This is a genomic window from Lacisediminihabitans sp. (assembly GCF_036569425.1).
Taxonomy (GTDB): domain Bacteria; phylum Actinomycetota; class Actinomycetes; order Actinomycetales; family Microbacteriaceae; genus Lacisediminihabitans.
In genome coordinates this window covers 1-41724 of the sequence record NZ_DATCQQ010000064.1, presented here as the reverse complement: position 1 = coordinate 41724, position 41724 = coordinate 1, and the positions used below count along the sequence as shown (strand labels likewise).

The 41724-nt window shown below is 67.8% G+C and carries 42 protein-coding genes and 1 pseudogene; 29 read left to right on the top strand and 14 right to left on the bottom strand.

The genetic code is table 11. The features are described 5' to 3' along the window. Positions 1–4: 4 nt before the first annotated feature. Both rpsI and glmM read left to right on the top strand, forming a co-directional pair. Positions 5–460 carry a 30S ribosomal protein S9 gene (gene rpsI, locus VIM54_RS11050; protein ID WP_331901305.1) on the top strand — a complete coding sequence of 152 codons (456 nt, stop codon included), beginning with the start codon at positions 5–7 and terminating at the stop codon, positions 458–460. Between the two features lie 22 nt (positions 461–482). Beyond that, on the top strand, positions 483–1844 hold the full coding sequence (gene glmM / locus VIM54_RS11045; protein WP_331901303.1) for a phosphoglucosamine mutase: 1362 nt from the start codon (positions 483–485) through the stop codon (positions 1842–1844). A gap of 22 nt (positions 1845–1866) precedes the next feature. On the opposite strand, the gene coaA is transcribed toward glmM, so the two are convergent. Next, complete coding sequence (coaA, locus tag VIM54_RS11040) at positions 1867–2826, bottom strand: type I pantothenate kinase (protein WP_331901301.1); 960 nt, start codon at positions 2824–2826, stop codon at positions 1867–1869. 85 nt (positions 2827–2911) lie between these two features. Between coaA and glmS the strand changes: the two genes are divergently transcribed. The 8 genes from glmS (at position 2912) to VIM54_RS11000 (ending at position 9449) form a co-directional block, all read left to right on the top strand. Next, positions 2912–4768 carry a glutamine--fructose-6-phosphate transaminase (isomerizing) gene (gene glmS / locus VIM54_RS11035; RefSeq protein ID WP_331901299.1) on the top strand — a complete coding sequence of 619 codons (1857 nt, stop codon included), beginning with the start codon at positions 2912–2914 and terminating at the stop codon, positions 4766–4768. A 4-nt stretch (positions 4769–4772) separates the two neighbouring features. Further along, entirely contained in the window at positions 4773–5144 is a 372-nt protein-coding gene (locus tag VIM54_RS11030) for a holo-ACP synthase (RefSeq protein ID WP_331901297.1), read from the top strand. Continuing rightward, positions 5141–6253 (top strand): alanine racemase, encoded by a 1113-nt coding sequence (alr, locus tag VIM54_RS11025; RefSeq protein ID WP_331901296.1) that lies wholly within the window; start codon positions 5141–5143, stop codon positions 6251–6253. Before VIM54_RS11030 ends, alr begins: the two co-directional genes overlap by 4 nt. Then, the gene (gene tsaE, locus VIM54_RS11020; RefSeq protein WP_331901294.1) at positions 6244–6729 is read left to right on the top strand and encodes a tRNA (adenosine(37)-N6)-threonylcarbamoyltransferase complex ATPase subunit type 1 TsaE; all 486 of its coding nucleotides are present in this window, start codon (positions 6244–6246) and stop codon (positions 6727–6729) included. Before alr ends, tsaE begins: the two co-directional genes overlap by 10 nt. Further along, complete coding sequence (gene tsaB / locus VIM54_RS11015; protein ID WP_331901293.1) at positions 6729–7355, top strand: tRNA (adenosine(37)-N6)-threonylcarbamoyltransferase complex dimerization subunit type 1 TsaB; 627 nt, start codon at positions 6729–6731, stop codon at positions 7353–7355. The genes tsaE and tsaB overlap by 1 nt, the downstream gene beginning before the upstream one ends. Beyond that, a complete protein-coding gene (gene rimI / locus VIM54_RS11010; protein WP_331901291.1) occupies positions 7355–7858 on the top strand; it encodes a ribosomal protein S18-alanine N-acetyltransferase in 504 nt (167 codons plus the stop codon). Before tsaB ends, rimI begins: the two co-directional genes overlap by 1 nt. Continuing rightward, positions 7855–8904, top strand: coding sequence for a tRNA (adenosine(37)-N6)-threonylcarbamoyltransferase complex transferase subunit TsaD (tsaD, locus tag VIM54_RS11005; protein ID WP_331901290.1), 1050 nt, complete (start codon positions 7855–7857; stop codon positions 8902–8904). The genes rimI and tsaD overlap by 4 nt, the downstream gene beginning before the upstream one ends. Positions 8905–9002: 98 nt before the next feature. Next, the gene (locus VIM54_RS11000; RefSeq protein WP_331901288.1) at positions 9003–9449 is read left to right on the top strand and encodes a hypothetical protein; all 447 of its coding nucleotides are present in this window, start codon (positions 9003–9005) and stop codon (positions 9447–9449) included. Positions 9450–9545: 96 nt separating this feature from the next. Here VIM54_RS11000 and VIM54_RS10995 read toward each other — a convergent pair whose 3' ends face one another. After that, positions 9546–10733: a class I SAM-dependent methyltransferase gene (locus VIM54_RS10995; protein ID WP_331901286.1), complete on the bottom strand. Its 1188-nt coding sequence runs from the start codon at positions 10731–10733 to the stop codon at positions 9546–9548. Positions 10734–11035: 302 nt separating this feature from the next. On the opposite strand from VIM54_RS10995, the gene groES reads away from it, so the two are divergent. From groES to VIM54_RS10975, 4 genes are all read left to right on the top strand, one after another. Beyond that, positions 11036–11332 carry a co-chaperone GroES gene (gene groES / locus VIM54_RS10990; RefSeq protein ID WP_147783437.1) on the top strand — a complete coding sequence of 99 codons (297 nt, stop codon included), beginning with the start codon at positions 11036–11038 and terminating at the stop codon, positions 11330–11332. Positions 11333–11408: 76 nt separating this feature from the next. Next, the gene (gene rarD, locus VIM54_RS10985; protein WP_414673214.1) at positions 11409–12347 is read left to right on the top strand and encodes an EamA family transporter RarD; all 939 of its coding nucleotides are present in this window, start codon (positions 11409–11411) and stop codon (positions 12345–12347) included. A 42-nt stretch (positions 12348–12389) separates the two neighbouring features. Further along, positions 12390–13652, top strand: coding sequence for an ABC transporter substrate-binding protein (locus tag VIM54_RS10980; protein ID WP_331901283.1), 1263 nt, complete (start codon positions 12390–12392; stop codon positions 13650–13652). 176 nt (positions 13653–13828) lie between these two features. Next, positions 13829–15103, top strand: coding sequence for an ABC transporter substrate-binding protein (locus tag VIM54_RS10975; protein WP_331901282.1), 1275 nt, complete (start codon positions 13829–13831; stop codon positions 15101–15103). Positions 15104–15429: 326 nt separating this feature from the next. On the opposite strand, the gene VIM54_RS10970 is transcribed toward VIM54_RS10975, so the two are convergent. Genes VIM54_RS10970 through VIM54_RS10955 form a run of 4 tightly spaced genes read right to left on the bottom strand, consistent with a single transcriptional unit; the run spans position 15430 to position 19480 of the window. After that, a complete protein-coding gene (locus tag VIM54_RS10970; RefSeq protein ID WP_331901280.1) occupies positions 15430–16179 on the bottom strand; it encodes an ABC transporter ATP-binding protein in 750 nt (249 codons plus the stop codon). Next, positions 16176–17135: an ABC transporter ATP-binding protein gene (locus VIM54_RS10965; protein WP_414673213.1), complete on the bottom strand. Its 960-nt coding sequence runs from the start codon at positions 17133–17135 to the stop codon at positions 16176–16178. The genes VIM54_RS10970 and VIM54_RS10965 overlap by 4 nt, the downstream gene beginning before the upstream one ends. Beyond that, on the bottom strand, positions 17116–18090 hold the full coding sequence (locus VIM54_RS10960) for a branched-chain amino acid ABC transporter permease (protein ID WP_331901277.1): 975 nt from the start codon (positions 18088–18090) through the stop codon (positions 17116–17118). The genes VIM54_RS10965 and VIM54_RS10960 overlap by 20 nt, the downstream gene beginning before the upstream one ends. Before the next feature lie 13 nt (positions 18091–18103). Next, positions 18104–19480 (bottom strand): branched-chain amino acid ABC transporter permease, encoded by a 1377-nt coding sequence (locus VIM54_RS10955; protein ID WP_331901275.1) that lies wholly within the window; start codon positions 19478–19480, stop codon positions 18104–18106. 232 nt (positions 19481–19712) lie between these two features. Between VIM54_RS10955 and guaB the strand changes: the two genes are divergently transcribed. From guaB to guaA, 9 genes are all read left to right on the top strand, one after another. Beyond that, on the top strand, positions 19713–21215 hold the full coding sequence (guaB, locus tag VIM54_RS10950) for an IMP dehydrogenase (protein ID WP_331901273.1): 1503 nt from the start codon (positions 19713–19715) through the stop codon (positions 21213–21215). A 429-nt stretch (positions 21216–21644) separates the two neighbouring features. Then, positions 21645–22397 carry a hypothetical protein gene (locus VIM54_RS10945; RefSeq protein WP_331901271.1) on the top strand — a complete coding sequence of 251 codons (753 nt, stop codon included), beginning with the start codon at positions 21645–21647 and terminating at the stop codon, positions 22395–22397. Between the two features lie 177 nt (positions 22398–22574). After that, positions 22575–23693 (top strand): GuaB3 family IMP dehydrogenase-related protein, encoded by a 1119-nt coding sequence (locus VIM54_RS10940; protein ID WP_331901269.1) that lies wholly within the window; start codon positions 22575–22577, stop codon positions 23691–23693. 16 nt (positions 23694–23709) lie between these two features. Then, on the top strand, positions 23710–25440 hold the full coding sequence (locus tag VIM54_RS10935) for a glycerol-3-phosphate dehydrogenase/oxidase (RefSeq protein ID WP_331901267.1): 1731 nt from the start codon (positions 23710–23712) through the stop codon (positions 25438–25440). A 129-nt stretch (positions 25441–25569) separates the two neighbouring features. Beyond that, positions 25570–26106: a cation:proton antiporter regulatory subunit gene (locus VIM54_RS10930; protein ID WP_147783426.1), complete on the top strand. Its 537-nt coding sequence runs from the start codon at positions 25570–25572 to the stop codon at positions 26104–26106. A 5-nt stretch (positions 26107–26111) separates the two neighbouring features. After that, positions 26112–27461 (top strand): cation:proton antiporter, encoded by a 1350-nt coding sequence (locus VIM54_RS10925; protein ID WP_331901263.1) that lies wholly within the window; start codon positions 26112–26114, stop codon positions 27459–27461. 4 nt (positions 27462–27465) lie between these two features. Next, positions 27466–28236 (top strand): SURF1 family cytochrome oxidase biogenesis protein, encoded by a 771-nt coding sequence (locus VIM54_RS10920; protein ID WP_331901261.1) that lies wholly within the window; start codon positions 27466–27468, stop codon positions 28234–28236. Between the two features lie 4 nt (positions 28237–28240). After that, positions 28241–28696 carry a DUF3817 domain-containing protein gene (locus VIM54_RS10915; protein WP_331901259.1) on the top strand — a complete coding sequence of 152 codons (456 nt, stop codon included), beginning with the start codon at positions 28241–28243 and terminating at the stop codon, positions 28694–28696. Positions 28697–28709: 13 nt separating this feature from the next. Next, positions 28710–30278 (top strand): glutamine-hydrolyzing GMP synthase, encoded by a 1569-nt coding sequence (guaA, locus tag VIM54_RS10910; protein WP_331901257.1) that lies wholly within the window; start codon positions 28710–28712, stop codon positions 30276–30278. A 13-nt stretch (positions 30279–30291) separates the two neighbouring features. Here guaA and VIM54_RS10905 read toward each other — a convergent pair whose 3' ends face one another. From VIM54_RS10905 to VIM54_RS10880, 6 genes are all read right to left on the bottom strand, one after another. Next, complete coding sequence (locus VIM54_RS10905; protein ID WP_331901255.1) at positions 30292–30675, bottom strand: type II toxin-antitoxin system VapC family toxin; 384 nt, start codon at positions 30673–30675, stop codon at positions 30292–30294. Positions 30676–30680: 5 nt separating this feature from the next. After that, positions 30681–30932, bottom strand: coding sequence for an AbrB/MazE/SpoVT family DNA-binding domain-containing protein (locus tag VIM54_RS10900; RefSeq protein ID WP_331901253.1), 252 nt, complete (start codon positions 30930–30932; stop codon positions 30681–30683). A 57-nt stretch (positions 30933–30989) separates the two neighbouring features. After that, entirely contained in the window at positions 30990–31547 is a 558-nt protein-coding gene (locus VIM54_RS10895; protein ID WP_331901251.1) for a dihydrofolate reductase family protein, read from the bottom strand. A gap of 254 nt (positions 31548–31801) precedes the next feature. Next, entirely contained in the window at positions 31802–32632 is an 831-nt protein-coding gene (locus tag VIM54_RS10890) for a Bax inhibitor-1/YccA family protein (protein WP_331901249.1), read from the bottom strand. A 9-nt stretch (positions 32633–32641) separates the two neighbouring features. Continuing rightward, positions 32642–33163: a hypothetical protein gene (locus VIM54_RS10885; protein ID WP_331901247.1), complete on the bottom strand. Its 522-nt coding sequence runs from the start codon at positions 33161–33163 to the stop codon at positions 32642–32644. Beyond that, positions 33156–33392, bottom strand: coding sequence for a zinc ribbon domain-containing protein (locus VIM54_RS10880; protein WP_331901246.1), 237 nt, complete (start codon positions 33390–33392; stop codon positions 33156–33158). Before VIM54_RS10880 ends, VIM54_RS10885 begins: the two co-directional genes overlap by 8 nt. Positions 33393–33450: 58 nt before the next feature. Here VIM54_RS10880 and VIM54_RS10875 point away from each other — a divergent pair, with 58 nt between their 5' ends. From VIM54_RS10875 to VIM54_RS10860, 4 genes are all read left to right on the top strand, one after another. Continuing rightward, entirely contained in the window at positions 33451–34461 is a 1011-nt protein-coding gene (locus tag VIM54_RS10875) for a glycerophosphodiester phosphodiesterase family protein (protein ID WP_331901244.1), read from the top strand. A gap of 156 nt (positions 34462–34617) precedes the next feature. Then, positions 34618–35094 carry a hypothetical protein gene (locus tag VIM54_RS10870; protein WP_331901242.1) on the top strand — a complete coding sequence of 159 codons (477 nt, stop codon included), beginning with the start codon at positions 34618–34620 and terminating at the stop codon, positions 35092–35094. Positions 35095–35324: 230 nt separating this feature from the next. Continuing rightward, complete coding sequence (locus VIM54_RS10865) at positions 35325–37745, top strand: ATP-dependent helicase (protein ID WP_331901240.1); 2421 nt, start codon at positions 35325–35327, stop codon at positions 37743–37745. Between the two features lie 153 nt (positions 37746–37898). Further along, the gene (locus tag VIM54_RS10860; RefSeq protein WP_331901238.1) at positions 37899–38222 is read left to right on the top strand and encodes a hypothetical protein; all 324 of its coding nucleotides are present in this window, start codon (positions 37899–37901) and stop codon (positions 38220–38222) included. A gap of 146 nt (positions 38223–38368) precedes the next feature. Here the strand turns inward: VIM54_RS10860 and VIM54_RS10855 are convergent, their stop codons facing one another. Beyond that, positions 38369–39112, bottom strand: a complete 744-nt coding sequence (locus VIM54_RS10855) for an oxygenase MpaB family protein (RefSeq protein ID WP_331901236.1) — start codon at positions 39110–39112, stop codon at positions 38369–38371. Positions 39113–39338: 226 nt separating this feature from the next. On the opposite strand from VIM54_RS10855, the gene sucC reads away from it, so the two are divergent. Then, positions 39339–40502 carry an ADP-forming succinate--CoA ligase subunit beta gene (sucC, locus tag VIM54_RS10850; RefSeq protein WP_331901235.1) on the top strand — a complete coding sequence of 388 codons (1164 nt, stop codon included), beginning with the start codon at positions 39339–39341 and terminating at the stop codon, positions 40500–40502. Between the two features lie 12 nt (positions 40503–40514). Then, positions 40515–41417: a succinate--CoA ligase subunit alpha gene (gene sucD / locus VIM54_RS10845; protein WP_331901234.1), complete on the top strand. Its 903-nt coding sequence runs from the start codon at positions 40515–40517 to the stop codon at positions 41415–41417. Positions 41418–41486: 69 nt separating this feature from the next. On the opposite strand, the pseudogene VIM54_RS10840 reads toward sucD, so the two are convergent. Beyond that, a pseudogene (locus VIM54_RS10840) lies at positions 41487–41724 on the bottom strand (glycerol kinase); the annotation flags it as partial.

Genomic DNA, 41724 nt, shown 5'->3' with positions numbered 1-41724 from the left:
GGCAGTGCTCGAGAGCTACTCGACCGAGAGCCCGGCCGAGACCGCAGTGAAGGTGCCCCGCGCCGTCCTCAACGTGCCAGGAGCGGCCGTCGGCCGTCGCAAGCAGGCCATCGCCCGCGTGCGCATCGTCCCCGGCTCCGGTACCATCACGGTCAACGGCCGCACGCTCGCCGACTACTTCCCCAACAAGCTGCACCAGCAGCTGATCAACGACCCGTTCAAGGTGCTCGACCTGCTCGGCAGCTACGACGTGATCGCCCGCATCACGGGCGGCGGCCCCTCCGGCCAGGCCGGCGCCCTGCGTCTCGGCATCGCGCGCTCGCTCAACCAGATCGACGAAGAGAACAACCGCGCCGCGCTCAAGAAGGCGGGCTTCCTCAGCCGCGACGCTCGCGTCAAGGAGCGCAAGAAGGCCGGTCTCAAGAAGGCGCGCAAGGCGCCGCAGTTCTCGAAGCGCTAACCCGCTCACCGAAAACACCTTCATGCCGCGTCTGTTCGGCACTGATGGGGTCCGCGGTCTCGCAAACCAGGACATCACGGTGGAGCTTGCACTGAGCCTTGCCCAGGCGGCGTCGATCGTTCTGGGCAAGGGTCGGTTCGCCGACGGTCGTCGCGCCTCTGGACGGCGACCGGTCGGTGTCATCGCGCGCGACCCGAGGGTCTCCGGCGAGTTCATCGCCGCGGCCGTCGCCGCCGGTTTTGCGAGTTCCGGCGTCGACGTGCTCGACGCGGGCATCATCCCGACCCCGGCGGCGGCGTTCCTCATCGCGGACGTCAAGGCCGACTTCGGCGTGGTCATCTCGGCGTCGCACAACCCGGCGGCCGACAACGGCATCAAGTTCTTCGCGGTGGGTGGCACGAAGCTCCCGGATGAGGTGGAAGACCGCATCCAGGCGGCGCTCGACGAGAAGAAGCTCGCCCCCACCGGCGTGGAGGTCGGCCGCATCCGCCGATTCGCCGACGCGGAGGACCGCTACGTCGTGCACCTGCTGTCCACCCTCCCGCACCGGCTCGACGGTATCCACGTCGTGCTCGACTGCGCGAACGGTGCGGCCTCCGGCATCTCTCCCGAGGTGTTCACCAACGCCGGCGCCACCGTCACCGTGATCGGCGCAGACCCGGACGGCTACAACATCAACGACGGCGTGGGGTCCACCCACCTCGACGTTCTCGCCGCCGCGGTTCTCGAGCACGGTGCGGACGTCGGCATCGCCCACGACGGCGACGCCGACCGCTGCCTCGCCGTGGACCACCTGGGCCGCATCGTGGACGGCGACCAGATCATGGCCGTGCTTGCCGTGTCGATGAAGGAACGCGGCCTGCTCAAGGAGAACACTCTCGTGGCAACGGTCATGAGCAACCTGGGGCTCCGGGTGGCGATGGCCGAACACGGCATCGCCCTCCTGCAGACGGCGGTCGGCGACCGGTACGTGCTCGAGGCGCTCAACGAGCGCGGCCTCAACCTCGGCGGCGAGCAGTCCGGGCACGTGATCATGAGCGACCACGCGACCACCGGCGACGGCATCCTCACCGGACTACAGCTGCTCGCCGAGATGGCTCGCACCGGCAAGTCGCTTGCCGAGCTCGCCGCGGTGATGACCGTCTACCCGCAGATCATGATCAACGTGCGCGGCGTCGACCGCGCGGCCCTGAAGTCCGACGAGGTCGTCGCGGCGGCGGTGGCCGCGGCCGAGGAACGGCTTGGGTCCACCGGGCGTGTGTTGCTGCGCCCCTCCGGCACCGAACCTCTCGTGCGCGTGATGGTCGAGGCGCGGGAGCAGTCGGTGGCAGACGAGATCGCACACTCGCTCGCGGACGTCGTGCGCGAGCGCCTCACCGTCTAAGCGCTCCGCGGGTCGGACCGCGCTAGATCTTGCGCAGCAGCACCGTGTCCACCGCGTGATCGGCGCCCTTGCGCAGCACGAGATCGGCCCGCGACCTGGTCGGCAGCACGTTCCGCAGCAGGTTGGGCTCGTTGATGCGCTTCCAGATCTCGAGTCCCTTCGCCGTGGCCTCCTCCGTGCTGAGGGCGGCGTAACGGTGAAAGTAGGACTGCGGATTCGCAAAGGCGCCGCGCTGCAGTTTGAGAAAGCGGTCGACGTACCAGCCGGCGATGTCGGAGGTCCTGGCGTCGACGTAGATAGTGAAGTCGAAGAGGTCGCTCACCGCGAGCCCGTGCCCGCTCGCCGGGGGCTGTAGTACGTTGAGGCCCTCTACGATGAGGACGTCCGGCGCCCGAACCACGATCTCCGCATCGCGCACGATGTCGTAGCTGAGGTGCGAGTAGAACGGGGCGCGCACCTCCGGCTCGCCGCTCTTCACCCCGGTGACGAATCGCAGCAGCGCGCGGCGGTTGTAGGACTCCGGAAAGCCCTTGCGTTCCATCAGGCCGCGCCGCTCGAGTTCCGCGTTGGGCAGCAGGAAGCCGTCCGTCGTCACGAGCTCAACGCGCGGGGTGTCGTCCCAGCGGGAGAGCATCTCGCGCAGCAGGCGCGCGACCGTCGACTTGCCGACTGCCACCGAGCCGGCCACGCCGATCACGAACGGGGTCGCCTTCGAGTCCCGGTGCAGGAACCGGCTCGTGTCGTGGTGAAGTCGCCGGGCCCCCACGGCGTACAGGTTGAGCAGCCGGCTGAGCGGTAGGTAGACCTCGGTTACCTCGCGTAGGTCCAGGCGGTCGCCGAGACCGCGCAGCTCCACGATCTCGGTCGGACTCAGGGGGAGTTCCGTGGTGGGGGCGAGGTTGGCCCAGTCGGTGCGGTCGATCTCGACGAACGGCGTCGAATGGCCGTTGGCGCCGGTGTGCGCAGACCCGTGCTCAGACATAGGGCAACAGGCTACCGGAGTCGGGATGCGCCGCGGAGCACGGGTGGGCGCGGGGGACCCGGGACATAACGTAAAATCGGGTTTCATGTGCGGAATCGTGGGCTACGTCGGCAGCAACCGGAGCGTCGAGGTGCTGTTGGGCGGTCTCCGTCGGCTCGAATACCGCGGCTACGACTCGGCGGGAATCGCCGTGATCGACCAGGAGGGCGAGCTGCACACGCGCAAGCGCGCCGGCAAGCTCCAGGTGCTCATCGATGACCTCGATGCCGCGAACATCGCGAACGGTTCCACCGGGATCGGCCACACCCGCTGGGCCACCCACGGCGGACCCAACGACCAGAACGCGCATCCGCACCTCGGAGACGACGGCAAGCTCGCCCTGATCCACAACGGCATCATCGAGAACTTCGCCGAGCTCAAGGCGGAGCTCGTCGCCGCCCATCCGGACACCGTGTTCACGAGCGAGACCGACACCGAGGTCGCCGCGCTCCTGGTCGGGTTCGAATACCAGAAGACGGGCGACCTCGCCGAGGCGCTGCGCAACGTCGTCGCCCGACTGCACGGCGCGTTCACCCTGCTCGTGCTGCACAAGAACGAGCCGGGCGTCGTCGTCGGCGCCCGCCGCAACTCGCCGCTCGTGATCGGCCTCGGCGACGGCGAGAACTTCCTCGGTTCAGACGTGGCCGCCTTCGTGGAACACACCCGGCGCGCCGTGGCGATCGGCCAGGACCAGATCGTGACGATCACTTCGGATGCGGTGACGGTCACCGACTTCGACGGCCTGCCGGTGGAGACCCAGGAGTTCGAGATCACCTGGGACGCGTCGGCGGCCGAAAAGGGCGGCTGGTCGAGCTTCATGGCCAAGGAGATCAGCGAGGAGCCGGAGGCCATCTCCAAGACCCTCCTCGGCCGGATCGTCGACGGTGCCGTGCGCCTCTCCGAGCTGGACGTGCTCGGCGACGACGTGCTCACGGGCATCGACCGCGTCGTGATCCTCGGCTGCGGCACCGCCGCGTACTCGGGCATGCTCGGAAAGTACGCGATCGAGAAGTGGGCGAAGATCCCCGTGGACGTGGAGCTGTCGCACGAATTCCGCTACCGCGACCCGGTGATCACCGACCGCACGCTCGTCGTCTCGATCAGCCAGTCCGGCGAGACCATGGACACCCTCATGGCCGTCAAGTACGCGGTTGCCGCCGGGGCGAAGACGCTGTCGATCTGCAACACGCAGGGCGCGACCATCGCCCGGGAGTCGGATGCCGTCATCTACACGCATGCGGGTCCCGAAGTCGCCGTGGCCTCCACGAAGGCCTTCGTGGCGCAGGTCGCCGCGCTCTACCTCTTCGGCCTGCACCTCGCGCGGGTGCGCGGCACCCTGTTGCCGGAGGAGATCTCCGGACTGCTCGGCGAACTGCAGGCGCTCCCCGACCAGCTCGCCACCGTGCTCGAGCAGCACGACGCGATCACCCAGCTGGCCGGCTGGATGACCGACACCCGTTCGGTGCTCTTCCTCGGCCGGCACGCCGGATACCCGGTGGCCCTCGAGGGTGCGCTCAAGCTCAAGGAGCTGGCCTACATCCACGCGGAGGGCTTCGCGGCCGGCGAGCTCAAGCACGGCCCGATCGCCCTGATCGAGCCGGGCCAGCCCGTGTTCGTGATCGTGCCGAGCCCGCGCGCCAAGGATTCGCTGCACAAGAAGGTCGTCTCCAACATCCAGGAGATCCGCGCCCGCGGCGCCCGCATCCTCGCGATCGCCGAACAGGGCGATGCCGCGGTGCTTCCGTATGCCGACATCGTGATCCCGATCCCGCTCGCCTCGACGCTCTTCGAGCCGCTGCTCGCGGTGGCACCGCTGCAGATCTTCGCGATGGAGCTGGCCGCAGCGAAGGGGCTCGACGTCGACCAGCCGCGCAACCTCGCCAAGTCAGTGACCGTGGAGTAACGACGTGATCGTCGGCATCGGCGTTGACGTTGTCGACCTCGCGCGGTTCGAGCGCGCGGCCGACAGGACTCCGGCGTTGCTCAACCGACTCTTCGCCGAGAGTGAGCTGTGGGACGGCCCGGCCAGGCGCCCGCTGCGCTCTATGGCCGCGCGATTCGCGGCCAAGGAGGCGCTCATCAAGGCGATCGGCGATTCGACCGGGGTGCGCTGGCACGACATGGCAATCGTCTCCGACGGGCAGCGCAACCCGTCGTTCGAGGTGTACAACGCGCTCGCCGGCATCGTGGCGGCGCGCGGGATCACCGCCATCCACGTGTCGATGAGCCACGACGCGGGGGTCGCCGTCGCGTACGTCGTGGCGGAGGGCACCGAATGACCGCCCGGCCCATGCGCGAGGCGCGCGTCGACCTCGCCGCGATCGCGCACAACGTCGGCACCCTCTCGCGAGTCGTCGGCACCCCGCACGTGATGGTCGTCGTGAAGGCCGGCGGTTACGGCCACGGTGCCGTCGCCGTGGCCGGGGCGGCGCTCGAGGGCGGGGCGGATTGGCTCGGCGTGGCGGACATCCGCGAGGCGCTCGAGCTGCGCGCGGCCGGGATCACCGCGCCCGTGCTGGCCTGGCTGCACGACCCGCGGGCGAGCTTCGACGAGGCGATCGCCGCCGGCATCGACCTGGGCGTGAGCTACCCCGAGCAGCTCGAGCGCGTCGCCCACGCCGCCGGGCCCGCGTTCGTGCACCTCAAGGTGGACACCGGGCTCGGACGCAACGGCGCCTCGGACAGCGAATGGCCGCAGTTCTTCGCCGCGGCGGCCGCCCACGAGCGGGCCGGCCGCCTCCGCGTGCGCGGCCTGTGGAGTCATCTTGCCAACGCGGGAGCCGCCGAAGACCTGCTGCAGGTGGAGGCCTTCGAACGCGCGATCGCCCTCGCCCGCGAGAGCGGCCTCGACCCGCAACTGCTGCACCTCGCCTCCACCGCCGGCGCGCTGCGAGTGCCGTCCGCGCGGTTCGATCTCGTGCGGCTCGGCATCGGCGCCTATGGTCTCTCCCCGTTCGACGACGCGTCGTCCGCCGATCTTGGCCTGCGCCCCGCTCTGGAGCTGAGCGCGACGATCGCCTCGGTGAAGCGGGTGCCGGAGGGCAGCGGGGTGTCGTACGGCTACGACCACCGAACGGCGGCCGCGGCGACGCTGGCGCTCGTGCCCCTGGGCTACGGCGACGGCATCCCGAGGCACGCCTCCAGCCGGGGACCGGTGTCCATCAACGGCCGCACCTACCGGGTCGCCGGCCGGGTGGCCATGGACCAGTTCGTCGTGGACGTCGGGGACGACCCGGTGTCTGTCGGCGACCGGGCCGTGCTCTTCGGCGACCCGTCGGCCGGCGTGCCGTCCGCCGACGACTGGGCGGCGGCCGCAGACACCATCAACTACGAGATCGTCACTCGCCTCGGCGCCCGGATCGAGCGGACCCACCGCCGATGCGGTTGACGATCGCCACCCCGGAGGAGATGGCCGCGCTCGGCGCGACCATCGCGCGGCAGCTGAGGGCCGGCGACCTCGTGGCGCTCAATGGCGAGCTGGGGGCGGGCAAGACCACCCTCACCCGCGGACTCGGGGAGGCGCTTGCGGTGCGCGGCACGGTGACCAGCCCCACCTTCGTGCTCGCCCGCACCCATCCGCGGGAGCACGGCGGACCACCGCTCGTGCACGTGGACGCCTACCGGCTCGGCGGGGCGGCCGAACTCGACGACCTCGACATCGACTTCGCGGCATCCATCGTGGTCGTGGAGTGGGCCGCCGGAATGCTCGACGGAGTCGCCGACGACTGGCTCGAAGTGTCGATCGAGCGGCCAACCGGCGGCCCGACTCCCGGTTTCGACGCGGAGGATGAGGACGCCGTCGAACCGCGCGAGGTCACCATCACCGGCCACGGCGAGCGGTGGAGTCGGCTTAAACTGGCCTGATGCTTCTCGCCATCGACACCTCGGCCGGATCGAGTGTCGCCGTCGTCGACCGCGACCGCGGCACCATCGTCGAACTGGGGGAGGCGGACACGCGGCGCCACGCCGAGGTCATCGGAACCCTCATCGCCCTCGCGCTCGCCGAGTCCGGAGTGTCGATCCCGGAGCTGTCCGGTGTCGCGGTCGGGATGGGTCCCGGCCCGTTCACGGGCCTGCGGGTGGGGATCGCCGCCGCACAGGCCTTCGCGCTCGGCGCAGGCAAGCCGGTCGTGCGGGTCGTGAGCCACGACGCCGTCGCCTGGGGACACTACGCGGCGGGCAACACCGGCCCGCTGCTCGTCGTCACCGATGCGAGACGCCGCGAGGTCTACTGGAGCACATACTCGGGGGCGGATGAGTTCGGCCTTCCCGAGCGATCCAGCGGCCCAGCCGTCGAGAGCCCGGCCGGTCTCGAGGCACTGGACCTCGCCGGCTACGCCCGCATCGACGCCGCCGAGGTCTCCGCGGCATCCGCCGGCCTGCTCGCCGAGGGCCTGTTCCAGCACCGGCGCGCGTTCGCCGGCCCGGAGGCGCTCTATCTGCGCGCCCCGGACGTCACCGTCTCCGCCGGACCAAAGAGGGTGAGCTGATGACCTGGAAGCTGCGAACCGCCACCGTCGACGACCTCGACCACATCATGGAGCTGGAGACGGGCACGTTCGGCAACGATGCGTGGTCGAGGGACGCGATGCGCCGTGACCTCATCAACCGGCAGTGCTACTACCTCGTGGCCGAACGCCTCGGGTTCCCGGGCGAGTTGGACGGCTACGCCGGCCTGTTCGCGCCGAGGGGCGCGCTCGAGTGCGACATCCAGACCATCGCGGTCGCCGAGTCGGCGCGGCGCTCCGGGCTGGGCCGCACGCTCATGCAGGCGCTCATCGGCGAGGCCCGGAGGCGAGGCGCGAAGGAGGTGTTCCTCGAGGTGCGGGCCGACAACCCCGGCGCGCACGAGCTCTACCGCACGCTCGGCTTCGAGGACATCGCCGTGCGGGTGGCGTACTACCAGCCGGATGGCGTGGATGCCGTCGTCATGCGCCTGCTCATCCCGGAGCCGACCACCCAGCCGACCACCCAGCCGGCGGCCGGCGAATGAGCGCATCGGGACCCCTCGTCCTCGGGATCGAGACGAGCTGCGACGAGACGGGCGTGGGCATCGTGCGCGGTACGACCCTTCTCGCCAACGTGATCGCGTCGTCCATGGAGGAGCACGCGCGATACGGCGGTGTCGTTCCGGAGATCGCCGCGCGGGCGCACCTCGAGGCGCTCACCCCGGCCCTCACGGCCGCGCTCGCCGAGGCGAACGTGTCGCTGCAAGAGGTCGACGCGATCGCGGTGACGAGCGGCCCAGGACTGTCAGGCGCGCTCATGGTCGGCGTGGCCGCGGCAAAGGCGCTCGCGATCTCTCTCGACAAGCCGCTCTACGCGGTCAACCACCTGGTCGGTCATGTCGGCGCAGACGTGCTCTCCGGCGAGGATGTCGAATATCCCACGATCGCGCTGCTCGTCTCCGGCGGCCACACCTCCCTCCTGCTGGTGCGCGACCTGGTCTCGGATGTCGAACTGCTCGGCGAGACGATCGACGACGCTGCGGGCGAGGCCTTCGACAAGGTCGCCAGGCTGCTCGGTCTTCCGTACCCCGGGGGCCCGCAGATCGACAGGGTCGCCGCCGACGGCAACCCGGCGGCGATTCGCTTTCCTCGCGGACTCAGCCAGCCGAAGGACATGGACAAGCACCGGTACGACTTCTCGTTCTCGGGGCTCAAGACCGCCGTCGCGCGCTGGGTGGAGCGCGCCCGCGACGCCGGCGAGGAGGTTCCGGTCGCGGATGTCGCCGCCAGCTTCCGGGAGGCGGTCACCGATGTGCTGCTCACCAAGGCCGTCGCAGCGTGCCGCGACCGCGGGGTGCCCCGCCTTCTGCTCGGCGGCGGTGTGGTCGCCAACGCCCGGGTTCGCGAGGTCGCGGCCGAGCGCTGCGCGGCGGCCGGGATCGAGCTGAGGATCCCGCCCCTGTCGCTGTGCACCGACAACGGAGCGATGATCGCCGCGCTCGGCGCCCAGCTGATCGAGTCCGGCCACGCGCCGTCCGATCTCTCCTTCGGCGCCGATTCGACCCTTCCTGTCACCGTCATCCAGGCCTGAGGCGGGCAATTGCGCCCGTGGCGCTGTTTGACATGCCGCAGTGACGGTGGAAGGCTGAGAATTGTCTGATACAGCCGACCACTCCCTAAGGAGCACCCATGACCGACCCCGTCAACGGCGACTTGCCGCCGGTACCGCCGCCAGCCCAGCCGGCAACCCCGGTGACGCCTCCGCCCGCAGCTCCCACTCCGCCGGCACCCCCGTCGGCCGGCTACGCCGCTCCCGCCTACGCCACGACCGGCGTCGTCGCGCCCAAAAAGACCCTGAGCCTGATCGGAATGATCGCCGGAATCATCGGCATTCTAGGCTTCTGGATCGTCTTCATCCCGATCGTCGGATCGATCCTCGGCCTCTTCATCCCCGGGGCGGCGCTCGTGCTGGGCATCCTCGGACGCAAGCGCGAGGGAATCCCGGCGAGAGGCTTCTGGCTCACCGCCATCATCACGGGAATCATCGGGCTGGCCATCGCGGTCATCGCGCTCATCCTCTGGATCGTGGCCTTCGCCGTCGCGGGCGCCAACGGCTCGTTCAACACCGGCTACTGAACCATCACCGGCTGAGTCAGCCGGGTTTTACCGCGCGGGCCGAAGGGCCCGTCTCCCTCGGGAGTCGGGCCCTTCGGCATGCCGGGCCGCAGCCCGTCAGGTCCGCTCCACCAGCAGCGCGGTGTGCCGGCCAGCCACCCGGGTGACGACGAGGGTGGCGCTGTTGTCGCCCTTGAGCTTGAGTTTCTTGCGGAATTCGGCCGGGTCGAGATCCACCCCACGCTTCTTGATTTCGAGCCGCCCGATCCCGCGGGCCGCGAGCTGTTTTCGCAGCGCCCGTTCGTCGAACGGCAGCACGTCTACCACCCGGAAGCACGTCGCGAACGGCGTCTCGATCGCGCTGTTCGAGGTGAGGTAGGCGATCCCGTCACTGAGCATCGTGGCATCGAGGCGTCTCGCGAGGTCGCCGATGAGCCGAGCCCGGATCACCGCGCCGTCCGGCTCGTAGAGGTACTCGCCGAGTTCGCCGGTTGGGGCGTCCTCGCTGTCCGCCTCCGCGCTGAGTTCCGCCGTGCCGTGCTGGCCGATCACGAGCGCCGACCGGCGGATGCCCGGCCTGGCCAGCGTGCCGAACCACAGGCCGAGCTCCACGACATCCCGGTCGACCGACACCCACTGCGCCTCCGCGTCCGCGGGGATCAGGTCGCGGTCGATGCCGGGCCCGAGCTTGATCCCGGTCGGCAGTTTCGCCGCCGTCTCGAAGGCGAAGTCGAGCGAGGGGGAGTAGTCGGCTGGGTTAGTGACCCGCGAGGTGTTCGAGTGCCCGGAGGTGCGCCGCGCCGGGTCGAGGAACACCGCGTCGAAGTCGGTGACGTCGACGGCGGTCGCGTCGGAGTTGACGACGGTCGCGTTCGGCCAGGGGGCGAGGTTGTATGCCGCGATCGCCGCCGTCACTTCGTCCCGTTCGACGGCGGTCACCTCGAGTTCCAGGGCGGCCATCGCCATGGCGTCGCCGCCGATTCCGCAGCCGAGGTCGACCACGCGCCACACGCCTGCCGCCCGGAATCGGCCGGCGTGCAGGGCGGCGACCTGGAGACGAGTCGCCTGCTCGAGACCGGCCTCGGTGAACAGCATCCGCGACGCGAACGGCCCGAACTTGGCCTCGCCCCGGCCCCGGAGCTTTGACTGGCTCAGCACGGCGGCGACCATCGCGGGGGAGTGCCCGGCCTTGCGCAGCTCGGTCACCGACTTCAGCACGTCCGCGGCCGACTCGTACGGCGGCAGGGAATCGAGCAGCCGCAGGCCCTCGGCGGAGAGAATTTCGCGCAGCTCGGAGATGTCCATCCGCCCCATTCTCGTACGGATCGCGGCAACCCCCGCATCCGCCCCCATCCGCGCCGATCCGCGCGGTATCCGAAAATGCAGGAGATTCCGGATGCTGGGCGCGTTGTGAGCGCGCACGTCGCTGTTTGGCGCGAAATCCCCTGCGTTTTCGGAGCGGGGAGGGGCGCGGGACGGCACGAAAGTCGATCGGGTCTGGCACTCCGATTGCACGAGTGCTAATGCGCGGCTAAGCTACATCTGGCACTCTCACAGTGAAAGTGCTAACCCAAGATTTCTAAAAGTTATTCAGAAAGAGGTCAACCGTGTCGGTCTCCATCAAGCCGCTCGAGGATCGCATTGTCATCAAGCAGGTCGAGGCCGAGCAGACAACTGCTTCGGGACTCGTCATTCCTGACACCGCGAAAGAGAAGCCCCAGGAGGGCGAGGTCGTCGCGGTCGGACCAGGTCGCATCGACGACAACGGCAACCGCATCCCGCTCGACATCGCCGTGGGCGACAAGGTCATCTACTCCAAGTACGGCGGAACCGAGGTGAAGTACGGCGGGGAAGACCTGCTCGTGCTCTCGGCTCGCGACGTGCTCGCGGTAGTCGTCCGCTAGTCAGTTTCTTTCGAAGGGCCCGTCCGGTATGCCGGACGGGCCCTTCGTTCTTCTTCGGACCGCGAAATCCCGTAGCATGCGAACAGTGACCAGCACCGCCTCCCACCGTTCGCACGAGCGCTCCGGCGTTCTCTTCGCCATCGGCGCCTACGGGCTGTGGGGCTTTCTGCCCGCCTACTTCCTGCTGCTGCAGCCGGCCGGCGCGATCGAGATCGTCGCCTGGCGCATCCTCTTCTCGCTCGTCTTCTGTGCCCTGATCATCACGGTCACGCGCAAGTGGCCGCAGCTCGTCGCCATCCTTCGTCAGCCGAGACTCGTGCTCATGATGGGTCTCGCCGCCGCGCTCATCTTCGTCAACTGGCAGGTATACGTTTACGGCACCCTCAGCGGTCACGTGATCGAGACGTCGCTCGGCTACTTCATCAACCCGATCGTCACTGTGCTGCTCGGAGTGCTGCTGCTTCGCGAACGGCTGAGGCCGCTGCAGTGGATCGCGGTCGGAATCAGCGGCATCGCCGTGCTCGTGCTCGCGATCAACTATGGGGCGCTGCCCTGGATCTCCCTCACGCTCGCGTTCTCGTTCGGCCTGTACGGCCTCATCAAGAAGCGCGTGGGCGGCGCGGTCGACGCCGTGAGCGGCCTCACCATCGAGACCGCCTGGCTGGTCCCGGTGGCCACCGTGCAGCTCCTCGTCGTGGGGGCAGGTGCGGGCCTCACCTTCGGCACGGTGAGCCCATGGCACACGCTCGCGCTCGTCAGCGCCGGCGTCGTCACCGCCATTCCCCTCTTGCTGTTCGCCGCCGCCGCGCGTCGGCTGCCACTCGTCTACATGGGGCTCATCCAGTACCTCGCGCCCGTGCTGCAGTTCCTCTTCGGCGCATTCGTGCTGCGCGAGGCGATGCCTCCCGTGCGCTGGGCGGGCTTCGCGCTGGTCTGGGTGGCACTCATCGTGCTGACCATCGATCTGTTCGTGGCCGGTTCCCGCTCGCGACGCGCCTCGCCGGTCGCGGCCTGATCCCCCGGTAGGGTTCGGGATGATCCCCAGCTAAGGACCCCCATGCCGAGCCCACGCACTCTCGTCGTCGTCGCCCTCTCCGCGGCCCTGTGCCTCGCCGTCGCCGGATGCGCGACCGATGCCCCGAAACCAGTCCCGACCACGACTCCGAGCTCCTCGGGGAAACCGACCGGCGACGGGGTGCTGCGCATCGGCACGGTCTTCCCCACGACAGGCGCGCAGGCCTATCTGGGGCCGGCCCAGGCCGCAGCGGTCGAGGCCGCCGTGCGGGAGATCAACGAGGCGGGTGGGGTGCTCGGCAAGCCCGTAGAGGTGCTGCACCGGGACTCCGGCGACGTCGCGACCGACACCCTCGAGAAGTCGCTCGCCGACCTGCAGTCCAGGAAGGTGGATGTGCTCATCGGCCCGTCCTCATCCGTGCTCGCGGAGCGACTGGTGCCGAAGCTCGTCGCCGCGGGCATCCCGATGATCTCGCCCGCTGCCACCTCCGTGCGGCTCAGCACCGTCGCGGACTTCGGACTGTTCTTCCGCACCATTCCCTCGGCGGCGCTCGAGGGCGACGCCCTCGCGCGGGCCATCGGCGGAGGCAAGGCCAGGGTGGCCTACGTCTACCTCGACGACGACACCGGCGCCGCGATCCTCGGCTCTCTCCGTTCCCGGCTCAAGGCCGGCTTCGGCTCACTCGTCGCGACGCAGAAGTTCGACCCGGCCACCAAGGACTTCGCGCCGATCGTCGCTGCGGTGAAGAAGACGACCCCGGATGCCGTGGTGTTCGCGAGCACGTTCGCCGCGATGGAGCAGAACAAGGCGGTCATCACGGCGCTGACCGCGGCCGGCCTCGGCGGCGCGAAGCTCTGGCTCACCGGCGAGAACATGGCCGACTACTCGCAGGCGCTGCCGGCCGGCACCCTCACCGGAGTCAACGGCATTCTCGCCGGGGCCGGATCGGACGCCGCCTTCACCGCCCGCGTGAAGGCGGCGGACCCCGCGGCGAGCAACATGGCCTACGCGCCGGAGGCGTTCGATGCCACGATCCTCGCCGCGCTCGCGGCCACCGTCGCCCGCGATGCCAGCGGACCATCCATTGCGGCCAGGCTCACCGACGTTTCGAGGGGCGGCATCAAGTGCACGAGCTTCGGCGAGTGCGTCGCCGTGCTGAAGACCCGGTCCGACATCGACTACGACGGAATCTCCGGGCCGATCGCCTTCGACAAGAACGGTGATCCGAGCTCCGCGCACTTTGGCGTCTACAAGTACGACGCCGCAAATCGATTCACGAGGGCCGGCGACACGGTCGGCGGGTGAATCACCGCTCTCCCGTTCCCGCCAAAAATCCTTCGGTAACGAAAGGTAACGATTGTGGCGTGTTACGTGGATGTAACACGGACGTATTGTTTCTCGCGATCGAGGGCAATACGTTCGTAGGCACGGCAATGCCCCGCACTGTCGCGTCCTCAAACACACACAACGCAAGGAGCAACATGAGCGTTCTCGCGAAGGCCCCGGCCTCCCGCTCACGGTCTCTCAAGTCCGCCATTAGCGGTATCGCAATTCTCGGCATCAGCGCGCTCATCTTGAGCGGCTGTGCCTCGGGTGGCGGCTCTACCTCTACCGGCAAGGACCTGAGTCTCAAAATCGGAAGCATCCTGCCGCAGACCGGAACCCTCGCGGTTCTCGGGCCACCCGAGATTGCCGGTGTTGACCTCGCCGTTCAGGACATCAACGCGGCGAAGTCCGGTCTCAATATCTCTGTGACCCACAAGGACTCGGGCGACACCACCACGGATATCGCCACCCAGTCGGCGACCGCGCTTCTCGCACAGAACGTCTCGGTCATCATCGGTGCCGCATCGTCCGGTGTCTCGAAGACCTTTATCGACCAGGTCACGCAGGCCGGCGTTGTCCAGATTTCCGGCGCCAACACGTCGCCCGACTTCACCAACTACGCGGATGACGGCTATTACTGGCGCACGGCTCCGTCCGATGTTCTGCAGGGCCGCATCCTCGGCAACAAGATCCTCAAGGACGGCGCGTCCAAGGTCGCGATCCTGTACATGAACGACGCGTACGGCACCGGCCTCGAGTCGAACGTCAAGAAGGCGCTCACCGCCGGTGGCGCGACCATCTCCGGCGAAGAGATCTTCGAGCCGGCTTCGACGGACTTCAACAGCGCGATCACCTCGCTGCTGGCGACGAACCCCGACGCCCTCGTGGTCATCTCGTTCGACGAGATCAAGACGATCGCGGAGCAGCTCGCGTCGAAGGGCTTCGACTTCAAGAAGTTCTACGGCACGGACGGCAACTACGGCGTCATCGGCCCGAAGGACTCCAACGTCGACATCGCCAGCGCGCAGTTCACGAACCCCGGCGTCGAGGCGACGAAGGACTTCCAGGCGAAGCTCCAGGCTCTCGTCAAGAAGCAAGGCGGGTCTGAACTGACCGTGTTCAGCTACGCGGCCGAGTCCTATGACGCCGTTGTTGTCGCCGCTCTCGCCGCCCTGCAGGGTGGCAAGACCGACGGTGCGACGATCAAGGCGAACCTTCAGTCGGTTTCGGAGACGGGCACGAAGTGCACGAGCTTCGCCGACTGCGCCAAGCTCATCGCGGACAAGAAAGACATCAACTACGACGGTCTCTCCGGCCCGATCACGTTCGACAAGAACGGTGACCCGACCGAGGCCTACGTGTCGATCTACAAGTACTCGACGGGCAACGCAAACGCCTTCGAGCAGCAGGTCTATGGCAAGCTCGGCTAACACCGAGAGTGACTGAAAGGGGTCCGGCCGAAAGGCCGGGCCCCTTTTGTCGTGCCACCAGCCGCAGTAGCGTGCACCGCAGGCGTCGATCCGAGAGCTCGAGCAGGCGCGGCCCGCAGTCACCGCGGTACTGTCGGGTGCTCGCCCAGGGCGCCGGTGGGGAGTTTCGTCGCCCCAGCGGGCGCACAGCGCGCCAAGAGAACCACAACGCGCCAAGAGAACCACAACGCGCCAAGAGAACCTCAGCGTCGACGCACAGCAGCACCATCGCCGCGGCCAGCCGTCGCAGGCCAGCGAGCCGTCTACCGGTGGGCTGGACCCGGAGCCTAGCCTTCGGTGCGCGACTTCTCTTGGTCGGCCGCGAGGGTTCCGAGGTAGAGCTCGATCACCTTCGGGTCCTTCATGAGATCGCGCCCGGTGCCGGTGTAGGCATCGTTGCCCTGGTCGAGCACGTAGCCGCGGTCGCAGATTTGCAGGGCGCGCCTCGCGTTCTGCTCCACGATCATGATCGAGACGCCCGCGCGGTTGATCGCTGCGACGTTGATGAAGGTCTCGTCTTGCCGCACGGGGGAGAGGCCGGCGCTCGGTTCGTCGAGCAGCAGCACGCTTGGCTCCATCATGAGAGCGCGCGACATGGCCACCATCTGGCGCTCGCCTCCCGAGAGGGACCCAGCCCGCTGTTTGAGACGCTTGCCGAGCTCGGGGAAGAGGCCGGTGACGAACTCCAGCCGCTGCTTGTACATCTTGGGCTCCTGGTAGATGCCCATCTGGAGGTTCTCTTCGATGCTCAGGCTCGGAAAGACGTTGTTGTTCTGGGGCACCATGCCGACGCCTTTGGAGACGAGCTTGTCCGCCTTGAGCCCAGTGATGTTGTCGCCCTTGAGGATGACGCTGCCGCTGCGGATGTTGACCTGGCCGAAGATCGCCTTGAGCAGCGTCGACTTTCCCGCGCCGTTCGGCCCGATGATACCGACGAGTTCGCCCTTGCCGACGAAGACATTGCAGCCGTTGAGGATGTTGACGCCCGGCAGGTAGCCGGCCACCAGATCCGTGGTCTGCAGAACGATCTCGCTCACTTGGTGCCCGCTTCTTTCTCGATGATCTCCGCGCTGTCCGACTCGATCTCTTCCCGGATGAGTTCCGAGTCCATCTCGGCGGCGATCTCGCGCTGGCCGGTGAGGGTGCCGAGGTCGGTGTCGTGGTGGGCGCCGAGGTAGGCGTCGATCACGGCCGGGTCATTCATGACCACTCCCGGGGGGCCCTCTGCGACGATCCGTCCCTCGGCCATCACCACAACCCAGTCGGCGATCTCGTTGACCATGTGCATGTCGTGTTCGACGAACAGAACGGTCATGCCGTCGGACTTGAGCTCCTGGATGTGGTGCAGCAGCGACTGCGTGAGCGCCGGGTTGACGCCGGCCATGGGCTCGTCGAGCATCACCAGCTCCGGTTCGCTCATGAGTGCGCGCGCCATTTCGAGGAGCTTGCGCTGGCCGCCGGAGAGGCTCGCCGCGTAGTCCTCGGCCTTGGTGTCGAGCTTGAACTTCTCGAGCAGCGCCATCGCGCGCGCCGTGATCGAATCCTCGCGCTTGCTCCAGAGCGGTCGCAGGAGCGCGACGAAGAGGTTCTCCCCGCCCTGCTCCTTGGCCCCGAGGAGCATGTTCTCGAGCACCGTGAGGCGACCGAGTGCCTTCGTGAGCTGGAAGGTGCGCACCATGCCGAGGCGGGCCACCCGGAACGCCGGAACGCCGGCGATGTTCTTTCCGCCGAAGTTCCACGTGCCGGTGTTGGGCTTGTCGAATCCGGTGAGCAGGTTGAAGAACGTGGTCTTGCCCGCTCCGTTGGGCCCGATGAGCGCCGTGATGGCGCCTCGCGGAATCTCGAGATGGTCCACGTCGACGGCGAGGAGTCCGCCGAAGTGGCGGCTCACCTTGTCCGCCACGAGGATCGGATCGATCTTGGCTACGCCCGGAACTGCCGGGTCGGCAACGAGTTCTGAGATGGGGGTTCGATTAGACACTGAATTGCGCATCCTTCCTATTGCCGAAAATACCCTGCGGGCGGAAGATCACGAGGAGCATGAGTGCGACTCCCACGATGACAAAGCGGATCGGCCCCTGCTGGATGGCCGTGATGGGAAGCCAGTGGTTGGCGACACCGAGGCTCAACAGGCCGTCCGAGAGGGACAGCGTCACCCAGAAGATGATCGACCCGATCACCGGCCCGAAGACGGTCGCGGCCCCGCCGAGCAACAGGATCGTGTACAGGAAAAAGGTGAGCTGCGTGCCGTAGTTGTCCGGCTGCAGCGACCTCGGCAGGATGAAGAGCGCTCCAGCGAGCCCACCGAACACGCCACCGAGAACGAGGGCCTGCATCTTGTAGGAGTACACGTTCTTGCCGAGGCTGCGCACGGCATCCTCGTCCTCGCGGATTCCGCGAATTACACGGCCCCACGGGCTGCGGATGAGCAGGAAGACGAGCAAGCAGGCGAGGCCCACGAGCCCCCAGCCCACGATTCGCACCCACCATTGGTCGGACGAGTAGGTGAGAACACCCCAGCCGAAACGGCCCTCCGGGAGCGGGTTCGTCAGGTTGAACGTGGCGGCCGAGCCGTTGATGCCTTCCGAGCCGCCCGTGACGCTCGAGAACTCCGGGGTCTTCACCGAGAGCCTGATGATCTCGGCGGCGGCGATCGTGACGATGCTCAGATAGTCCGCCCTCAGCCGCAGGGTCGGGATTCCGAGGATCAGCGCGAAGATCGTGGCCGCGACGATCGTGGCGAGCACCGAGCCGTAGAGCGGCCAATGCCACTTGACCGAGGTGATGGCGAATGCGTAGCCGCCGATGGCCATGAATCCGGCCTGGCCGAAGTTGAGCAGCCCGGTGAACCCGAAGTGCACCGCCAGGCCGACCGTAGCGAGCGCGTAGGCGGCAGTCGTCGGGGAGAAGAGTTCTCCGAACGACAGGGGGATGAAGTTGTAGTCCATGTGTTTCGCTCCCTTAACCGATCCGGTCTCGTCGACCGAGGATGCCCTGCGGGCGGAAAAGAAGAATCAGGATCATCACGATCAGCGCGGCCACGTACTTGAGGTTCTCGGGGAGCCAGACGGTGGACACGTTGATGAAGACGCCGATCACGAGGGAGCCGATGAGGGCTCCGAAGGCCGTACCGAGGCCACCGAGGGTGACGGCCGCGAAGATGAGCAGCAGGATCGACGCCCCCGTGTCCCAGCGCAGCGACTGGTAGTAGCCGACGAAGACGCCGGAGAGTGCGGCGAGAGCCGCCCCGCCAACCCAGACCGTGCGGATCACGCGTTCCACGTTGATCCCGGATGCCGCGGCGAGCGACCGGTTGTCCGCGACCGCGCGGGTGGCCTTACCGATCTTCGTGCGAAGCAGCACGAAGGCGACGAGCAGGATCAGGATGATCGAGACCACGGCGCCCGCGACATCCGTGAACTTGAGGCTGACGGCGCCCAGGACAAGGAACGGCTTCGTCGAGTTGGGGAGGGTGAGCCGGTCGGCGCCCCAGAAGAAGACGAAGGTGTAGCGGAGGGCGAGCGAGAGGCCGATCGTGACGATCATGAGGGGGATGAGGCCCAGGCCGCGCTTGCGCAGCGGCTTCCAGATGCCGGCATCCTGCACCCAGCCGAAGGCGCCACCGAGAACGATGGCGATGATTATCGCGATCCAGGCCGGCCAGTGCAGGACTCCGCTGAAGGTGTAGGCCATGAGCGCGCCGAATGTGACGAGCTCGCCGTGCGCGAAGTTGTTGAGGCCGGTCGTTCCGTAGATGAGCGACAGACCGATCGCTGCGAGGGCGAGCAGGAGTCCGAAGATGAGGCCGGTGACGACCTTCGACCAGAAGACATTCCAGAACTCGGTGCTCGTCTGGCCGGAGCCGCCCCCGGGCGTCGGGCTGGCCGACGCGCCGATCGCCGGGTTGCTCGGCGAGACAAGGAAGTTCGCCGGAACTTCGGTGTTCTGCGAGAACACGTCCACCTTGCGTGGGTTCTGGTTGGGGAAGCCAGCGCCGGCGGGCAGGGTCTTCTCGTCGATCGTTACCGTGTACGATCCCGCCTTGGCGATGCCGATGAGCACCTTGCCGTCCGGGCCAGTCACGAACTTCTCGTCGAATCCCTTGCCCGAAACCTCGACGCCGACGTTCGGCACGCCCGTCTTGTCCGAGTCGAGGCGGATCCACACCTGGAGCGACTGAGGAGCGCTCGACGGGTCGACGACCGCCGTGGGTGCGCCTTCCGGGGCGGTCTCGGCCAGCGCCGGGCTCGCGGAGAGAGTGAGCGCCGCTGCGAGCGCCGCGAAGATCACGACCAACCACCGCGTCTTGCGTCGGGGAACTGTACCTGCGAGTGTCACGGAACCTCCAAGGCGGAGCCAGCCGGGGCAAGGGATTCCCGGGCAATCTGGCCGACCGTCGTCATTGACGTTAGTTGTCGAATGTGTCACCGGTGTTTCGCGGAGAGCACGCTTCAGTCTCGCCATTATGACCGGTGGAATAGCCGCGCCGCTAACTGGTTAATATTGAGTACCGGAATCCGTCGATGCAGTCCGGACCTTCAGCTCAGCATTCGCGGGAAAAAGAGGACACATGGACCAGCCGGACCCCTTCGGTTTCATCGGGCTCACCTACGACGACGTCATGCTTCTCCCCGGGCACACCGATGTCATCCCGAGCGAGGCGGACACCTCCACGCGCCTGAGCCGCCGCATCACCGTGGCCGCGCCGCTGCTCTCCTCCGCCATGGACACCGTGACCGAGTCGCGCATGGCCATCGCCATCGCCCGCCAGGGCGGGCTGGGGGTGCTGCACCGCAACCTCTCTATTGCCGACCAGGCCGACCAGGTAGACCGCGTGAAGCGCAGCGAATCCGGCATGATCACCAACCCGGTGACGACCACGCCGAACGCCACGGTCGCGGAGGTGGACGCCCTGTGCGGCCAGTTTCGCATCTCCGGTCTTCCCGTGGTGGAGGACGACGGCCGTCTCGTCGGCATCATCACCAACCGCGACATGCGTTTCGTCTCGCCGTTCGAGAAGTCCACGACGCTCGTGCGAGACGTGATGACCCGCGCGCCGCTCATCACGGCCCGCGAAGGCATCAACCCGGATGACGCGGTCGCCATCTTCGCGCAGCACAAGATCGAGAAGCTTCCGCTCATCGACGCCGACGGCAGGCTCCGCGGCCTCATCACCGTCAAGGACTTCGACAAGTCCGAAATGTATCCGAGCGCCACCAAGGACGAGTCCGGCCGGCTTCGAGTCGCCGCCGCGATCGGGTTCTTCGGCGACGCGTGGGAGCGCGCCATGACTCTCATCGACGCGGGGGTGGATGCCCTGGTCGTCGATACCGCGAACGGCGACAGCGCCGGCGTGATCGACATCATTCGCCGGCTCAAGAGCGACCCGGTCGCGAGCCACGTCGACATCATCGGCGGCAACGTCGCGACGCGCAGCGGCGCGCAGGCGCTCGTGGATGCCGGAGCGGACGCCATCAAGGTGGGCGTCGGTCCCGGCTCGATCTGCACCACCCGCGTCGTGGCCGGCGTCGGGGTGCCGCAGGTGACCGCGGTGTACGAGGCGTCCCTCGCCGCGCGGGAGCACGGCATCCCGGTGATCGCCGATGGCGGACTGCAGTATTCCGGTGACATCGCGAAGGCGCTCGTCGCCGGCGCGGACACCGTGATGCTCGGCTCGCTCCTCGCCGGCTGCGACGAGAGCCCGGGCGACCTCGTGTTCGTCAACGGCAAGCAGTTCAAGAAGTACCGCGGCATGGGCTCCCTCGGCGCCCTGCAGAGCCGCGGCGAGAAGACGTCCTATTCGAAGGATCGCTACTTCCAGGCCGACGTGCCCTCCGACGACAAGCTCATCCCGGAGGGCATCGAGGGACAGGTGCCGTACCGCGGTCCGCTCTCCGCCGTGGCGTACCAGCTGCTCGGTGGCCTGCGCCAGTCGATGTTCTACACGGGCGCGCGCACCATCCCGGAACTCAAGGCGAAGGGCAAGTTCGTGCGCATTACCGCGGCCGGACTCAAGGAATCGCACCCGCACGACATCCAGATGACGGTGGAGGCGCCGAACTACTCCCGTTAGGCCTCTTCGGGGCCGCGGGGCAACGCGGCCCGCGGCGGGACCCGCGTGTGTGAGGCCAGCTGGGGCCGCAATGTGCAACTGGGGCCAACGCGTCGGCCCCAGTTGCACGCATTGGCCCCGGTTCGGCACGGTGACGAGTGTGGCGCGACCGTGTGTCCTGTCCTCCACTTTTCCCGCTCGAATGCCGCAGTGCACCACCATGACCTGGCTGGGACGGCGTCCGTCCGTGATTGCGACGCTGGCCGCATGGAAAGAATCGCCAGCAGGAACGGCATCACTCTCGCGGCGGACCTCAAACGGCTCGAAATCGACGGGTCCGCCTACCGTAGAGCCGCGGCTCGAGGGCAATTGGTGCGATTGCACCGCGGAGCGTACATGGACGCCAGGGAGTGGTGGGCCCTCGACCGCCACGACCGCTACCGTCAGCACGTGATCGGCGCCGCGCTGGCGAGCCGGGGGAACCCCGTGTTGAGTCACCAATCGGCAGCCATCATGTGGCGGCTTCCGATTATCGGGCAGTGGCCGAACATGGTGCACGTGTTAGCGGCGCGCACCACGGGAACTCGAATCGAGAACGGCTTCATGCGCCACGCTTCTGACCGCTCCAACCGGGAGTATGTGGAATTAGAGGGTGTCCGTGTCACGACTCTCGAAGACACACTGCTTGACATGGCCGCCTCTGTTGCCATCGCGAGTGCCGTGGCGAGCATCGACTTCGCGCTCCGGAAGCAGTTGACCAGCCGTGGCGCCCTGCAGGGGATTCTCGACGAACGTGGCGGCATCCGATACCGTCGGCGCATCGCGCGAGCTGTCGATTTTGCGACGCCGTTGTCCGGATCTCCGGGCGAGTCGCTGAGCCGGGTGAACATTCACGAGTTGGGCTTCCCCGCGCCCGTTCTCCAGGCGCGATTCGAGGACTACCGAGGCCACATCGGCGACACCGACTTCTGGTGGCCAGGGTTTGGGCTTATCGGTGAATTCGACGGCCTCGTCAAATACACGCGCAACGAATACACGAATGGCCGTTCGGTCGACGAGGTCATGATCGAAGAAAAGGTGCGTGAAGACCGCCTCCGTGCACGCGGTCCCTCGGTGTCCCGATGGCTGTGGGGCACCGCGATGCGCCCTCGCGAGCTCTTTCGTCAGCTCAGTGCCGCGGGCCTGAAGCTCGAGCGGCGCTGAACCTCGCCAACTGGTGAATGTGGGCCGTTGCGTGCAACTGGGGCTAACGCGTCGGCCCCAGTTGCACGCATTGGCCCCGCGAGCCTGAGAGTCGGCCCCGCGAGCCCGCGAGTCGGCCCCGCAAGCCTCAGGCCGCCGGCCGGAGCGCGCCGCTGCACCGACCGGTAGGCTGAACGGGTGAGTGACGTAGAGATTGGCCGCGCCAAGCGCGCTCGCCGGGTGTATGCCTTTGATGACATCGCCATCATGCCGAGTCGGCGCACGCGCGACCCCCAGGACGTGTCGGTCAACTGGAGCATCGACGCGTACCAGTTCACGATTCCGTTCATCGCGGCGCCCATGGACTCGGTGGTCTCTCCGGCCACCGCGATCCTCATGGGGCAGCTCGGCGGCCTCGGCGTGCTCGACCTCGAGGGCCTCTGGACGCGGTACGACGACCCGGAGCCGCTGCTCGCGGAGATCCGCGAGCTCTCCGACGGCGCCGCGACCGCCCGCATGCAGGCGATCTACTCCGAGCCGATCAAGCCCGAGCTCGTGAAGACCCGCCTTGCGGAGATCCGCGCGGCCGGAGTCACCGTGGCGGCCGCGCTCTCGCCGCAGCGCACGCAGGAACTGTACAGGACCGTGGTGGAGGCGGGCGTCGACCTGTTCGTGATCCGCGGCACGACCGTGAGCGCAGAGCACGTCTCCAAGAACCAGGAGCCGCTCAACCTCAAGAAGTTCATCTACGAGCTCGACGTGCCCGTGATCGTGGGCGGCGCGGCCGGTTACACCCCGGCCCTTCACCTCATGCGTACCGGTGCGGCTGGCGTGCTCGTCGGCTTCGGCGGCGGCGCAGCCTCCACGACGCGCGCGAGCCTCGGCATCCACGCGCCCATGGCGACCGCCGTCGCGGATGTCGCCGGCGCCCGTCGCGACTACATGGACGAGTCTGGCGGACGCTACGTGCACGTGATCGCCGACGGCGGGCTGGGCACGAGCGGCGACATCGCCAAGGCATTCTCGGTGGGGGCGGATGCCGTGATGCTCGGCTCGACGCTCGCGCGGGCCACCGAGGCACCCGGCGGCGGCTGGCACTGGGGCCAGGAGGCGCACCACAGCGAACTGCCGAGAGGCAACCGCGTGAAGGTCGGCTCGACCGCCCCGCTCGAGGAAATTCTTTACGGGCCATCCTCAGTTGCCGATGGCACAGTGAATCTCGTCGGCGCATTGCGCCGCTCCATGGCGACAACCGGATACTCCGACCTCAAGGAATTCCAGCGGGTCGAAGTGGTGGTCGCGCCGTACCACAAGTAACCATACGGAGGCAGTGATGACCAGGCAAAAGACGGTGACTCGCTCATCGAAACTGGGTCCAGAGGAGCGCGCGGATGCGATAACCGCCCTCAAGGAGAAAGAACTCGACATCCTTGTGGTCGGCGGCGGCATCGTGGGAACCGGCAGCGCGCTCGACGCGGTCACCAGGGGACTGAGCGTGGGAATGGTGGAGGCGAGGGACTGGGCCAGCGGCACATCGAGCCGGTCGTCCAAGCTCGTGCACGGCGGCATCCGCTACCTGGAACAGCTCGACTTTCGGCTGGTGCGTGAGGCTCTCATCGAACGCGGCCTCCTGTTGCAGCGGCTCGCGCCGCACCTCGTGAAGCCGGTGCGTTTCCTCTACCCGCTCCGGCGGCGAGTGTTCGAGCGCTTCTACGTCGGCGCGGGCATGCTGCTCTACGACATCTTCAGCTACACGGGCGGTCGGCCGCCCGGTGTCCCGCACCACCGCCATCTCACCAAGTCGCAGGTGATGCGCTCCATCCCGAGCCTCGCCAACGACGCGCTTGTCGGCGGCATCACCTACTACGACGCGCAGGTGGATGACGCGAGGTACACGGCATCACTCGCGCGCACGGCGTCGTTCTATGGCGCGCACGTTGCCAGCCGGGTGCGCATCGAGGGCTTCATCAAGGTGGGGGAGCGCGTGGTCGGCGCGCGGGCCCACGACCTGGAGACGGGCGAGCGGTTCGACATCCGCGCGAAGCAGGTCGTGAACGCGACCGGCGTGTGGACGGATGACACCCAGTCGATGGTGGGCGAGCGCGGCCAGTTCAAGGTGCGGGCCTCCAAGGGCGTGCACCTCGTCGTTCCCCGGGACCGATTCCAGTCGAACATGGGCCTGCTGCTGCGCACCGAGAAGAGCGTGCTCTTCGTGATCCCGTGGGGTCGCCACTGGCTGATCGGCACGACGGACACCGACTGGCACCTCGACAAGGCGCATCCGGCGGCGACCGCCGCGGACATCGACTACCTCCTCGAGCACGTCAACTCGGTGCTCGCGGTGAAGCTCACCCGCGACGACGTCGAGGGTGTCTACGCCGGCCTCCGTCCGCTGCTCGCCGGCGAGTCTGAGCAGACCTCGAAGCTGTCTCGCGAGCACATCGTCGCGCACAGCGTGCCCGGCCTGGTGGTGGTGGCCGGCGGCAAGTGGACCACGTACCGCATCATGGCCAAGGACGCGATCGACGCTGCCGCCGCCGCGCTCGACGCGAACGTTCCGAAGAGCGTGACGCAGGACATCGCGCTGCTCGGCGCCGAGGGCTACCAGGCGGCGTGGAACAAGCGGGCGAAGATCGCCCGGGTGTTCGGCGTGCACAAGGTGCGCATCGAGCACCTGCTCAACCGCTACGGCGTGCTGACGGATGAGCTGCTCGACCTGATCCGCGAGGACCCGTCGCTCAACACCCCGCTCCCGGGTGCCGACGACTATATCGAGGCCGAGGTGATCTACGCGGCGACCCACGAGGGCGCGCTCCACCTGGAGGACGTTCTCGCCCGCCGTACCCGCATCTCTATCGAGGCGTGGGATCGCGGAGTGTCTGCGGCGCCGGTGGCCGGCGCGCTCATGGGCCGTGTGCTCGGCTGGGACCAGGAGCGGGTCGACCGTGAGGTGAATAACTACCTCAAGCGGGTCGCGGCGGAGCGGGCGAGCCAGCTCGAACCGGACGACGAGTCTGCGGATCGCGTTCGCCTTGAGGCCCCGGACATCGTCTCGGCCAAGTAGGGGAGTCGGCGCGGCGCGCGATCCGGATGACGGGTGCGCGCGCCGCGAACGCCGGGACTCGCTCAGGCGGGCCCCGATAGACTGGTTGCCGCATCAACGAATGCGAAATCCTTTGAGGGAGTCAGAGCAATGGTCGACGTTCGACGGGTCAAGCTTCCCGGTGTGGGGGTCTTGCACACCTTCGTCACCGCCGACGGAGGCAAGGCGGGCGTCATCACCCATCGGTCCGGGCACAGCGACCTCATCACCTTCGCCGATGAGGAAGACGGATCGGACGCCAACAAGGTCTCCCTTCGCCTGAGTGAAGACGAGGCGCACACCCTCGCCGAACTGCTCGGGGGAACCCGGATCACCGAGGGCCTCGACAAGCTCGACCAGATCCCGGGCCTCTCGATCGACTGGTTCACCGTCGACTACGACGACCACATCGCCGGGCAGCAGCTCGGCAACCTCGCCTCCCACGGCGTCGTCGGCCTCACGGTCGTCGCCGTCGTGCGGGGCGACTCGGCCAACCCGGCCCCGGCGGACGACTTCAAGGTCTTCCCGGGTGACACCCTCGTGGTGGCCGGATCGCCGGAGAAGGTCACGAAGGCCTTCAACTTCTATCGCACGGGCGAGCTGTCACTGGGGGCAAAGGCGCCTGTAGACGCTCCGCCCGGAGGCTAGCTAGCGTGCACCTGGGCGAAGAGCTCGCGATTCTCGGGGCACTCCTCCTCATCGCCTATGTTTTCGGTCGGCTCGGCAAGCTCATCGGGCTGCCCGCCATCCCGGTGTACATGCTCGTCGGGCTGCTCGCCAGCCCGCACACCGGCTGGTTCCCGCTCAACTTCGACTCCGGCCGCATCGAGCTCATCGCCATCTTCGGGCTCATCCTGCTGCTCTTCAACCTCGGCCTCGAGTTCGACCAGGACGAATTCTTCAGCAACGCCGGCAGGCTCATCGTCTCGGGTGGCTCGTACATCCTCGTGAACATGGCCGTGGGCCTCGCCTTCGGTTTCTGGGTGGGCTGGGGCACCCGCGAGGCGCTCATCATCGCCGGGATCACCGCGACGTCGTCGAGCGCGATCGTCACGAAACTCCTCATCGAGCTCAATCGTCTCGCCAACAAAGAGACGCCGATGATCCTCGGCGTCACCGTCGTCGAAGACATCTTCATCGCGATCTACCTGGCGATCGTCGGCGTCGTGCTGAGCGGCGAGACCGCCATCTGGCCGGTGATCGGAAAGCTCGGGGTCTCGTTCCTCTTCCTCGTCGTGATGTTCACCATCGCGCGCTGGGGTGGCAAGTGGGTGTCGCGGCTGTTCCGTACGAAGGACGACGAGCTCTTCACCATCCTGTTCTTCGGGCTCGCCGTCGCCTTCGGCGGCATCGGCGAACTGCTCGGCGTGACGGATGCGATCGGCGCCTTCCTCATCGGGCTCGTTCTCGGCGCGACGAAGTACCGCGCCAAGGTCGAACACCTGTCGTTGCCGATGCGGGATGTCTTCGGGGCATTCTTCTTCCTCAACTTCGGGTTGACGCTCAACGCCTCCGAGTTCTCGACCGTTCTCGTGCCGGTTCTCGGCGCGGTGCTCATGACCTTCATCCTGAACGTCATCGCCGGGCAGTTCGTGGCGTGGTTGAACAAGCTCGGGCCGCAGGCGGGAATCAACGCGACGGCGATCCTGCAGAACCGGGGCGAGTTCGCCCTCATCCTCGCGACCCTCTCGATCAGTGCCGGACTCGACAAGAGGATCGTGCCGTTCGCCGGGCTCTACGTGTTGATCATGTCGATCGCTGGCCCGATCCTCGCCGCCAATTCGGAGAAGATCGGCGCGGTCATCCTGCGCACCAAGAAGAAGCCCAAGCCGCAGGCGCGGCCGCTCATGGCCGAGGAGAACATCGCCCTCGTCGCGGCCGCGACCGAGGGGCTCGAACATGGCGAACCGGAGGCGGCGTCGACGGCGGCCGAACGGTTGATCGAGCAGGCAATGCAGCAATCGGACGAGCATTCCGAGCGCACGAGAGACCCGGAGTACTGAAGACATGTGGTCAGTAGCCCGTCGCCCGCGCTGGATCGCGGCGCTTGTTTTCGCGCTCGCCCTTGCCGCCGGGTTCGCCGCGCTCGGCCAGTGGCAGTTCGCGAGGAGCGTCGCCACCGGCACGGTCATCCACCGCGATACCGAGACGATCGTGCCGCTCACCTCGGTGGCACAACCCCAATCGCCGGTCACCGACCGGGCGACCGCGCAGCTCGTCACCGCGACCGGCGCCTGGGTGCCCGGCGACTACGTGATCGTGAGCGACCGCCTCAACAGGGGGGTCGCCGGCTACTGGGTTGTCGGGCACTTCTCGGTCGACCCGACGCCGAGCGCCGGCGCTCGCGCCGGGCTCGTCGCGGCCGTCGGCTGGTCGGCCACCCAGAAGGGCGCGAAGGCCGCCCTCTCGACGATCGACGCCACCCAGCCCGCGGCGACGGAGACCATCACCGGCCGGTACATTCCGAGTGAGAGTCCGCAGGACTCCGACTTCGAGAGGGGCAAGCTCACCACAGTCTCGCCCGGCGCGATGATCAACCTGTGGAAGCACACTGACCCGGCCGGCGTCTACGGCGGCTACCTGATCTCGGCCGCCCCGACCGGCGGCCTCACCGTGATCGACTCCCCCGAGCCGTCCTCCGACGTGGAGGTCAACCTCCTCAACGTGTTCTACGCCGTCGAATGGGTCGTCTTCGCCGGCTTCGCGATGTTCCTCTGGTATCGCCTCGTGAAGGATGCCTGGGAGCGCGAGCAGGAGGAAGCGAGCGAAGTAAACTAGGGCAATGCCCCTTCGCCCCAAGGCCTCCGACGTTCCCGCAATCCGGGGAGCGCTCACGTTCTACCGCATCTCCGCCTACGTCACCGGCACCCTGCTGCTGCTGCTCGTGCTCGAGATGCTGTTCAAGTACTCGCCCATTCACCGCGAGATCGAACTCGGCGGCCCGAACGGGTTTATCGCCCTCGTGCCGGACGGCACCGTGCGCGCCGTCAACCTCTCCACCGGCATCCTCATCGCCCACGGCTGGCTCTACGTCGTCTACCTCTTCTGCGACTTCCGGCTCTGGAGCCTCATGCGCTGGCCGTTCAGCCGCTTTATCCAGATCGCCCTCGGCGGCGTCGTGCCGTTCCTCTCCTTCATCGTCGAACACTTCATCACGCGCCGCGTGCACCACGAACTCGCCGAACTGGAACAGCCGGCGCCCACCACCGTCACCACCCCGGAGGCCACCAATCGTTAAGTCGACGCCGCGCGTGACCGCGCAGCAGCCCGTCCTCGTCGTCGACTTCGGCGCACAATACGCCCAGCTGATTGCGCGCCGCGTGCGCGAGGCGAACGTCTACTCCGAGATCGTGCCGCACACGATCACCGCGGCGGAGGTCGCCGCCCTCAACCCGTCGGGAATCGTGCTGAGCGGCGGGCCGTCGAGCGTGTACGAGGCTGGGTCGCCCACCCTCGACCCGGGCATCCTGGGGCTCGGCGTGCCCGTTCTCGGCATCTGCTACGGATTCCAGGTGATGGCGCAGCAGCTCGGCGGCGAGGTGGCCAACACCGGCCTGCGCGAGTACGGCTCGACCGCCGTCACGCTCGCGGACGGCGACAGCACCCTGCTCGCCGGCCAGCCGCACAACCAGACCACCTGGATGAGCCACGGCGACTCGGTCTCCAAGGCGCCGGAAGGCTTCACCGTGCTGGCCTCGAGCGCCTCCACCCCGGTCGCCGCGTTCGCGAGCGACGAGCGCAAGCTCTACGGCGTGCAGTGGCACCCCGAGGTGAAGCACTCCGAGTTCGGCCAGCGCGTGCTCGAGAACTTCCTGCACCGCGCAGCCGGCATCCCGGCCGACTGGAACAGCGGAAGCGTCATCGCCGAACAGGTGGACCGCATCCGCGCCCAGGTCGGCTCGTCCCGCGTCATCTGCGGGCTCTCCGGCGGGGTCGACTCCGCCGTCGCCGCGGCGATCGTGCACAAGGCGGTGGGCGACCAGCTCGTCTGCATCTTCGTGGACCACGGCCTGCTGCGCCAGGATGAGCGGCGCCAGGTGGAGGAGGACTACGTGGCCTCCACGGGCGTGCGGCTCGTCACCGTCGACGCCGTCGACCAGTTTCTCGACGCGCTTGCCGGCGTGACCGACCCGGAAACCAAGCGAAAGATCATCGGCCGGGAGTTCATCCGCTCGTTCGAGGCGGCCGCCGAGGCGCTCGTGCTCGAGGCGCAGGGCGACGGCGCGTCCATCGACTTCCTCGTGCAGGGCACCCTGTACCCGGATGTCGTGGAGTCCGGCGGAGGCACGGGAACCGCCAACATCAAGAGCCACCACAACGTGGGCGGCCTGCCGGAAGACCTGCAGTTCACGCTCGTCGAACCGCTGCGCGCCCTCTTCAAGGACGAGGTGCGTGCGATCGGACGCGAGCTCGGACTGCCCGAGGTGATCGTGGGCCGCCAGCCGTTCCCGGGACCCGGTCTCGGCATCCGCATCGTCGGCGAGGTGACCCGCGACCGGCTGGAGCTGCTGCGCAAGGCGGACGCGATCGCGCGTGCCGAGCTCACCGCCGCCGGCCTTGACGAGGAGATCTGGCAGTGTCCGGTGGTGCTTCTCGCCGACGTTCGCTCGGTCGGCGTGCAGGGCGACGGACGCACCTACGGGCACCCGATCGTGCTGCGCCCGGTGTCATCCGAAGATGCGATGACCGCCGACTGGACCCGGCTGCCGTACGACGTGCTCGCCCGCATCTCCAATCGCATCACCAACGAGGTGGCCGGGGTCAACCGGGTAGTGCTCGACGTGACGTCGAAGCCGCCGGGCACGATCGAGTGGGAGTAGGGCGGGCAGGAGCTCAGCGGGTTACGAGGCGGATGTCGATGCCTGGCAGGTGCAAGCCGACCCAGGCCTTGTCGGTTGTGACGGCGATCGCATTGCGCTGAGCCGCCAACGACAGGCATCCCCTGTCGGCCAGCGAGAGGCCTCGATGTGTGGTTCGAGGCCACAGCTCTGCGCTCATCGCTGCCATGCTCGCGTCGAAGGCCACGGAATGCACTCCCATGCCGGAGATGTCGGTGGCGAGCTGCGTCGCGCTGATGCCGTTTCGTGTCGCCTTCTGAAGTACCTCGGCAAGATTGACCGCTGAGATCAGGGCGTCGTCGAGAAGCGCCTCCACCTCAGTGCCGCCCGGTTCATCGTTGAGGTAAGCCAGAAGGGCGGAAGCGTCGAGAACGTACATGTGCGTCAGTCCTCGTCGGCGAGTTCGCGAGCTGCTTCCGCCCGTCTTTCAGCGATCAGTTCGTCGACCAGGTTTTCTCCGCCAAGGCGGCCGCGGGCATCCTTGAACAGCTTCTTGGCAGAGGCGCGGGCGGCGGCCCTGCTTCTGAGATGCACCTTGCCATCCTCGGCCCAGATGTTGAGGACGGTGCCTGGTTCAAGACCGAATTTCCTGCGGATCTCGATAGGGATGACGATGCGACCCTGCGGCCCGAGCACTGCGGTGTACTCCTGGACCTGGAGCTGCGCGTGCCGGCCGAGGTCGGCTGATCCGGGTCACTGCGTGACCCGGTAGCGCAGGAACACCACTCCATTGCCGAAACGGCGTTCGCCGAGCAGCTCCAGCTGCAGGCGGACGCCGTGCGGCATGAACGGCGTGCCGCCGCCCACCACCACGGGCGAGACGAACAGGCACACCTCGTCCACGAGGCCGGCCCGGAGTGCGTGCGCGGCCAGGCCCGGGCCGCCCACCGAGATGTCCCGCTCGGCGGTCGCCTTCATCCGCCGGATCGCACCGGAGTCGAACTTCCGCTCGATGCGGGTGCGGGCGCTCGACACCGCTTCGAGAGTCGTCGAGTAGACGACCTTCTCGGCGGCGCGCCACAGCTGCGCGTACTCCCGCATCACCTCGGGTTCGCCCGCAACATCCAGGTGCTCCCACGCGACCATCACCTCGTACAGCCGCCGTCCGAGGAGGTACGTGCCCACCGGTCGCTCGAGGTCGTTGACGAAGCCGTGCACCTCCTCGTCCGGCGCACTCCAGTCGAACGCGCCATCGGCATCCGCGACGTACCCGTCGAGGGAGGCGATGACGGTGTAGATGAGCTGGGCCACTTCACACCCCGTTCCGCTGTCGTCGGCCGCTCGATGAGTCCGACCCTAGGCACGAGAGCGCCGCCGGCGCAATCCTCCTCGGGGCCAGTGTGCGCAATCCGGCCAGAACGCGCAGTCGGGCCAGTGTGCGCAATCGGGGCCAACGCGTTGGCCCCGATTGCGCGAACTGGCCCTGTTCGCGACCGGGCGCCAGGTGCCACGCACGCGGGCAACGAAAAAGGGCCGCCCCGAAGGACGGCCCTTTTCAGATCTGGCTAGCGGCGCAGGATGGCGAGCAGGCGCAGGATCTCCAGGTACAGCCAGACGACGGTGACCATGATGCCGAAGGCGCCGGTCCAGCCGTAGATGCGCGGGGCGCCGCGCTGCACGCCCTTCTGGATGCTGTCGAAGTCGAGCACGAGCGAGTACGCCGCCATGATGATGACGAGCACCCCGAGGACGACGCCGAGCGGGAGGCCGCCGAGGAACGGGATGGGGGCGCTGCGCAGGCCAAAGGCATCCGAAGTCACGCCCGTGGCCATCAGGATCACATTGACGACGGAGAAGACCAGGTAGCCGACCATCGCGATGAGGAAGATCTTCGTGGCCCTCTTGGACGCGCGGATCTTGCCGCTCGCGAAGAGCGCGAGCGTCACACCGACGACGACGAGGGTGCCGATGACCGCCTGGAGGGCGATTCCCGGGTAGTGCGACTCGAAGAAGCTCGTGATGCCCCCGACGAAGATGCCCTCAACGGCCGCGTAGCTCAGCACGAGCGCGGGGGACGGCTTCTTCTTGAAGATGTTGACGAGCGCGAGCACGAAGCCGACGATCGCGGCCGGGATGGCGAGCACGGGGAAGATCCAGCCGACGGCCGCGCCGACAAGCAGGATGGCAAAGCTCACGACGACCTTCACCATCGTGTCTTCGTAGGTCATCCGGTCGGTCTCGACGGGGGTGGCGGACGGCCGGCTGTACAGCTCGGTGAGCTGCTCGGCCGTCATCCCTTCGGTACTGGGAGCCGGAGTGATCGGGAACTTCCCCGCGGTGTTCGCGCGATCGGAGAACGCTGGGGAATTGTTGAATGCCGGATTCGATGAGGCCATGCCTCAAGATTAGCGGACCTTTACTCTGCTCTGGCTGGAGATTGGCCTCGATTTTGTTATCGACCGGCCGAGCCAGGCGGAGGTCACGAGCACGACAGTCGAGACCCCGACGACGATGGCGCCGTGACCGTACTGCGGGTAGAGCTGGCTGAGCACGAGGCCGCCCAGCACGGGCAACACGGTGACGAGGTAGGCGATTGCCGGGCGCTGGCGAAGGTAGAGCCAACCGGCGAGAGGGATCACGAGCAGGATGCTGCCCGCCGATCCGAAGAGGAGGGAGCCGACGGCGAGGGCGCTCGGCAGCGCGATCGCCACCCGGCGCGGACCGCGAGCGGGCAGGATGATCCACCCGGCGATGTGCGCGGCGAGGCCGCCCACCAGGAGGTATCCGGCGTAGACGGAGGCCGCCTGCACGAGGAGCCCGCCGGCGAGGAGCAGTGCGACGGCGGCGACGTAGCGCCCACGGTATCCGCCCCAACGCAGCGGCAGCGCCCTGGCCGGTTCCCGCCAGGCGGCGGCTTCCTCAGCCACGGGGCGTGAACACGACGATGGCGACCCAGACGATAAGGGCGAGCCCCACGACGGCCATGATCGCGCCGAACGCGAGCATGGGGTCCGGGCGCTTGCGCCGCGCCGGTTCCGGCTCCGGCCGGATGGCGCCGGGGATGTCGTCCTCGGCCTGCGCCACGCGCATCCCGCACTTGATGCAGTACTTCCATGCGGGACGCAGCGCCTCCCCGCAGTTCGCGCATTTCCCCATGTCGTTGAGATTACCCCCAGTTCAACTGCTGTCTTTGTGCGTCCCGTACCGTGGCAGCGTGAACTCTCTCCCACTCGTAATCGCCCACCGGGGCGCCAGCGGTTATCGACCGGAACACACTCGCGCGGCATACGAGCTCGCGATCGAGCAGGGTGCCGATGCGCTCGAGCCGGACGTGGTCGCGTCGAAGGATGGCGTGCTGGTGATCAGGCACGAGAACGAGATCTCCGGAACCACGGATGTGGCGAGCCGGCCCGAGTTCGCCGACCGGCGGGCCACACGCACGATCGACGGCTCGAAGCTCACCGGCTGGTTCACCGAGGACTTCACCTGGGCCGAGCTGGCGACGCTGAACGCGCGCGAGCGGCTGCCGAAGGTGCGTCCGCGCAACGAGGAGGCGGCGGGGGAGCAGGGCATCCTGAGACTCGCCGACCTGCTCGAACTGGTCGACGGCGCGCCCCGCCGGGTGGGTCTCGTCGTGGAGGTGAAGCACGCCGCCTACTTCGAGTCGATCGGGCTTCCGCTCGACGTGCTGCTGGCGAGCGAGCTGAGCGCCGCCGACTGGACGGATGACGACCGCCTCACCGTGGAGAGCTTCGAGAAGAGCGTGCTGCTCGCCATTCGCGCGCGCGGGGTCGCCGCGACGCTCGTGTACCTGATCGACGCGAAGGGCGCCCCGGCCGACGAGGTGGCCGCGAAGGGGAGGAGGGCGTCGCCGTACTCCGCCTACCTCACTCGCGGCGGGCTCGCCGACCTCGCCGCGGAGGTCGACGGCATCAGCGTGCACAAGCGGCTCATCCTGCCGAAGGGGGCCCCGACATCCGCCGAGGGTGTGACCGACCTCGTGGCGCGCGCCCACGCGGCGGGGCTCACGGTGTTCTGCTGGACGCTGCGGGCGGAGAACAAGTTTCTGCCGAAGCCGCTGCGGCGAGGCGAGGCGGCCGACGAGTTCGGCGACTGGCGGCGCGAGTTCGAGGTGATCTACAACACGGGAGTGGATGGGGTGTTCGCCGACCAGCCGGACCTCGCGATCGCGGCGCGCGCTGCACTGATCGCCGCCGCGGGGTAGGCGAACTGCATTCTGAGCGGCCATCCGCCACTCAATGGGAGTCGGCTCACGGTTCGCTGAGCCAAGTCGAGTGGGCTCTGGGCGAAGCCGGGCGACGCAGGAGTGTCGGCCGAACGGGGGAGCGTCAGGGCGAAGCGTAGCGAGTATTCTTCAGCCATGAGCGACCCCGTGACCTCGCGCGAGCAGCCGAACGTTCCGCTGCAGGGCCGGCCCAACCAATGTGGTCGCCCACCAGGCCAACTCCACCGCCCGGCGACCAGAACGGCGTCGGTCGAGATGATCGCGCTCTCGTCGCTCTTCGTCTACGGAGTTCTGACTCTGGTGTTGCTTCTCACTGGATTCATGTCGTGGACTCTCATCGTGACCCTGGTGCTGTGCAAGCGCGCGTTCACTTCTCTCCTGGCGTGGTCGGACCAAGCCACGCTGGCGTCGCGGGGGGCCACCCTCGCCGGGTTGAATCCGGCGTGGGCCGCGCTCAGCCCGATGGCCTACCTCTGGTTGAGAACGAGACGAGCGACACCGGACTTCTCCGAGCGCCACCGCCCCACCCTGGTCTATCTCGCTTGCCTCGTGTTCGGCTTCGCCGGGTTCTCCGCTATTCTCGCGCTCTGGTCGGCGCTTCCCAGGCCCTGACGGCGTCGAGTACGGCGACGCTGGCGCAGAGCTGCGCGGCTCGCCGGGCGGCGGTGGTTCGGGCGGGGCCGGCTTCGATCACGACGACGTCGAAGTCACGATCGGGCGAAGACGCGGGCAGTTTGCCTCCCAGGGGCTCGGTTTCAGCGTAGGGGAGCGGACGGGAGCGGATGCCGCTCACCAGCGCCTTCGCAGCACCGTCGGTGGCGCGCCCTACAATTGGGTCGGTTATGACCTTCATCCTGGATCCGGCTGAGCCCACCGAGTCTCCGCTTCTCGCGGGGCTCAATCCGCAGCAGCGCGAGGCTGTTGAATACCGTGGGCAGGCGCTGCTCATCGTGGCCGGGGCAGGCTCGGGCAAGACGAGCGTGCTCACCCGCCGCGTGGCGAGCCTGATCGAGACCCGGGAGGCATGGCCGTCGCAGATCCTGGCCATCACCTTCACCAACAAGGCCGCCGCGGAGATGCGCGAGCGGGTCGAGGCGCTGCTCGGGCAGGCCGCGCAGGGCATGTGGATCTCCACCTTCCATTCCGCGTGCGTGCGCATCCTGCGCCGCGAGGCCGAGCACTTCGGCTTCGGCAAGAACTTCACCATCTACGACTCTGCCGACTCCCGGGCCCTCATCAAGCGGATCATCAAAGACCTGGATGCCGACACCTTCGGCTTCACGGTGAGCGGCGTGGCCGGCAAGATCTCCAAGCTCAAGAACGAGTTGAGCGACGTGGAGTCCTACGCCAGGGGCGCCAACTTCAACGACCCGCAGGAGCGGGTGTTCCTCGACATCTTCCGCGAGTACACGCGTAGCCTGTCGAGCGCCAACGCGTTCGACTTCGACGACCTCATCGGGCAGACCGTCTACCTCTTCCGGGCCTTCCCACAGGTCGCGGCGCTCTACCAGCGACGCTTCAGGCACATCCTCGTCGACGAGTACCAGGACACCAACCACGCGCAGTACTCGCTCATCCGCGAGCTCACCCAGCCGCCCCGCACCGACCTGCTGGTGGATGCGACTGGCTTCGACGGCTCCCTGCTCAGCAACCCGACGAAGCACCTCGAGCCGGCATCCCTCACCGTGGTCGGCGACTCCGACCAGTCCATCTACGCGTTCCGCGGGGCGGACATCCGCAACATCGTGGAGTTCGAGCGCGACTTCCCCAACTCCAAGGTCGTGCTGCTCGAGCAGAACTACCGGTCGACGCAGAACATCCTGAGCGCGGCGAACGCGGTGATCTCCAACAACTTCGACCGCAAAGACAAGAAGCTGTTCACGACCATCGGCGAGGGCGACAAGATCGTTGGATTCACCGGGTACAGCCAGCACGACGAGGCACAGTTCATCGCGGACGAGATCACCGAACTGCACGCACAGGGCCTCGAGTACCGCGACATGGCCGTGTTCTACCGCACCAACGCCCAGACCCGAGCGCTGGAGGAGATCTTCATCCGCTCGGCGCTGCCCTACCGCGTGCTCGGCGGCACCAAGTTCTACGAGCGGGCCGAGATCAAGGACGCGTTCGGCTACCTGATCGCGGTGGCCAACCCGGCCGACCCGATGGCGCTGCGGCGAATTCTCAACACCCCCAAGCGCGGCATCGGCGGGGTGACCGAGGCGGCGCTGCAGAGCTATGCCGATCATCACGGCGTGACGCTCCGCGAGGCTCTGCGGCACGCGGACGAGATGAGTTTCGGCCCGAAGATCACGGGAGCGATCCTCCGCCTGGGGGCGACCCTCGACGAGGTCGCGCTCACCGCCGACACGGCCCCGGTCGCGGACATCCTCACCGCCCTGCTCACGAAGACCGGGTTCGTGGAGGCGCTGCGGGCCTCCCGCGACCCGCAGGACGAGGCACGCGCCGAGAACGTGGAAGAGCTCGTGGCGGTGACCAAGGAGTTCAACAAGAACAACCCGGAGGGCACCCTCCTCGACTTCCTCACCGAGACCTCGCTCGTGGCCGCGGCGGATGACCTGGACGACTCGAGCGGAACCGTCTCGCTCATGACGCTCCACACCGCGAAGGGACTCGAATACGAGGCCGTGTTCCTCACCGGCATCGAGGAGGACCTGCTGCCGCACCGGATGTCCGCGAACGAGCCTGGCGGACCGGCCGAGGAGCGCCGGCTCTTCTACGTCGGAATTACGCGCGCGCGCCGCAAGCTCTACCTCTCGCTCGCGATGACGCGCGCGCAGTTCGGCGACGTCTCGGTCGCGATGCCGTCGCGCTACCTGCAGGAGATCCCGCCGGAGCTCATCGAGTGGCGGCAGTCGCCCGGCATGGCGAACTCCCGCGGGGGCACCCAGCCGCGCGCCCTCAACGCGCGCCGCGGCGGCTTCGGCGTCGAATCGTCCTCGGGCGGTCCATCGCTCGGCTCCGGCTATGCGGGGTCGGTCGGCCCCGGCGCGACCGCTCTCGCGCGTGCGGCCCGCGCCGCCCAACCGAAGACCGAGTGGGCCAACAAGGTCACGAACACGGTGCGCGACAACGGCGACCTCACCCTCGCCGCCGGCGACCGCATCCGGCACGTGGACTTCGGCGACGGAAGGGTGACGGCAGTGACCGGCGTCGGCCCGAAGAGCGTTGCCGAGGTGCAGTTCGAGTCGGCTGGGCGCAAGCGGCTGCTCATCAAGATCAGCCCGATCGAGAAGCTGTAGCCGCTCCCGCGTCGACCGGGCGCCAGTTCGCCGACAGCGCGCGACTTAGTCACCAACGCGCCGGTGACCGTGCGCCAGTTGTCGACGTCCCTCCGAACATGTGCTGAACTATGCTCGAGTAAGCGACCGATAGTAAGCGACCGAGGAGGCGCGATGGCGCAGGGCGGGTACACGACCGGTCCGGGCAACCGGGCGGCGATGTCCGCGCGGGGTTTCTCCGTTCCCGCCATCCTGGCGCTCCTGGCCGGCGTGGCGTCGGTCGCGACGATCCCGATCAGTTCGCCGGTGAGCCCCGGTCTTGGCGTCGTCGCGGTGATCCTCGGGCTGGTTTCGCGTCGGATTCTCAGGGCGGATGCCGCGCTGTGGGGATCGAGGCTGTCGCTGGCCGGCTTCCTGCTCGGCCTCGTCGCTCTCGCGCCCCAGGCCGTATTGCTGGTCATCGTCGGAGTGGGCGCCGCGCTGCGCGCGTTCGCCTGACGCCCGGCCCCTTTGCCCGCATCCCTTGCCCGTTCCGAAATGCATGCGTTTCTGATCAACACTCCGCGTGAGCGTGAACCTGAGCGGCGTGGCGGCACGAAATGCATGGATTTCGGAAGGGCAAGAGAGGGGCAGGGATGCGGGAGTCAGCCGAGAGCCCGGAGGTAGTGGTTCTTCGGCCAGTGCCTCAGGCTGCGGGGGAGCCGTGGGTAGACGAACGCGGTCACGCGCAGGAAGCGGTCGAAGCGCCTGGCGCGCCGGGCGCCCCACGGCAGATCGTAGGCGGTGCGGAGCTCAGCCGGAAGCAGGCCGGCCGTCACCAGCCGGGCCGCCGGCATCACCGCGCGCAGCCAGAGCGGGCCGGTCTTCGGATGCAGCAGCTGGCGGCAGACGCCGCGCGCCGCGTCGTCCACGCGGAGCTCGGCAAGACGGGCGTCCCAGTAGGCCCGGAATGCCGCACGGCCGGGCGGCCATAGCTCGGGCGGCATGCCCAGGGCGGTGCCGACCACGGCGTATTCGCGGTAGACCTCGTCGGCATCCGCGTCGGTCAGCGGCCCGAAGATGCGCGAGTGCAGCACGGTCGCGGTGTCGTAGAGCGTGGCGGCGACCCACAACTGCAGGCGGGTGTCGCCGGCGTCGTAGCTGGCGGAACGCACCGGCTCGTGGGCGCGGTGCACCATCGCGGTGACCTTCGCGATCTGCGCCGGCGTGCCGAACACGAGCGCGTAGACGTAGGTGAGCGTGTTGCGCAGGCGTCGCAGCGGGTCGGCCGCAAAGCTGCTGTGCTCGGCCACGGCATGTCCGATCGCGGGGTCGGCGAGCTGCAGCAGGATGGCCCTGCCGCCGCCGGCGAGCAGCACGCCTTCGCCGCCGAGATCGATGAGTGGCATGGAACCATTGTGGGGCGCGGTGCCGTGAGCAATGTAAGAACGGGAGAAGTTTCGCGCCTCCGGCCCGCCATACGGCGAGCCGACAGGAAAGCCGAGAGTAGAGTTCTTGGTGGCCCAAGTGTCTTGACGTCGAACTATCTCGGCGTCGAGACAGTGCATGCGAACACCGGTGCGGCAAGAGCTCAGTGGCCCATCAGACAAACGACCTGCGGATTGGACAAGCAGCGTGGATCTTTTCGAGTATCAGGCAAGAGACCTTTTTGAGTCGTACGGAGTGCCTGTTCTAGCCGGCATCATCGCCGACACCCCGGACGAGGTCCGGGCGGCGGCAGAGAAGCTCGGCGGCACCGTCGTGGTGAAGGCGCAGGTGAAGGCCGGAGGCCGCGGCAAGGCTGGCGGCGTCAAGGTCGCGCACAATCCTGATGACGCTGCGCACGTCTCCGAGACCATCTTCGGCCTCGACATCAAGGGCCACACCGTCAAGCGCGTGATGGTGGCCGCCGGCGCCCGCATCAAGGAGGAGTACTACTTCTCGGTGCTGCTCGACCGGGCCAACCGCTCGTACCTCTCCCTCTCGAGCTTCGAGGGCGGCATGGAGATCGAGGAGTTGGCCGTCGAGCGCCCGGAGGCCCTCGCCCGCATCGAGGTGGACCCGCTCGTAGGCATCGACCTCGCGAAGGCCACCGAGATCGCGATCGCCGCGAAGTTCCCGGCCGAGATCGTGGACAAGGTCGCCCCCGTCTTCGTGAAGCTCTACGAGGTCTACAAGGGCGAGGATGCCACGCTCGTCGAGGTCAACCCGCTCGTGCTCACCGAGGACGGCGACATCGTGGCCCTCGACGGCAAGGTCTCGCTCGACGAGAACGCCGACTTCCGCCACCCCAACCACGAGGCGCTCGTCGACTCCGGCGCCGAGGACCCGCTCGAGGCGAAGGCCAAGAAGCTCGGCCTCAACTACGTCAAGCTCGACGGCGCGGTCGGCGTGATCGGCAACGGAGCGGGACTGGTCATGTCCACGCTCGACGTAGTGAGCTACGCGGGTGAGAAGTGGGGCGGCGCCAAGCCGGCCAACTTCCTCGACATCGGAGGCGGGGCATCCGCCGAGGTGATGGCCAACGGCCTCGACGTGATCCTCGGCGACGCGCAGGTCAAGAGCGTTTTCGTGAACGTCTTCGGCGGCATCACCTCCTGCGATGCGGTGGCGAACGGTATCGTCGGCGCCCTCAAGACTCTCGGGTCGACGGCGAGCAAGCCGCTCGTGGTGCGCCTCGACGGCAACAAGGTGAAGGAGGGGCGCCAGATCCTGGCCGACTACAACCACCCACTCGTCTCGCTCGCAGACACCATGGACGAAGGCGCCGACAAGGCCGCCGAGTTGGCTTCGAAGTAAGGGCGCGGAACAATGTCTATCTTTCTGAACAAGGATTCCAAGGTCATCGTGCAGGGCATCACCGGGGGTGAGGGCACCAAGCACACCGCCCTCATGCTCAAGGCCGGCACGAAGGTCGTCGGAGGCGTCAATGCCCGCAAGGCAGGCACCACCGTCACCCACGCCGGCAGCGACGGAAACAGTGTGGAGCTGCCCGTCTTCGGCACCGTCGCCGAGGCGATCGAGAAGACCGGCGCCGACGTGTCGATCGTCTTCGTGCCGCCGGCCTTCGCGAAGGACGCAGTGCTCGAGGCCATCGAGGCCGAGATCCCGCTGGTCGTTGTGATCACCGAGGGCATCCCCATCCAGGACTCGGCCGAGTTCTGGGCCACGGCCAAGGCCAAGGGCGGAACCACCCGCATCATCGGGCCGAACTGCCCGGGCATCATCACCCCCGGCGAGTCCCTCGTGGGCATCACGCCTGCCACGATCACGGGCAAGGGGCCGATCGGCCTCGTCTCGAAGTCGGGTACCCTCACCTACCAGATGATGTACGAGCTTCGCGACCTGGGCTTCTCGACCGCGATCGGCATCGGCGGCGACCCCATCATCGGCACCACCCACATCGACGCCCTCGCGGCGTTCGAGGCGGACCCCGAGACGAAGGCGATCGTGATGATCGGCGAGATCGGCGGGGACGCCGAGGAGCGTGCCGCCGACTACATCAAGGCACACGTCACCAAGCCCGTCGTGGGCTATGTCGCCGGATTCACCGCACCGGAAGGCAAGACGATGGGCCACGCCGGCGCGATCGTGTCCTCCGGGGCCGGCACCGCGCAGGGCAAGAAGGAGGCCCTCGAGGCCGCCGGGGTCAAGGTCGGCAAGACGCCGAGCGAGACCGCCAACCTCATGCGCGAGGTACTCGCGAACCTGTAGCCTCAGCCCGCTGAAGGCAGCTGTGCCCCCGTCGTGTGAGTGACGGGGGCACGGTCGGTTTGTTGGGTGTTATTTGACGTCGTCGTCGACCCAGTCGAAGGTTTTGGTGACGGCTTTTTTCCAGAGGCGCATTTGGCGTTCGCGTTCGCTGGTTTCCATGTTGGGTGTCCAGCGGGAGTCTTCCTGCCAGTTGGCGCGGAGTTCGTCGAGGTCGGACCAGAATCCGGTGGCGAGTCCGGCGGCGTAGGCGGCGCCGAGGGCGGTGGTTTCGGCCACGACGGGGCGCACGACGGGGACGCCGAGGATG

Bases quoted from the DNA above. Each gene is read 5' to 3' on its own strand.
- glmM (WP_331901303.1), top strand. From the start codon at position 483: ATGCCGCGTCTGTTCGGCACTGATGGGGTCCGCGGTCTCGCAAACCAG.
- coaA (WP_331901301.1), bottom strand. From the start codon at position 2,826: ATGTCTGAGCACGGGTCTGCGCACACCGGCGCCAACGGCCATTCGACG.
- glmS (WP_331901299.1), top strand. From the start codon at position 2,912: ATGTGCGGAATCGTGGGCTACGTCGGCAGCAACCGGAGCGTCGAGGTG.
- alr (WP_331901296.1), top strand. From the start codon at position 5,141: ATGACCGCCCGGCCCATGCGCGAGGCGCGCGTCGACCTCGCCGCGATC.
- tsaE (WP_331901294.1), top strand. From the start codon at position 6,244: ATGCGGTTGACGATCGCCACCCCGGAGGAGATGGCCGCGCTCGGCGCG.
- tsaB (WP_331901293.1), top strand. From the start codon at position 6,729: ATGCTTCTCGCCATCGACACCTCGGCCGGATCGAGTGTCGCCGTCGTC.
- rimI (WP_331901291.1), top strand. From the start codon at position 7,355: ATGACCTGGAAGCTGCGAACCGCCACCGTCGACGACCTCGACCACATC.
- tsaD (WP_331901290.1), top strand. From the start codon at position 7,855: ATGAGCGCATCGGGACCCCTCGTCCTCGGGATCGAGACGAGCTGCGAC.
- VIM54_RS11000 (WP_331901288.1), top strand. From the start codon at position 9,003: ATGACCGACCCCGTCAACGGCGACTTGCCGCCGGTACCGCCGCCAGCC.
- VIM54_RS10995 (WP_331901286.1), bottom strand. From the start codon at position 10,733: ATGGACATCTCCGAGCTGCGCGAAATTCTCTCCGCCGAGGGCCTGCGG.
- rarD (WP_414673214.1), top strand. From the start codon at position 11,409: ATGCGAACAGTGACCAGCACCGCCTCCCACCGTTCGCACGAGCGCTCC.
- VIM54_RS10980 (WP_331901283.1), top strand. From the start codon at position 12,390: ATGCCGAGCCCACGCACTCTCGTCGTCGTCGCCCTCTCCGCGGCCCTG.
- VIM54_RS10975 (WP_331901282.1), top strand. From the start codon at position 13,829: ATGAGCGTTCTCGCGAAGGCCCCGGCCTCCCGCTCACGGTCTCTCAAG.
- VIM54_RS10965 (WP_414673213.1), bottom strand. From the start codon at position 17,135: ATGCGCAATTCAGTGTCTAATCGAACCCCCATCTCAGAACTCGTTGCC.
- VIM54_RS10960 (WP_331901277.1), bottom strand. From the start codon at position 18,090: ATGGACTACAACTTCATCCCCCTGTCGTTCGGAGAACTCTTCTCCCCG.
- guaB (WP_331901273.1), top strand. From the start codon at position 19,713: ATGGACCAGCCGGACCCCTTCGGTTTCATCGGGCTCACCTACGACGAC.
- VIM54_RS10935 (WP_331901267.1), top strand. From the start codon at position 23,710: ATGACCAGGCAAAAGACGGTGACTCGCTCATCGAAACTGGGTCCAGAG.
- VIM54_RS10930 (WP_147783426.1), top strand. From the start codon at position 25,570: ATGGTCGACGTTCGACGGGTCAAGCTTCCCGGTGTGGGGGTCTTGCAC.
- VIM54_RS10920 (WP_331901261.1), top strand. From the start codon at position 27,466: ATGTGGTCAGTAGCCCGTCGCCCGCGCTGGATCGCGGCGCTTGTTTTC.
- VIM54_RS10915 (WP_331901259.1), top strand. From the start codon at position 28,241: ATGCCCCTTCGCCCCAAGGCCTCCGACGTTCCCGCAATCCGGGGAGCG.
- VIM54_RS10905 (WP_331901255.1), bottom strand. From the start codon at position 30,675: ATGTACGTTCTCGACGCTTCCGCCCTTCTGGCTTACCTCAACGATGAA.
- VIM54_RS10890 (WP_331901249.1), bottom strand. From the start codon at position 32,632: ATGGCCTCATCGAATCCGGCATTCAACAATTCCCCAGCGTTCTCCGAT.
- VIM54_RS10880 (WP_331901246.1), bottom strand. From the start codon at position 33,392: ATGGGGAAATGCGCGAACTGCGGGGAGGCGCTGCGTCCCGCATGGAAG.
- VIM54_RS10870 (WP_331901242.1), top strand. From the start codon at position 34,618: ATGAGCGACCCCGTGACCTCGCGCGAGCAGCCGAACGTTCCGCTGCAG.
- VIM54_RS10865 (WP_331901240.1), top strand. From the start codon at position 35,325: ATGACCTTCATCCTGGATCCGGCTGAGCCCACCGAGTCTCCGCTTCTC.
- VIM54_RS10860 (WP_331901238.1), top strand. From the start codon at position 37,899: ATGGCGCAGGGCGGGTACACGACCGGTCCGGGCAACCGGGCGGCGATG.
- VIM54_RS10855 (WP_331901236.1), bottom strand. From the start codon at position 39,112: ATGCCACTCATCGATCTCGGCGGCGAAGGCGTGCTGCTCGCCGGCGGC.
- sucD (WP_331901234.1), top strand. From the start codon at position 40,515: ATGTCTATCTTTCTGAACAAGGATTCCAAGGTCATCGTGCAGGGCATC.